At 71.1% G+C, this 56,613-nt stretch carries 50 protein-coding genes and 1 tRNA gene (1 of these 51 only partly in view); 22 read left to right on the top strand and 29 right to left on the bottom strand.

Annotated features, from left to right (window positions below; genetic code table 11):
• Positions 1-10 precede the first annotated feature (10 nt).
• The 4 genes from ACTH43_RS03895 to ACTH43_RS03910 form a co-directional block, all read right to left on the bottom strand.
• Positions 11-1,381 carry a PP2C family protein-serine/threonine phosphatase gene (locus tag ACTH43_RS03895; RefSeq protein ID WP_441443619.1) on the bottom strand — a complete coding sequence of 457 codons (1,371 nt, stop codon included), beginning with the start codon at positions 1,379-1,381 and terminating at the stop codon, positions 11-13.
• Positions 1,378-1,902 (bottom strand): FHA domain-containing protein FhaB/FipA, encoded by a 525-nt coding sequence (locus ACTH43_RS03900; RefSeq protein ID WP_299299461.1) that lies wholly within the window; start codon positions 1,900-1,902, stop codon positions 1,378-1,380. Before ACTH43_RS03900 ends, ACTH43_RS03895 begins: the two co-directional genes overlap by 4 nt.
• 7 nt (positions 1,903-1,909) lie before the next feature.
• Positions 1,910-2,623 carry an FhaA domain-containing protein gene (locus tag ACTH43_RS03905; protein WP_441443620.1) on the bottom strand — a complete coding sequence of 238 codons (714 nt, stop codon included), beginning with the start codon at positions 2,621-2,623 and terminating at the stop codon, positions 1,910-1,912.
• A 250-nt stretch (positions 2,624-2,873) separates the two neighbouring features.
• The gene (locus ACTH43_RS03910) at positions 2,874-3,620 is read right to left on the bottom strand and encodes a L,D-transpeptidase family protein (protein WP_441443621.1); all 747 of its coding nucleotides are present in this window, start codon (positions 3,618-3,620) and stop codon (positions 2,874-2,876) included.
• Between the two features lie 293 nt (positions 3,621-3,913).
• Here ACTH43_RS03910 and ACTH43_RS03915 point away from each other — a divergent pair, with 293 nt between their 5' ends.
• Both ACTH43_RS03915 and ACTH43_RS03920 read left to right on the top strand, forming a co-directional pair.
• On the top strand, positions 3,914-4,777 hold the full coding sequence (locus ACTH43_RS03915; protein ID WP_441443622.1) for a serine hydrolase domain-containing protein: 864 nt from the start codon (positions 3,914-3,916) through the stop codon (positions 4,775-4,777).
• Positions 4,774-5,583, top strand: coding sequence for a serine hydrolase domain-containing protein (locus tag ACTH43_RS03920; RefSeq protein WP_441443623.1), 810 nt, complete (start codon positions 4,774-4,776; stop codon positions 5,581-5,583). Before ACTH43_RS03915 ends, ACTH43_RS03920 begins: the two co-directional genes overlap by 4 nt.
• 305 nt (positions 5,584-5,888) lie before the next feature.
• On the opposite strand, the gene folP is transcribed toward ACTH43_RS03920, so the two are convergent.
• Positions 5,889-6,887, bottom strand: coding sequence for a dihydropteroate synthase (gene folP / locus ACTH43_RS03925; RefSeq protein WP_441443624.1), 999 nt, complete (start codon positions 6,885-6,887; stop codon positions 5,889-5,891).
• Positions 6,888-7,034: 147 nt separating this feature from the next.
• On the opposite strand from folP, the gene ACTH43_RS03930 reads away from it, so the two are divergent.
• A complete protein-coding gene (locus tag ACTH43_RS03930) occupies positions 7,035-8,183 on the top strand; it encodes an NAD-dependent epimerase/dehydratase family protein (RefSeq protein WP_441443625.1) in 1,149 nt (382 codons plus the stop codon).
• Between the two features lie 10 nt (positions 8,184-8,193).
• The gene (locus tag ACTH43_RS03935) at positions 8,194-9,327 is read left to right on the top strand and encodes a glycosyltransferase (protein WP_441443626.1); all 1,134 of its coding nucleotides are present in this window, start codon (positions 8,194-8,196) and stop codon (positions 9,325-9,327) included.
• A gap of 7 nt (positions 9,328-9,334) precedes the next feature.
• On the opposite strand, the gene ACTH43_RS03940 is transcribed toward ACTH43_RS03935, so the two are convergent.
• The 5 genes from ACTH43_RS03940 to ACTH43_RS03960 are packed head-to-tail and all read right to left on the bottom strand — an operon-like array spanning position 9,335 to position 16,084.
• Positions 9,335-11,044 (bottom strand): ATP-binding cassette domain-containing protein, encoded by a 1,710-nt coding sequence (locus ACTH43_RS03940; RefSeq protein WP_441443627.1) that lies wholly within the window; start codon positions 11,042-11,044, stop codon positions 9,335-9,337.
• Positions 11,041-11,928, bottom strand: coding sequence for an ABC transporter permease (locus ACTH43_RS03945; protein WP_441443628.1), 888 nt, complete (start codon positions 11,926-11,928; stop codon positions 11,041-11,043). Before ACTH43_RS03945 ends, ACTH43_RS03940 begins: the two co-directional genes overlap by 4 nt.
• Before the next feature lie 4 nt (positions 11,929-11,932).
• Positions 11,933-12,931 (bottom strand): ABC transporter permease, encoded by a 999-nt coding sequence (locus ACTH43_RS03950; protein ID WP_441443629.1) that lies wholly within the window; start codon positions 12,929-12,931, stop codon positions 11,933-11,935.
• A 22-nt stretch (positions 12,932-12,953) separates the two neighbouring features.
• On the bottom strand, positions 12,954-14,717 hold the full coding sequence (locus ACTH43_RS03955; RefSeq protein WP_441443630.1) for an ABC transporter substrate-binding protein: 1,764 nt from the start codon (positions 14,715-14,717) through the stop codon (positions 12,954-12,956).
• Complete coding sequence (locus ACTH43_RS03960; protein WP_441443631.1) at positions 14,714-16,084, bottom strand: acyl-CoA dehydrogenase family protein; 1,371 nt, start codon at positions 16,082-16,084, stop codon at positions 14,714-14,716. The genes ACTH43_RS03955 and ACTH43_RS03960 overlap by 4 nt, the downstream gene beginning before the upstream one ends.
• 313 nt (positions 16,085-16,397) lie before the next feature.
• Here ACTH43_RS03960 and ACTH43_RS03965 point away from each other — a divergent pair, with 313 nt between their 5' ends.
• Entirely contained in the window at positions 16,398-17,006 is a 609-nt protein-coding gene (locus tag ACTH43_RS03965) for a GNAT family N-acetyltransferase (RefSeq protein ID WP_441443632.1), read from the top strand.
• Between the two features lie 95 nt (positions 17,007-17,101).
• Here ACTH43_RS03965 and ACTH43_RS03970 read toward each other — a convergent pair whose 3' ends face one another.
• Positions 17,102-17,947 (bottom strand): C40 family peptidase, encoded by an 846-nt coding sequence (locus ACTH43_RS03970; protein ID WP_441443633.1) that lies wholly within the window; start codon positions 17,945-17,947, stop codon positions 17,102-17,104.
• A gap of 328 nt (positions 17,948-18,275) precedes the next feature.
• Here ACTH43_RS03970 and ACTH43_RS03975 point away from each other — a divergent pair, with 328 nt between their 5' ends.
• The 8 genes from ACTH43_RS03975 to ACTH43_RS04010 all read left to right on the top strand — a co-directional run bounded on the left by ACTH43_RS03975 (position 18,276) and on the right by ACTH43_RS04010 (position 27,675).
• The gene (locus ACTH43_RS03975) at positions 18,276-19,262 is read left to right on the top strand and encodes a GNAT family N-acetyltransferase (protein ID WP_441443634.1); all 987 of its coding nucleotides are present in this window, start codon (positions 18,276-18,278) and stop codon (positions 19,260-19,262) included.
• A 124-nt stretch (positions 19,263-19,386) separates the two neighbouring features.
• On the top strand, positions 19,387-20,289 hold the full coding sequence (locus tag ACTH43_RS03980; protein WP_441443635.1) for an ABC transporter ATP-binding protein: 903 nt from the start codon (positions 19,387-19,389) through the stop codon (positions 20,287-20,289).
• Positions 20,286-21,359 (top strand): aliphatic sulfonate ABC transporter substrate-binding protein, encoded by a 1,074-nt coding sequence (locus ACTH43_RS03985; protein WP_441443636.1) that lies wholly within the window; start codon positions 20,286-20,288, stop codon positions 21,357-21,359. Before ACTH43_RS03980 ends, ACTH43_RS03985 begins: the two co-directional genes overlap by 4 nt.
• The gene (locus tag ACTH43_RS03990; protein WP_441443637.1) at positions 21,356-22,198 is read left to right on the top strand and encodes an ABC transporter permease; all 843 of its coding nucleotides are present in this window, start codon (positions 21,356-21,358) and stop codon (positions 22,196-22,198) included. The genes ACTH43_RS03985 and ACTH43_RS03990 overlap by 4 nt, the downstream gene beginning before the upstream one ends.
• Positions 22,195-24,372 carry an acetate--CoA ligase gene (gene acs / locus ACTH43_RS03995; RefSeq protein ID WP_441443638.1) on the top strand — a complete coding sequence of 726 codons (2,178 nt, stop codon included), beginning with the start codon at positions 22,195-22,197 and terminating at the stop codon, positions 24,370-24,372. Before ACTH43_RS03990 ends, acs begins: the two co-directional genes overlap by 4 nt.
• A 77-nt stretch (positions 24,373-24,449) precedes the next feature.
• Positions 24,450-25,688: a dimethylsulfone monooxygenase SfnG gene (gene sfnG / locus ACTH43_RS04000; RefSeq protein ID WP_441443639.1), complete on the top strand. Its 1,239-nt coding sequence runs from the start codon at positions 24,450-24,452 to the stop codon at positions 25,686-25,688.
• Complete coding sequence (locus tag ACTH43_RS04005; protein WP_441443640.1) at positions 25,685-27,115, top strand: O-acetylhomoserine aminocarboxypropyltransferase/cysteine synthase family protein; 1,431 nt, start codon at positions 25,685-25,687, stop codon at positions 27,113-27,115. Before sfnG ends, ACTH43_RS04005 begins: the two co-directional genes overlap by 4 nt.
• Positions 27,112-27,675 (top strand): CoA-binding protein, encoded by a 564-nt coding sequence (locus tag ACTH43_RS04010; protein ID WP_441443641.1) that lies wholly within the window; start codon positions 27,112-27,114, stop codon positions 27,673-27,675. Before ACTH43_RS04005 ends, ACTH43_RS04010 begins: the two co-directional genes overlap by 4 nt.
• Before the next feature lie 136 nt (positions 27,676-27,811).
• Here ACTH43_RS04010 and ACTH43_RS04015 read toward each other — a convergent pair whose 3' ends face one another.
• Positions 27,812-28,474: a pentapeptide repeat-containing protein gene (locus tag ACTH43_RS04015; protein WP_441443642.1), complete on the bottom strand. Its 663-nt coding sequence runs from the start codon at positions 28,472-28,474 to the stop codon at positions 27,812-27,814.
• A 54-nt stretch (positions 28,475-28,528) separates the two neighbouring features.
• A tRNA-Met gene (locus ACTH43_RS04020) sits at positions 28,529-28,602 on the bottom strand.
• A 336-nt stretch (positions 28,603-28,938) separates the two neighbouring features.
• On the opposite strand from ACTH43_RS04020, the gene ACTH43_RS04025 reads away from it, so the two are divergent.
• Entirely contained in the window at positions 28,939-30,540 is a 1,602-nt protein-coding gene (locus tag ACTH43_RS04025; protein ID WP_441443643.1) for an HNH endonuclease, read from the top strand.
• A 45-nt stretch (positions 30,541-30,585) separates the two neighbouring features.
• On the opposite strand, the gene ACTH43_RS04030 is transcribed toward ACTH43_RS04025, so the two are convergent.
• The 11 genes from ACTH43_RS04030 to hemE all read right to left on the bottom strand — a co-directional run bounded on the left by ACTH43_RS04030 (position 30,586) and on the right by hemE (position 42,426).
• Positions 30,586-31,722: a WD40 repeat domain-containing protein gene (locus tag ACTH43_RS04030; RefSeq protein WP_441443644.1), complete on the bottom strand. Its 1,137-nt coding sequence runs from the start codon at positions 31,720-31,722 to the stop codon at positions 30,586-30,588.
• 13 nt (positions 31,723-31,735) lie between these two features.
• Positions 31,736-32,251 (bottom strand): hypothetical protein, encoded by a 516-nt coding sequence (locus ACTH43_RS04035; protein ID WP_010549477.1) that lies wholly within the window; start codon positions 32,249-32,251, stop codon positions 31,736-31,738.
• Positions 32,252-32,436: 185 nt separating this feature from the next.
• On the bottom strand, positions 32,437-33,414 hold the full coding sequence (locus tag ACTH43_RS04040) for a WXG100 family type VII secretion target (protein WP_441443645.1): 978 nt from the start codon (positions 33,412-33,414) through the stop codon (positions 32,437-32,439).
• A gap of 155 nt (positions 33,415-33,569) precedes the next feature.
• A complete protein-coding gene (gene hemL / locus ACTH43_RS04045; RefSeq protein ID WP_441443646.1) occupies positions 33,570-34,895 on the bottom strand; it encodes a glutamate-1-semialdehyde 2,1-aminomutase in 1,326 nt (441 codons plus the stop codon).
• A 56-nt stretch (positions 34,896-34,951) separates the two neighbouring features.
• Positions 34,952-35,974 (bottom strand): porphobilinogen synthase, encoded by a 1,023-nt coding sequence (hemB, locus tag ACTH43_RS04050; RefSeq protein ID WP_441443647.1) that lies wholly within the window; start codon positions 35,972-35,974, stop codon positions 34,952-34,954.
• Complete coding sequence (locus ACTH43_RS04055; protein ID WP_441443648.1) at positions 35,971-36,777, bottom strand: uroporphyrinogen-III synthase; 807 nt, start codon at positions 36,775-36,777, stop codon at positions 35,971-35,973. The genes hemB and ACTH43_RS04055 overlap by 4 nt, the downstream gene beginning before the upstream one ends.
• On the bottom strand, positions 36,777-37,901 hold the full coding sequence (gene hemC, locus ACTH43_RS04060; protein WP_441443649.1) for a hydroxymethylbilane synthase: 1,125 nt from the start codon (positions 37,899-37,901) through the stop codon (positions 36,777-36,779). Before hemC ends, ACTH43_RS04055 begins: the two co-directional genes overlap by 1 nt.
• Entirely contained in the window at positions 37,898-39,157 is a 1,260-nt protein-coding gene (locus ACTH43_RS04065) for a ferrochelatase (protein ID WP_441443650.1), read from the bottom strand. Before ACTH43_RS04065 ends, hemC begins: the two co-directional genes overlap by 4 nt.
• 25 nt (positions 39,158-39,182) lie before the next feature.
• Positions 39,183-39,917: a hydrogen peroxide-dependent heme synthase gene (gene hemQ / locus ACTH43_RS04070; RefSeq protein WP_441443651.1), complete on the bottom strand. Its 735-nt coding sequence runs from the start codon at positions 39,915-39,917 to the stop codon at positions 39,183-39,185.
• Entirely contained in the window at positions 39,914-41,359 is a 1,446-nt protein-coding gene (gene hemG / locus ACTH43_RS04075; protein ID WP_441443652.1) for a protoporphyrinogen oxidase, read from the bottom strand. The genes hemQ and hemG overlap by 4 nt, the downstream gene beginning before the upstream one ends.
• Entirely contained in the window at positions 41,356-42,426 is a 1,071-nt protein-coding gene (hemE, locus tag ACTH43_RS04080; RefSeq protein WP_441443713.1) for a uroporphyrinogen decarboxylase, read from the bottom strand. The genes hemG and hemE overlap by 4 nt, the downstream gene beginning before the upstream one ends.
• Positions 42,427-42,702: 276 nt before the next feature.
• On the opposite strand from hemE, the gene ACTH43_RS04085 reads away from it, so the two are divergent.
• Complete coding sequence (locus ACTH43_RS04085) at positions 42,703-44,220, top strand: glutamyl-tRNA reductase (RefSeq protein ID WP_441443653.1); 1,518 nt, start codon at positions 42,703-42,705, stop codon at positions 44,218-44,220.
• On the opposite strand, the gene ACTH43_RS04090 is transcribed toward ACTH43_RS04085, so the two are convergent.
• A complete protein-coding gene (locus tag ACTH43_RS04090) occupies positions 44,221-45,060 on the bottom strand; it encodes a Crp/Fnr family transcriptional regulator (protein WP_441443654.1) in 840 nt (279 codons plus the stop codon).
• A 262-nt stretch (positions 45,061-45,322) separates the two neighbouring features.
• Between ACTH43_RS04090 and ACTH43_RS04095 the strand changes: the two genes are divergently transcribed.
• The 6 genes from ACTH43_RS04095 to ACTH43_RS04120 all read left to right on the top strand — a co-directional run bounded on the left by ACTH43_RS04095 (position 45,323) and on the right by ACTH43_RS04120 (position 50,389).
• A complete protein-coding gene (locus ACTH43_RS04095) occupies positions 45,323-47,755 on the top strand; it encodes a nitric-oxide reductase large subunit (RefSeq protein WP_441443655.1) in 2,433 nt (810 codons plus the stop codon).
• On the top strand, positions 47,752-48,453 hold the full coding sequence (locus tag ACTH43_RS04100; RefSeq protein WP_299299390.1) for a hypothetical protein: 702 nt from the start codon (positions 47,752-47,754) through the stop codon (positions 48,451-48,453). The genes ACTH43_RS04095 and ACTH43_RS04100 overlap by 4 nt, the downstream gene beginning before the upstream one ends.
• The gene (locus tag ACTH43_RS04105; protein ID WP_299299388.1) at positions 48,446-49,309 is read left to right on the top strand and encodes a slipin family protein; all 864 of its coding nucleotides are present in this window, start codon (positions 48,446-48,448) and stop codon (positions 49,307-49,309) included. The genes ACTH43_RS04100 and ACTH43_RS04105 overlap by 8 nt, the downstream gene beginning before the upstream one ends.
• Positions 49,306-49,686 carry a hypothetical protein gene (locus ACTH43_RS04110; protein WP_441443656.1) on the top strand — a complete coding sequence of 127 codons (381 nt, stop codon included), beginning with the start codon at positions 49,306-49,308 and terminating at the stop codon, positions 49,684-49,686. Before ACTH43_RS04105 ends, ACTH43_RS04110 begins: the two co-directional genes overlap by 4 nt.
• A gap of 164 nt (positions 49,687-49,850) precedes the next feature.
• Complete coding sequence (locus ACTH43_RS04115) at positions 49,851-50,192, top strand: hypothetical protein (RefSeq protein ID WP_441443657.1); 342 nt, start codon at positions 49,851-49,853, stop codon at positions 50,190-50,192.
• Positions 50,189-50,389, top strand: coding sequence for a hypothetical protein (locus tag ACTH43_RS04120; protein ID WP_299299382.1), 201 nt, complete (start codon positions 50,189-50,191; stop codon positions 50,387-50,389). The genes ACTH43_RS04115 and ACTH43_RS04120 overlap by 4 nt, the downstream gene beginning before the upstream one ends.
• 97 nt (positions 50,390-50,486) lie before the next feature.
• Here ACTH43_RS04120 and ACTH43_RS04125 read toward each other — a convergent pair whose 3' ends face one another.
• A complete protein-coding gene (locus tag ACTH43_RS04125; RefSeq protein WP_441443658.1) occupies positions 50,487-50,885 on the bottom strand; it encodes a hypothetical protein in 399 nt (132 codons plus the stop codon).
• Between the two features lie 123 nt (positions 50,886-51,008).
• Here ACTH43_RS04125 and ACTH43_RS04130 point away from each other — a divergent pair, with 123 nt between their 5' ends.
• Entirely contained in the window at positions 51,009-51,305 is a 297-nt protein-coding gene (locus tag ACTH43_RS04130; RefSeq protein ID WP_299299378.1) for a hypothetical protein, read from the top strand.
• Between the two features lie 13 nt (positions 51,306-51,318).
• Here the strand turns inward: ACTH43_RS04130 and ACTH43_RS04135 are convergent, their stop codons facing one another.
• The 3 genes in view from ACTH43_RS04135 to ACTH43_RS04145 are tightly spaced (at most 17 nt apart) and all read right to left on the bottom strand, a layout consistent with a single transcriptional unit that may run on beyond the window.
• Positions 51,319-53,478 (bottom strand): acyltransferase family protein, encoded by a 2,160-nt coding sequence (locus ACTH43_RS04135; RefSeq protein ID WP_441443659.1) that lies wholly within the window; start codon positions 53,476-53,478, stop codon positions 51,319-51,321.
• Positions 53,479-53,495: 17 nt separating this feature from the next.
• Positions 53,496-54,869, bottom strand: coding sequence for a M18 family aminopeptidase (locus ACTH43_RS04140; protein ID WP_441443660.1), 1,374 nt, complete (start codon positions 54,867-54,869; stop codon positions 53,496-53,498).
• Positions 54,866-56,613: the 3' portion of a DUF6541 family protein gene (locus tag ACTH43_RS04145; protein WP_441443661.1), read on the bottom strand. Its footprint extends 280 nt past the window's final position; the window shows 1,748 of its 2,028 coding nt (coding positions 281-2,028); its start codon lies off the right edge, out of view — the gene reads right to left on this strand; it ends in the stop codon at positions 54,866-54,868. Before ACTH43_RS04145 ends, ACTH43_RS04140 begins: the two co-directional genes overlap by 4 nt.

Raw genomic sequence — 56,613 nt, forward strand, 5'->3', positions numbered from 1 at the left:
ATCGTGGCCACTACGTCGCCTCGCCCTCGTCGGGCGGCGGGATCGTGCGATCCGCACGGGAGGGCAGGGGCTCCATGTCCTCGGCGGCGTCCTCCTCGAGGCCACCGGCATCCGAGGCACCACCGGCGTCCGAGGGAGCAGGGGAGACGGCGGGAGGGGGCTGGTTCGCGGTCGCGGCCTGCTCGAGCCGATCGATGATCTGGTCTGCGGAGGATCGGTCGGAGGCGTTGATCGTGTTCTGGACCTGCTGCCGGGTCACCTCGGGCAGCTCCTCGAGCTCGATGTCGGTGACCTCGATCGGATCGGACAGCGAGATCGGCCCCAGGTCCTGCGAGATCCCCTGGTAGAGGACCACGTGGGTGCCATCGGTGCCGACATAGAACTGCCGCTGCGACCAGGCAAAGCCCGCCCAGAGCAGCCCGCCCAGCAGGGCGATCAGCAGCATCAGCGCCACCAGCGCCGGCCAGGGGCTGCGGCGCGGGGGCTCCTCCGCGGAGAAGTCCTCGTCCTCGTAGGGGACCTCGGGCTCCTCCCGGGTCAGGGCCGCGGCCTTCGCGGCAGGTCCGGAGGCCGCCGTCGGGGCGTGGCGGTTGCGGGCCGCGGAGCCCACGATCTGCGGGCTGGTGGAGGGGGCCTCGACGCCGCGGGGGAGCCCGTCCAGATCCATCACGTCGGCGATGATGCAGGTGATGTTGTCGGGGCCGCCGCCCTTCAGCGCCAGCTGGATCAGCTCCTCGGCGCACTCCCCGGGATCCTCGATCTCCTTGAGGGTCGCGTCGATCGTGCTCAGCGACACCAGCCCGGACAGTCCGTCGGAGCAGAGCATCCAGCGGTCGCCCGGATGGGCGGGGCGCAGCGAGAGGTCCAGCTCGGGGTCGGCATCCACATCGCCGAGCACTCGCATCAGCACCGACCGCTGCGGATGGCGCTCGGCCTCGTCCTCGGTCAGCCGGCCCTCGTCCAGCAGCCGCTGCACGAAGGTGTGGTCCTTGGTGATCTGGGTGGTCTCGTCCCCGCGCAGCAGGTAGGCGCGGGAATCGCCGATGTGGGCGAGGGCGAACTTGCCCTCCGCGCGCAGCAGAGCGGTGATCGTGGTGCCCAGTCCCCGCAGCTGGGGCTCGTCCCGGGCACGCCGCAGGATCTCCTGGTTGGCCGCGAGCACGCTCTCCTCGAGGGTGGCCACGATGTCGGAGGCAGGGGTCTCGGAGTCCAGCTGGGCGAGCCGGCCGATCGCGACGGACGAGGCGACGTCGCCGCCCGCGTGGCCGCCCATTCCGTCGGCCACCACCAGCAGGTGGCTGCCGGCGTAGCCGGAGTCCTGGTTGTTGGACCGCACGAGGCCTACATCGGAGCGGGCGGCGTACCGCAGGGCGATGCTCATCGCGGACCTCGTCTCAGTTCGATCTCGGTGCGGCCGATCCGCACCTGGGCCCCGGGCCGGAAGGGCACGGCGCCCTCGATCCGGCGACCGGACACCAGGGTGCCGTTGGTGGAGCCCAGATCCTCCACCATCCACTCGCCCTCGCGCTGGAACACGCGGGCGTGGCGGTTGGAGGCGTAGTCGTCATCCACGACCAGGGTGCATTCAGGAGCGCGGCCGATGAGGATCGGGGTGGATCCCAGCGTCAGCGAGGTGCCGCGCAGAGGGCCGGCGGTGACGACCATCGCGGCCTGGGTGACCTCGGGGTCCGTGCGCAGCTGGGGAGGGCTGCCGGCCTCGGCGGCGGCTCCGCCGATCGGCCCGGAGGCGGGGCGCTGCTCGCGGCGCGGATCCCGGCTCGAGCGGGTGACCACGGTGGTGCCGAAGAGATCGTTGCGCAGCACCAGCACCACCACGATCACGAAGATCCACAGCGCCAGCACGAAGCCCAGGCGCAGGGCGACCAGTGTCAGTTCGCTCATAGGGCGTTCACCAGCTGACCGGGCCGGCAGCGGGGAGCAGCACGGTCAGGCGGGTGCGACCGATCTTCAGCAGCGAGCGGTCATGGAGCGCGACGGGCGTGCGGATCCGCTCGCCGTCGACGAAGGTGCCGTTGGTGGAGCCGAGATCGGTGGCGATCAGGGTGGAATCCGCCTCCGCGCGCAGCTCGAGGTGATGGCGGGAGACCCCGGTGTCCTCGAGGATGATGTCCGCGTCGCCGCCGCGACCGATCACCGTGACCGGACCGGTCAGCAGGTACTGCTGCCCATCGATCTCGATGATCGGGCTGCCGCCGGCCCCCGCCTGCGCGGCACCGGTGGCCGGGGCCACGCTGCCGCGCTCGGTGCGGGACTCGGTCTCGAAGCGGCCGATGCGCACCTCGTCGTCGCGGGCGAGCTCGATCGAGACCCCGCCGACGAACATATAGCGCTGCTTGTCGGCATGCTCGGTGAGCACCCGCTGCAGCTCGTCCAGCAGGGTGTCCTGCCAGGAGTCGAAGCGGTCGTAGTCCTGGGAGTGCAGGTAGATCGTGTAGACGTTGGGGGCGAGGGTCCGGGTGCGGTCGAGCACCTGGATCTGGTCATCGCACTCGCGCTTGAGCCCCTGCGCCAGGTCGAGCGGCTTCAGCTGACCGCGGCCGGGCGAGAAGACGCTCGTCACGCCACGGTCCAGGCCGCGCTCGATCCGATCCAAGATCCCCACGATGGTCCTTCGCTGTCGCTGTGGCTGCTGATGCGCGAGCGCCGATCGACGAGGTCGGTCGATGAGGCTGCTCGCCACCAGATCGTATCGCGAGAGCAGGTCCCTGCCGGGACCGCCGGGCGCGGGAGCGGCGAGGAAATCGTGCAGGGCTCGTGAAGAGGCAGGACCCGGGAGGGGAGGGGGCAGCGATACCGCCCCCTCCCCAGCCGCTCCGGCGGTCGTCTCCGGCAGTCCTGCTGGCCGGCCCGGCTCAGTACACGAGCACGCGACGGCCCTTGGCGAACCAGGAGCCTCTCCAGAGCATGTCCGACGCCCCGACGGAGATCCGGCAGCAGCCGTGGGAGGCCGGGTAGGTGGGGATCGAGGTCGATCCGTGGATCGCCCAGCCGCGGTCGTAGTAGCCGGGACGGTAGAGGTTCCCCAGCGGGCCGTTCTGCCAACCCCTGCTGTACAGGCTGTACATCGAGAAGCTCCCGCGCGGGGTGGTCGCCGTCTTCCATCGACCTCCCGAGTAGTAGCGCTCGCCGCTGCCGGTGGAGGTGTTCAGGATGTAGGCCAGGGCGCCGCCGGTGGTCGCGATGATGATCTGCTTCCTCAGATCGACCTCAAATCCGATGCCGCTGGTGATCCGGCGTGAAGGCTGCGTGCCGGCGTCGAGCGCCCGGTACGTCTTCGGGCCCACGACCCCGTCCCGACCCAGGCCCGCCGCCTTCTGGAGCGCGAACACCGCCTGCTGGGTCTGGTGGCCGAAGCTGCCATCGGCCGTTCCGCACCAGTACTTCAGAGCAGTCAGCCTCTGCTGCAGCGAGCTGACAGCCGACCCCCGGCTGCCTCTGCGGAGCGTGGGCGGGGCTGCGGTCGCGGCGCCGGAGCCCAGTGCCAGGCCAGCGCCCAGCGTGCCCACCCCGAGCAGCAGGGTGCGGCGTGACGGCGCAGCGATGGGCAGCAGCGCGCCGGTGGCGCGCTCCGGTCTCCGGGTGATGTCCAGGTGATTCATTCTTCCCCCTCATGCAGGTGCCGGCGGTTCGGCGAACCGTGGGTCCGGGATGCTCGTCGGTGAGCGATCGGCTACATCATGTGCACGCCAAGAACAGGTAAACAAGAGGAAAAAAGCTGCAGGTCCTGAGGTTTCCCGGGAGTAGTCGATAGCACTCCTGGTCGGGGCGACAAAACGGTCACGTCACGAAATGGCATCGAAGGAGGCGGGGGCTTCTGGACTGCTGACGGGGCGTGGCCCCTCGGCGGCACCGCCCGGACGTCTCGAGGCGGACAGCTCGAGGCGGATGTGCCATGTTCGGATGTGCCATATTTGAGCGCGTGGAGACCGAGACCCAGCCCGAGATCCCCGTCGACATCGACTTCGCGCATGCGGTGGGGGTGTCCGACGCCGAGCGCACCCTGCATCTCCAAGGCGATGACGCGCAGGTCTGGGACCTGGCGAGCGTCTCCAAGCCGCTGGCCGCGATCGGGGCCCTGATCGCAGTGGACCGCGGCCTCGTCGACCTCGACGAGCCCGCTGGCCCGGAGGGAGCGAGCGTGCGCCACCTGCTCGCCCACACCGCCGGCTACGCCTTCGACGGCGACGAGACCGTCGGCGCTGTCGGCGCCCGCCGCATCTACTCCAACACCGGCTTCGAGGTGCTCGCCGCGCACCTCGAGGAGGCCACCGGCTACGACTACGCCGACTGGATGGAGCAGACCGTCGTCGCAGGGCTCGACCTCACCGACCTCGAGGTCACCGGCTCGCCGGCCGCCGGCTACCGCGGCTCGATCCGCGACCTGCTGGCCGTGGGACGGGAGCTGCTCGCGCCCACGTTGATCCCCGAGGACCTCTGGCGCGAGGCGACTGCGGTCCAGTTCCCGGGGCTGGCGGGAATCCTCCCCGGCTACGGGCGGCAGAAGCCCAACGACTGGGGCTTGGGCTTCGAGATCCGCGGCCGGAAGAATCCGCACTGGACCGGCGCGCACTCCTCGCCGGAGACCTTCGGGCACTTCGGCCAGTCCGGCTCCTTCCTCTGGGTGGACCCGGCAGCCGGACTCACCGCAGCCTTCCTCGGCGCGCAGCCGTTCGGTCCCGATCACGTGCGGATCTGGCCCGGCCTCACCGATCAGATCCTCGCGCACTGGGGCGACGGGAGCGGGACCGCGCGATGAGCGCCCTGGACCTGCTCGACGATTTCGGCTTCGAGGCCGCAGCCATCGTGCTCGGCCGGGAGGGGGAGCGGGAACGGCGCGGCGACGTCCAGAGGCTGCGCCCATGGCGCTCAGTCACCAAGGCGCTCACCGGCTGCGGCGCCGCCCTGGCGCTGCAGCAGGGGTCGGTGGATCTCGAGGACCCGGCGGGCCCTCCCGGCGCGACGCTGCGCCACCTGCTCGCCCACGCCTCGGGCTACTTCTACGAGTCCGAGAGCACGCTGCAGGCCCCCGGCCTGCGCCGTCACTACTCCAACTACGGCATCGACGAGGCCGCACGACACATCGAGCGGGCGCTCGGCCGCGACTACGGCGACTGGATCCAGGAGCGCATCGCCGAACCGCTCGGGATGGGCTCCCTGCAATGGAGCGGCTCGGCCTCCGTCGGCGCCCATGGCTCCCTCACCGACCTCGCCCTCTTCGCCGCCGAGCTGCTGCAGCCCACACTGCTGGAGCCCCGCTGGTTCGCCGAGCTCACCGGCGTGCAGTTCCCCGAGCTGGTGGGGATCATGCCCGGCTTCGGCAAGCAGACCCCCAACCCGTTCGGGCTCGGCCTCGAGGTGCGCGGCGCCAAGTCCCCCCACTGGACCGGCACCGGCAACAGCGAGGCCACCGTGGGCCACTTCGGCATGCGCGGCACCGCCTTCTGGGTGGACCCCGTCGCCGGGCTCGCGCTGGTGGTCGGCACCTCCCACGACTTCTGCGACGCCCACCGAGAGGTGATGCCCCGCCTGGCCGACGCCGTGCTCACAGCGCACGGGGGCTGACGGGGCTCAGGGGGCTCGGTGGTGCCGCGTACCCCGTCGGCGCGCTCCACCCCGTCGAGCCGCTCCCCGATCGGCTGCCCCGTCCGCTCCCGTTGGCTACGTTGCGAAAAGTTCCATAATTTGGCACTTTTCTCGGCGTCGCGGAGGGGCGCCGGATGCCGCGTGACGAAAGGTCCCATATCAGCGGTACTTTTTGGGGCGTGGCGGGAGCTGGGACGTGGCGGGAGCTGGGCAGGGCGGGATCTGGGCCGGGGCGGGAGTAGGACCGGGCGGGAGCAGGACCCGGGCTGAACCGGACCGCCGGGTCAGGTGTTGTGGACCAGCGGCCCGGCCGGGTCGCGCCAGCCGGCGAGCACTTCGAGCATGCGCACCAGGCGCACCGTGGCCTCCACGTCGTGCACCCGCAGGATCCGGGCGCCGTGGTGGATGGTCCACGCCGCGGCTGCGAGCGAGCCCTCCAGGCGGTGCTCCTTGGTCAGGCCCAGCGACTCGCCCACGAAGTCCTTGCGTGACAGCGCCGCCAGCATCGGCAGGCCGAGCGAGGAGTACTGCTCGAAGCCGCGCAACAGCTCGAGGGTCTGCAGGGTGTTCTTGTTCAGGTCCGGCCCGGGATCGAGCACCACTCGCGAGCGGGGGATCCCGGCCTCGAGCGCGCGCTGGAGACGTGCGGCGAGGAAGTCTCGCACCTCGGTGACCACGTCGTCGTAATGCGGCCGGGGGAGGGGCTGACGGGGCTGTGCCGCGGAATGGGTGATCACCAGGGAGGCTCCGGTCTCGGCGACCGTGGCGGCCATCCGTGGATCCGAGAGCCCGGTGGTGTCGTTGATGAGGTCTGCCCCGGCCTCGATCGCGGCCCGAGCCACCTCGGCGTCGAAGGTGTCCACCGACAGCAGCACGTGCTCGGGCAGCTCATCGCGCAGCGCGGCGATCACCGGGACCACCCGCTCGATCTCCTCCGGCGCCGGCACCGGGTCCCCGGGGGCGAACTTCACCCCGCCCACGTCGATCAGGTCCGCGCCGGCGCCGGCGGCCTCGAGCCCGGCGGCCACCGCGGCCTCCAGAGCCCAGGTGCGGCCCTCGTCGAAGAAGGAATCACGGGTGCGGTTCACGATGCCCATCACCAGCACCCGGCGGGCGGTGTCCGGCAGCGGCCGAGGTGCGGTGGGTGCGGTGGGAAGGGAGGTGGTGGAGCGCGGTGCGGCGAGAGGCCGTGGAGCACTCGGCGTCCGCTCGGGTGCGGGCGATACAGTGGATCCGGCCACGGGAGCGCGGCGTGTCGCGCTCTCGTCCAGTGCGTTGTTCATGGTCCGTTCCTCCGCGGTTCAGGCCGGGTCCCCGCGTCTTTGAGCGGTGCCCGACCTGCACTACGTTATGGGTGGACACGGAAGTGCACAATCCGGCTGCGTCGTCCTTCGCACGCCGGGACTTTGACCTGATGGAGGACTCACGAGATGAAGATCGTCGTCGCCGGTGGAGATGGATTCTGCGGCTGGCCCACTGCCCTGTACCTCTCGCAGAAGGGCCACGACGTCACCATTGTGGACAACCTGGTGCGCCGCGAGATCGATGTGGAGCTGGGCTCGAACTCCGTGACTCCGATCCTCCCGCTCCAGGAGCGGGTCGAGGTCTGGAAGGAGGTGTCCGGGAAGGACATCGCCGCCCGGATCGTGGACCTCACCGACTATGACGCCACCGCCGCCGTCATCCGGGACGTCCAGCCCGAGGCGTTCGTGCACTTCGCCGAGCACCGCTCCGCGCCCTACTCGATGATCGATCGCGCCCATGCGATCGAGAACCACCGCAACAACATCGAGGGCACCCTGAACGTGCTCTGGGCGATCAAGGACTTCGCCCCCGACTGCCACCTCGTCAAGCTCGGCACCATGGGCGAGTACGGCCAGCCGAACATCGACATCGAAGAGGGCTGGCTCGAGGTCGAGCACAAGGGCCGCAAGGACCGCCTGCCCTATCCCAAGCAGCCCGGCTCGTTCTACCACCTCACCAAGGTGCATGACAGCGACAACATCATGTTCGCCTGCAAGATCTGGGGCATCCGCGCCACCGATCTGAACCAGGGCGTGGTCTACGGCCTGGAGACCGCCGAGACGCGCCTGGACCCGCGCCTGGTCAACCGCTTCGACTACGACGCCGTGTTCGGCACCGCGCTGAACCGCTTCATCGTCCAGGCGGCCATCGGCCATGATCTCACCGTCTACGGCAACGGCTCCCAGACCCGCGGTTACCTGGACATCCAGGACACCGTGCGCTGCATCGAGCTGGCCTGCGAGAACCCGGCGGACGTCGGCGAGTTCCGCGTCTACAACCAGTTCACCGAGCAGTTCTCCGTCAAGGAGCTGGCCGAGAAGGTGCAGAAGGTCGCGGCGGACCTCGGCAACGAGGTGACCGTCTCCAGCATGGAGAACCCGCGCGTGGAGAAGTACGACCACTACTACAACGCCGTCAACACCAGCCTGCTCTCGCTGGGTCTGGAGCCGCACCTGCTGACCGACGAGCACCTCACCGAGGTCCTCAAGGTCGCGATGAACAACACCGACCGGGTCAAGCGCGAGCTGGTCATGCCCACCGTCACCTGGAAGTGACCCGCAGCCCGTGAAGATCGCGATCGTCACGGAGACCTTCCTGCCGTCGGTCGACGGCGTGGTGACCAGGCTCCGCCACGCCGTCGAGCGGATGACCGAGCTCGGCCACGAGGTCATGGTCATCGCGCCCGACCTCGGTGTCACCGAGCATCATGGGGCGCGGGTGGTGGGGGTCAAGCCCGTGACCCTGCCGTTCTACAAGCACCGCCGGTTCACTCTGCCGAACCCCACCGTGGACGGCATCATCCGCGGCTTCCACCCGGATGTGGTCCACGCCGCCCAGCCGTTGCTGCTGGCCTCCTCGGGGGCCTTCGCCGCGCATCGGCAGCGGATCCCGCTGGTCGCGAGCTATCACACGCATATCCCGCGCTACCTGGACCTCTACCGGGCCTACCGCTGGGGCAAGCGCCCCGTGTGGTGGCAGATCCGGCGCAACCACGCGCTCGCGGACATCAACATCGCCACCTCGGAGACGATGCGCGCCGAGCTCGCGACCCAGGGCATCCAGAATCTTCACGTGGTGCGCCGCGGCGTGGACACGCAAGCGTTCCATCCCCGCTTCGCCTCCGCGGAGATGCGGGAGCGCCTCACCCAGGGGCACCCGGAGAAGAAGCTCCTGGTGTTCGTGGGCCGCCTCGCTGCGGAGAAGGAGATCCACACGCTGCGACCGATGATGGAACGACGCGAGGACGTGGCGCTCGCGATCGTCGGGGACGGCCCGTACCGGCGCGAGCTCGAGCAGCTCTTCGCCGGCACCTCGACGCTGTTCCCCGGATTCATGGAGGGCGAGGAGCTCGCGGGCGCCTTCGCGAGCGCCGACGGATTCATCTTCCCCTCGGTCACCGAGACGCTGGGCCTGGTGATCCTCGAGGGGATGGCCTCCGGGCTCCCCGTGGTCGCCGCCCGCTCGGGGCCGACGATGGAACAGGTCGCCGACGGGGTGGACGGGCTGCTGTTCGACTCCGGGGACGAGGCGAGCCTGGACGCGGCGCTGGTCCGGCTCGGCGACGGGGTGCTGCGCGGGCGCATCCGCGAGGCTGCCCGCGCCGAGGCGGAGAAGTTCTCCTGGGAGAACGCCTCCGATGACCTGCTGCGCTACTACGAGATGGCGATCGAGAAGCACCGCACCGGGATCACCGGCTGATATTCGGTCACTCCCTGGCCCTCGGCGCCAGGGGGATCGCGTCGATCAGCTCACGCGTGTACGCGGAGCAGGGCGCGGCGAAGACCTCCGCGGCCGGGCCCTGGTCCACGACCCGGCCCCGTTGCAGGACCGTCATCGAATCGGAGATCTGTCGCACCAGGCTCAGGTCGTGGGAGATGAACAGCATCGTCAGCGCCGGATCCTCGGCGCGCAGCGCGAAGAGCAGATCGATGATCTGCGCCTGCACGGTGACGTCGAGCGCGGAGGTGGGCTCGTCCAGCACCAGCGTGGACGGGGAGAGGATCAGCGCCCGAGCGATCGCGACGCGCTGACGCTGGCCGCCGGAGAGCCGGCCGATATGCCGCGCCGCGGTCTCCTCGGCGATCCCGACCTGTCGCAGCAGCGCCTGGGCGCGGGAACGCGCCTCCGCCTTCGCGGTCCCGCCGATGCGCAGGGGTTCTGCGACCAGGTCGACTACGCGACGGCGCGGATCGAGCGCGGCCAGCGGGTTCTGGTACACCAGCTGGAGCGCGGACGGATCGGGGTTGACGGCGGCGGGAATGCGCGGCCGCGGCGTTCCCGAGACCTCCACCGTGCCGGTGTCGAAAGCAGTCAGCCCGGCGATGATCCGGGCGAGGGTGGTCTTCCCGGATCCCGACTCTCCGACCAGCGCATGGATCTCGCCGCGCCGCACCGTGACGTCGACCTCCTCGAGCACCCGGTGGACGCCGTCGAAGGACTTCGCCAGCGCGGTGACCTGCACCGCGGGCTCGCTCTCGAGGCTCTCCCGCCGGGTCTGCAGCGTGGCTCGCGCCGCCGCGTACTTCTGCGGCGTCATCGCGGGGACGTCGCGGAACAGCTGCAGCGTGTAGGGGGCTGACGGGCTCGCGACCACCTGCGCGGAGGAGCCCTGTTCGACGACGCGGCCGTGCTGCAGCACGACCACCCGATCGCTGCGCTCCGCGGCGAGAGACAGGTCATGGGTGATCAGCAGCACCGACAGGGACAGCTCGTCGCGCAGCTCTTCGAGGAGGTCCAGCACCCGCTTCTGCACCGTGACGTCGAGGGCTGAGGTGGGCTCGTCGGCGATCAGCACGCTGGGGTTCCCGGCGAGGGCACCGGCGATCAGGACGCGCTGGAGCTGGCCGCCGGAGAGCTCATGCGGATATGCCGCGAGCTTCCGCTCCGCATCGGCGATGTGCACGGTCTCCAGCAGCTCCCGGGCGATTCGTCGCGCCTCCCGCGGGGGAACATCGCGGGCCTGGCGCACCGACTCGGCGACATGCCCTCCGACGGTCTGCAGCGGGTCCAACGAGCCCAGCGGATCCTGCGGCACATACCCCAGAATGCTGCCCCGCACCGCCTGCCAGCCGCGCTCGCCGAGGCGGGAGACGTCCTGGCCGAGCAGGTGGACGCCGCCGGTCAGCCAGCGTGCATTGTCCGCGAGCAGACCGCTGATCGCGGAGGCGATCGTGGTCTTGCCCGACCCTGATTCACCGACCAGCGCGGTGGTGCTGCCGGTGGGGACGTCGAAGGACGCCTCGATGACCGTGGGGACGATGCGGCCACCGCTCGAGTAGCCGATGCTCAGGGAATCCACCGAGATCGCGGGCGGTGCAGTGACCGCGGGCGGCGCAGCGTTCGTGGGACGCGCAGTGGCCGTGGTCGCCACGGCGGCGGGGAGCGTGAGATCGAGATCGAGGTGATGGGTGGTCATGCGGTGGTCCTCCGGATCCTTCCCAGGACACCCTGCAGATGGGATGCCGCAAGCACGGTGATGACGATGACCGCTCCGGGGGCGAGGAGCAGCCAGGGGGCGGAGAGCAGGTACTGCCGGCCCTCGGCGACCAGGAGCCCCCACTCCGGGTGTGGCGGCACCGCGCCGAAGCCCAGGAAGCTCAGCGAGGAGATCCAGACGATCGAACCGCCGAACTGCAGCGGGATCAGCGAGGCGACCGGACCCACCGCGTTGGGGAGGATGTGATGGATCAGGGTGCGCCGGCGCGAGGAGCCCTGATGCTGCGCCGCCTCGACATAGGAGGAGGTCCGCACGGTGAGCACCTCCGCGCGGGTCACCCGGGCGAAACTCGCGATCGAGGAGATGCCCACGGCGATCGCGGCATTGATCGCCCCGAAGCCCAGGGCCACGATGATCACCATCGACAGCAGCAGGCCCGGCACGGACAGCAGCACATCGATCAGTCGGCTGACCACCGCGTCGACCCAGCCGCCCAGGTAACCCGAGACGATGCCGAGCGCGAGACCGCCTGCAAGACCCACCGCGACGGCGACGGCAGAGGCGCTGAGCGAGGTCCGCGCCCCGTGGACGATCCGGGTGTAGAGGTCGCGGCCGAGGTAGTCCGTGCCCAGCCAGTGGGTGAGCGAGGGGCCATCCAGAGCCTGCGCGGTCGCAGCGCTGAGCGGGTCGCCAGGGGCGAGCAGAGAGGGGGCGACGACGGCGATGACCAGCAGCGCCAGCAGCAGCATCGCGGCGATGTCCGCGATGCCGAGGGAGGCCAGGCGCTGGGAGGTGAGGCCCCGGGAGGAGCGGGGCGGCGTACGACGGCTCGCGGGCACCGCCCGGGAGAGGAGGCTCGTCACGGGGTCACGCTCCTTCGGTCAGGGCGGGCTGGGCGGAGCGAGCGGTCGGGGCGCTGGCTCCCAGACGTGACTCGGTGATGCTGATCCGGGGATCGATCACCGGATACAGCAGATCGGTGGCGAGGTTGACCAGCGAGTACAGCGAGGAGACCAGTAGCACCACGGCGAGCACGATGGGTCCGTCCTGCGAGCGCACCGCCTGCTCGGTGACATATCCGAGCCCTGCGCGGTGGAAGACCGATTCCACGATCACGGAGCCGGCGATGAGATCCGCGATCGTCAGGGCCAGCAGGGTCAGCGCCGGGATCGACCCGTTGCGGATGACATGCCGGGCGGCGATCGACCCCTGGGACAGGCCCCGTGAGCGGAGCACCCGGACGAAGGGCCTCCCATTCGCCTCGGTCAGCCCCTGGATGAGCACCTGGGTGATCGAGGGGCTGGCGGCGATGCCGAGGGTCAGCGCGGGGAGGATCAGGCTGGACAGACTCTCCGTGTCCAGAGACGAGACCCAGCCGAGCTGGTAGGAGAAGATCTGCAGCAGCAGCAGACCGATCAGGAAGCTGGGCGTGGCCAGGGACAGCGCCGGCACCAGGCGGGCGAGGCCGCGCACCGGCTCCCAGGGGGCGAAGACCGCGAGCAGCCCCACCGAGGCCGCGATCACTGCGGCGACGACCAGCGCCGCGAGGGCGAGCAGCAGCGTCGAGCCGAGCCCCTGCATCACCATGTCGCTCACGGCGCGGCCGGTCCCCAGCGAATAGCCGAGATCGCCCTGGAACAGGCGCCCAACCGTGATGAGGAACTGCAGCAGGGCAGGCTGATCGAGGTTGTAGTACTCGATGATCGCCTTCGCCTGCCCGGGCGGGATCGGGTTCTGGGGGTTGTCGAGGCGGTTGGCGACCGGATCGCCCGGCAGGGCGAACAGCACCCAGTAGGTGAGCAGATAGGTGATGGCCACGACCAGCATGGCCTGGAGGATCCGGGTGATGAGATAGCGGGAGCGCATGGTGGGGGTTCTCCTCACGGGGTCACGGTCGATCGAGCCACGTGGCGTAGAACAGCGGTCGCGCCTCGGCGCTCCAGGAGAAGTCCTGCACATCGCTCTGCGCGGCGAAGATCTGGGAGTCCTTGAGCAGGGGGAGGACATAGGCGTTCTCGATGACGTGGTGCTGCAGCTCCGCCAGCAGGGCGGACCGCTCGGCGGGGTCCGTCGCAGTGGCCTGCTCAGTGAGCAGCTCATCGAGGGTCGGATCGGCGCCGTCGAGGGAGAAGGCGTCGGTGCCGTCGGCCGCCCACTGAGTGCGCAGCGTCGCCCAGGTCGCCGGATAGGGCCAGCCGGAGCGGACCGTGGCGACGTCGGGGGCGGCGTAGGCCTCGGAGACCTGGGAATAGTCCGCGTCGCGCAGCGACAGCTCGACACCGAGCTCCTTGAGCTGGGCCTGGACCAGCTGGTACAGCGGCTTGGCAGTCGAGTCGTAGACATCGATGACGGTGACCAGCGACAGGCGCTCGCCGTCCCGGGTGCGATAGCCCTCGCTGTCGAGGTCTGAGAATCCTGCCTCATCGAACAGCGCGGCGGCCTTCACCGGGTCGTAGGTGAGCTGGGTGCTGAGGTCGACGAAGCCGAAGGCGTCTTCGGTGACCACGCTCCGGGCGACCGCCCAGTTCTCGGTGTACAGGTCACTGACCAGGGAGGCGCGATCGATGCCGACCTGGAGCGCCTGGCGCACGCGCGCGTCCTGCAGCGCGGGGATCGAGACCCGCAGCTGCCAGTGATTGGTCGCGCCGATGCCCTGCGCGGAGAGGATCTGGAAGGACGGATCCTCGGCGAGCTGGAGCTCGTCGGCGGGCTGGAGGTAGCGGATCAGATCGGCCTGTCCGGAGCGGAGCGTTCCCAGCCGGGCCGTGTCGTCGGTGACGGCGTGGACCTCGAGGCGCTCGAGGCGCGCCTCGCCCTGATGTGCGAGGCTCGGCGGGGCCCAGTCGTAGCCCTGCCGCCGCACGAATACGATCTTCTCGCCGTACTTCTCGCTCTCGACGGTGAACGGGCCGCTGCCGATGATCCCGGTGATCTGCTGCTGGCTCTCCAGAGGCGCATCGATCGTGGCGTCCGCGACGAGCACGGCGGCCCATCCCGAGAGCACGTCGAGGAACTCGGCGTAGGGCTCGAGCAGGGTCACCGTGACGGTGCTGCCCGCGACGCTGATCCCCTCGAGCTGCGGCCACTGGGCCGAGGGCTGGATGCCCTTGGCGTCATCGCCCGCGGCCTGCCATTGCAGGTTCCGGGCCACGCTCGCGGCGTCCAGCGACGTGCCGTCGGAATAGGTCACGCCCTCACGGACGGCGAAGGTGTAGGTGAGGCCGTCCGCGGAGATCTCCCAGCTCTCAGCGATGTAGGGCTGCAGCTCGCCGGTGGCGGGATCCTTCCAGATCAGGCGATCGGCGATGTTCTCGAGATAGGCGGAGTCCTGCCAGGTGCCGGCACCCTGCGGCTGGGTGGAGCGGCTCGCCTCGGCATCGAGGTACACGAGGGTCCCACCGCTCACCGGGCTGCCGGGGGCGTCGCCGGCGGTTGAGCCGCCGGCGCTGCCGCCCGAGGCGGAGGTGTCGGCCCCGCCACGGCTGGCCAGGCCCCAGGCGGAGGCCGCACCGACCACGGCGACCGCGGCGATTCCGCCGCCGATCATGCGTCGCCGACGGATCCTGCCGTCCTCGGAGCTGGCCCGGGCCAGGGCCTCCTCGAGCCGCTGGGAGGCGTGGTCCTGCGCGGCGGGGTGGTTCTTGTCGCTCATCGGTGGGCTCCTGGTGCGGTGAGGTCACGGGGCGTGGCAGAGGGAGCGGGAGTCGTCGGTGCGACGTCCCCGAACTGCTCGGCGCTCTCTTCGACTCCGAGCTCATAGGCGCCGATCAGCCGGCGCCGCTGCTTCATCGGGTTGTGGGAGGCGACGGTGCGAGCATGTCGCCAGAAGCGGTCGAAGCCGTGGCGCGTGGACACCTGCGAGGCGCCGCCGACCTCGAAGAGATCTGTGGTCAGGGTGAGCACCCGGTCGACGATCTCGCCCTGGATCCGGTAGACATCGCGCTTGGCCTGCCGGAAGTCCGCCTCCGAGGCGGCACCCCGCCGATGACCTTCGATGATCTGATCCCAGCGGTCGGCGACGGCCAGGACCAGGGTGCGGGCGGCGAAGGCCCCTGAGGAGGCGGAGCCGATGGTGTCCTGGACAAGGGGGTCCTCGCGGACCTCGGTGGCACCCAGGCGACCGAACAGGCGGCGGCGCCCCTGGACATAGGTCACGGACTCGCTCACCGCGGCCTGACCGATCCCGGCGATCACCGCGAGCAGGACCAGCTGGAACAGTCCCTGCCGCAGCTGGCCCTCGACAGTGGAGCGGTCGGTGCCGCGCACGTGCGCGGGGTCGACCAGGGCGCCGATGAAACGGGTGGTGCCGGTGCCGGTGAGCTGCTGGCCGAACCCGTCCCAGTCGTCCTCGCAGACCACGCCCGGCTGGTCGGTGGAGACCGTCACCAGCACCACGTCACCGTCCTCGGTGGTGGCGAGCAGGTCGATCCAGTCCGCGTAGATGCTGCCGGTCGTGTAGTACTTGGTGCCGCTGAGCACCAGCCGGTCACCCTCACGAGTGAGGGTGGTGGCGATGTCGAGCGTCTCGGACTTCTCTGACTGGGCGTTGCCGATGAAGTCCCCGGCCACAGCGCGGGCGAACCAGAGATCCCGCTCCGCGGGCTCCGCGAACAGCGCTACTTCCTCCAGCAGCACGAAGTGCCCGCGGAAGAGGTGCGCCAGGTGGGAGTCGGCGGCGGCGAGGTCGGTGAGGTGCTCGAAGGTCTCGCGCAGCGACCACCCGAACCCACCGTGCGCCGCCGGAACCCGGACTCGCCCGAAACCGAGCTGGAGCAGCCGTGCCAGCAGTGCACGGGGCAGGACATGATCGGTCTCGCGCTGCCGCACCTGCCGGGCCGCCTCGGTGAGCAGGGCATCCCAGGCCGCTGCATTCCAGGCCGTCGCATCCCAGTCCGTGGCGTCCCAGTCCGTCACGTCTCGAGAGGCGGAGCCCCGGGCAGCGGCGTCGTTCCCCGAGGCATCGAAGGAACCGTCGACCGGTCTCGCAGCGGAGGCTGCCTCGTGAAGGGTCTCAGTCATCGGTGGGGCACCTTTTCAAGTGGGGTCGACGTCCAGGTCGTTCGCGCGCCGCGGGTGAACGCAGGGAATGCGGGGAGAGGTCGGGGGCGGTATGCGGGGGCCCTCCGAGGAGGACGCAGCCGAGCATAAGTAGCGCTTGGCCCACTCCCAAGGTTTGTGACGCGGCGCGACGGAGATCGCGAAGATGACGTCGCGAGAACGAGATCGCAAGCAGGGCGCCGCGCGAGCAGGACTGCGAACACGGCGCCGCGAGACCGGTGTCGGCATACGGGAAGGATCGACGCCATTGCCTCTTCACCCGCATGATCGAGGGATGACGAGCACTGCCCCCATGCCTCAGCCCCGCCCCGTTCCGCTCGAGAACCCACGGGTGCGGCTCGAGCCGCTCGGCGAGCAGCACGTGGACGGGCTGCGCGACGTGGTGGCCGACGGGGAGATCTGGAAGATCCCCTACGCGCCCCATGTCCCGGCTCCGGAGCGGGTCGCGGAGGCCGTTGCCGCGCAGTGCGCCTCCGATACCGCCGGGACGACGGCCTCCTGGGCCGTGATCGACCGGGCGAGCGAGCGGGTGGTCGGCCACACGTCTTTCCTGAACATCTCCCTGCGGGACCGACGCCTCGAGATCGGCACCACCTATCTGGCAGCCTCGATCCACCGCACCGGGATCAACGCCGCAGTAAAGCTGGCCCTGCTCACCCATGCTTTCGAGGAGCTCGGCTGCCTCGGCGTCGAGTTCCGGGTCCACCACTTGAACATCGCCTCACGCCGCGCCGTCGAACGACTCGGCGCGCAGCAGGATGGGATCCTGCGCGCGCACCGGATCATGCCTGACGGCACCCTGCGCCATACCGTCGTCTACTCGATCCTGGCCGACGAGTGGAGCGGTGTGAAGGCGTCCCTGGAGCACCGTCTGCGCCGCTGAGCGCTCTGGCCCCTCCTGCGGGGCATGGGCGAGGCCCGGCCCCGCGTGCGGCGGAACCGGGCCTCGGTGAGTCGGCGTGCGGACCGACGGCGGGATCAGCGGTAGGTGACGAACCCGGTGGGGTTGCCCCATAGACCGCGCTCGACGACCTGCTGCTTCGAGCCGGAAGCGTCGATGATCTGGCCGTCGCCGGCGTAGATTGCGACGTGGCCGGGCCACACGACGAGGTCGCCGGGCTGCGCCTCCGACGGGGAGATGCTGCGGCCCTGGGCGGCGATCTGGCTGCTGGTGCGCGGCACCTCGATGCCGGCGGCCTCGTACGCGTGGTTCACCAGGCCCGAGCAGTCCATGCCGCCGAGCGAGCTGCCACCCCAGGAGTAGGGGGTGCCGACGGCGGAGCGGGCAGCGTCGACGATCGCGCTGCCGGTCCCGGAGGTGATGGAGGTCGGGACCGTGGTCGCACCGGCGGTCGGCGCGCCCGCGGAGGAGGCCCCGAAGGAGGGGGCGCCGCCGAGCGCGCCGTGCGTCTCGGGGCCCACCACGCCGTCGACCTGGAGGCCGTTCGCGGCCTGGAAGTCCTGGACCGCGGCGACGGTCATGGAGCCGAAGTAGCCGGTCTCGGGCAGCTCTGCGCCTTGAGCGTTCAGCGCGGACTGCAGCGCCTCGACGGCCTCGCCGGAATCGCCCTGGCGCAGCTTCTGGGACGAGCTGCCGGAGTCGGAGCCAGAAGCGGCGGGAGCCGAATGGGCGGCGCTGGGGTCTTCATCGCCGCCGGCGAGTGCGGTGTCGTTCGCCATCGCGGAGGTGCCGCCGGCGAAGGCGGCGCCGACCAGGACGGTGCCGAGCACGGCGCTGCCGCCGAGAGCGCGCGCCGCGCGGTGGGTGCCGGTGAGCGGGGTGACAGCGCGGCCGACTGCGCGGTGCGTGTTCAGATGTGCCATGGGGTCTGGTCCTTCTCGCGTACTGCTGGTGGTCTGGTGCATTCCGCGACGCGGCTCTCGGGGAGCGGTGAGGTCCTGTGGGAGCGGGCCCACAGCCGGGGAGCCCGGGGAATGCGAGATCAACACTAGGAGCGGCTCCCGCGCACGTGAAGAGACGTGAACCGGCCGAAGAGAAGCATTTATCGGCCCTTGGCCTGCGGGGCGGCCCAGATGGCCTCGACATGGTGTGACTTGACCTCTGCGGATGACCTGCGGCACACGTGCGGCGCAGGTGCGAAGGGAGCGAAGAACGCTGGGAGAGCGGGCCCCGATGTGGTGGGATGGCTCGATGAGCACAGCCCAGGACAGCCCCGTGCAGATCAGCCCTGTCGACCGCACCAACCGTGAGGCGCTGCTCGCCTGGAACGCCGTGCTGGGGGAGGGGTTCAACGCTGGGCGCGAAGCGGCCTGGTGGGCGAGCGAGGAGACGATCCTTGCCCGCTTCGCGGACCCGAAGCCCGGGCGCCTGTCCGTGCTGCTGGTGGCGCAGAACGAGGGGGAGCTGGTCGGGGCAGCCGGGGCCGACGTCGACCCCGGGGACCCTGCCGAGGTCGAGATCTCCGTGCTCCCGGCACATCGTCGCCAGGGCATCGGCACGGCGCTCGCCGCTGCCGTGCGCGGCGCGCTGACCGGTCACGCCGCGGTGGTCCAGGCCGAGACCTACAGCGCGGAGGGCGTCGCCTTCGCCCGCGCGCAGGGGCTGCGCGTCGCGAATCAGGAGCACCGCCTGCTGCTCGCTCTGCCGCTGGACCCCGCGCTGCTGCAGGCCGAGGCGCGCCCCGCGCCCGGGATCGAGGTGCGCACCTGGCAGGGCGCCTGCCCCGAGGAGTTCCTCGAGGACTGGGCGCGCCTCACCACCCAGATGGAGGCCGACGTGCCGATGGGCGACCTCACCCGCCCGGCCTCCCGCGCCGATGTCAACGAGATCCGCCGCAACGAGCAGCGCATGCACGCTCAGGGCTGGGCGCTCGTGCGCGGTCTCGCCCACGACGGCGGAGTCGCAGTCGGATACACCGAGCTCTTCGTGAACCGTCATGACCCCGAGATCCTCACCCAGGACGACACCCTGGTGGACCGCGCGCACCGCGGCCGGGGCATCGGTCGCGCCCTGAAGCTCGCCAACCTCGAGAATCTCGTTGCCGTTCCCGAGGCGAAGTCCTCACGCTGGATCCAGACCTACACGGCGCTCGACAACGCCCCGATGCTCTCCCTGAACCGGGCGCTCGGCTTCCGGGAGGCGGACGTGCTGAGCATCCTGGAGGGCGAGCTCGGCTGAGCGGGACTGCTCGGTGTGACCTATTCCGCACGGATCTCTTCCCGCTTCCTCTTCGGGCCGCGACTATGACGGCTTATGACGAGAATCTGGCGTCGGTGCCGCGTCGGCGTTCATGATCGGCGGCATGACCAGTACCGCCACCACCCCTGATCTGCGCCCGGGCCTTGCGCCTGACGCCGACGCGCCCCCTGCGCGGGGACGGCCGAACGGCGTGCGCCTGGACGCCATCGCCCGCACCTTCGACTCCCCGCAGGAGCGTCATGAGGTGCTGCGCGAGGTCGACGTGGAGCTCGGCTCGGGAGAGATCGTCGCGGTCGTCGGCCCCTCGGGCTGCGGGAAGTCCACCCTGCTGCGCCTGATCGCGGGCCTGGACCGACCCACCGCCGGCGTGATCCGGATCGGGGGCACCGCCCTGACCGGCACCGATCCGCGCACCGCGGTCGCCTTCCAGGAGCCGCGTCTGCTGCCCTGGCGCACCCTCGAGAAGAACGTGGCCCTGGGCCTGCCCCGCGGCACCGGGAAGCGCGAGGGCCGCGAGCGGGTGCGCGAGCTGCTGTCCCTGGTGGGCCTCGAGCATGCCGCCGGCCAGCGGCCCCGCGAGGTCTCCGGCGGCATGGCCCAGCGCGCCTCGCTCGCCCGGGCCCTGGCCCGCAGCCCCGAGGTGCTCCTGCTGGATGAACCCTTCGGCGCGCTCGACGCACTGACCCGCCTGCGCATGCAGGACCTGCTGCTGGAAATCCACGCCGCCGAGCCCACCACGATCTTCGTGGTCACCCACGACGTCGAAGAGGCGCTGTACCTCGCCGACAGGGTGCTGCTGCTGCGTTCCCTGCGGGAGGACCCCGCCTCCGGCTCGATCGCCCGCGTCGTCGAGGTGCCCGGGGTGCGACCCCGTGACCGCGCCGACCGCACGCTCGCCGAGCTGCGCGTCCAGCTGCTCGAGGGCCTCGGCGTGCACGCCCACCCCAGAACCCCCACCCCCAGCCTCACCCCCAGCACCAACCCCACGACGGAGAACCTCTCATGACCCCTCGCATCAGCCGCCGCACCGCCACCGCCCTCGGACTGACCGCCGTGGCCGGGATGGGCCTGGCCGCCTGCGTGCCCGGAGAGGGCTCCGAGAACACCGCAGCGGGCTCCGGCAGCTCCGGCGGCGAGGGCGGCGCAGGGAAGTGGAGCACAGGCTCCCTCACGATCGACTGGGCCACCTACAACCCCCTCAGCCTCGTGATCCGCGACCAGCAGTTGATCGAGACCGCGCTCGGCGACTCGGTGACCGTGGAGTGGGTGCAGTCGGCCGGCTCCAACAAGGCCAACGAGTTCCTCCGCTCCGGCTCCGCGGATATCGCCTCCACCGCCGGCTCGGCCGCGCTGCTGGCCCGCGCCAACAACTCACCGATCAAGGTCATCGGCATCTACTCCCAGCCCGAGTGGGCCGCGCTCGTGGTCGGCAAGGACAGCGATATCACCGGTCCGGCCGATCTCGCCGGCCGCGCTGTCGCCGCGACTCCCGGCACCGACCCGTACTGCTTCCTGGTCCAGACCCTCGCCGAAGCGGGGCTGAGCATCGACGACGTGGAGCTCCAGCCGCTCCAGCACGCCGACGGCCGCTCCGCCCTCGAGGGCGGCAGCGTCGAGGCGTGGTCGGGCCTGGACCCGATCATGGCCGCCGCTGAGGTGGAGTCCGGTGCCCAGCTGGTCTACCGCAACGTCGACTTCAACACCTACGGGTTCCTCAACGCCACCGAGGACTTCATCGAGAACCACGCCGACGTCGCCCAGGTGGTCGTCGACGCCTATGAGCAGGCCCGCACCTGGGCGCTCGCGAACCTCGAGGCCACCGCGCAGCTGCTGGCCGATGCGGCCGGCATCGACCTCGCGGTCGCCACCACCGTGATCACCGAGCGCTCGAACCTCGACGTCTCCGGCGTGCCCGGTGAGGACCAGCTCGCCGTCCTCGAGGCGATCTCCCCGATGCTCTCCGACTCCGGGGACGTCCGGGGCGGGGCCGACGCGGTCGAGAAGGCCCGCGGCTCGATCCTCCACGCTGACTTCGCGACGGCCGCAGTGGAGAAGCAGACGGCGGAGAAGCAGTGAGCGCGACCACCGCGACAGCCCCGCCGACCGCTGCGTCCCCGGTCGGAGCGGAACACGCATCCGCTGAAGGCCGCACCGCCTTCTGGGAGCGCACCGGAGTGCGCCTCGCCGCCGGCGCCGTGCTGCCGCTGCTGATCCTCGCCGCCTGGCAGCTCACCACCGCCGCCGGGCTGGTGCCCGCCTACCGCCTGCCCGGCCCGCTGACCGTGCTGCAGGCCGGGGTCGAGCTGATCGAGCGCGGCGAGCTGGGTCTGCACATCGCCATCTCGGTGCAGCGCGTGCTGCTGGGCTTCGCGATCGGCTCCCTCGTGGGCCTCGCCGTCGCCGCGATCGTGGGCCTGTCCCGCGCAGGCGATGCACTGCTGAACCCGACCCTCGCCGCGCTGCGCGCCGTGCCCTCACTCGCCTGGGTGCCGCTGCTGATCCTGTGGCTGCAGATCGGGGAGGAATCCAAGGTCACGCTGATCGCGATCGGTGCCTTCTTCCCGGTGTTCACGACCGTCGCCGCGGCCCTGCGCCACATCGACCCCCACCTGGTGGAGGCCGGGCGGTGCTTCGGCCTGCGCGGCTGGTCCCTGTTCCGCACCATCCAGCTGCCGGCCGTGGTGCCCTCGGTCGTCTCCGGGCTGCGCCTCGCGCTGGCCCAGGCCTGGCTGTTCTTGGTCGCCGCCGAGCTGATCGCCTCCTCGATGGGGCTGGGATTCATCCTCAACGACTCCCAGCAGACGGGCCGCGTGGATCGGATCCTGCTCGCGATCGTGCTGCTGGCGCTGCTGGGCAGCCTGACCAACGCCCTGCTGGGCCTCGCCGAGAAGAAGCTGCTGAAGAGGTGGACATGAGCATCACCGAGACCGCCGCGGATCCCCTCGCAGGGACCGCCGCCGGCGCTGCCGCCGAGACCCGGCTGGTGGAGACCCGCAGCTTCCCGCCGAACCCCGCGCTCGAGGGGACGTGGAACGTCGATGCGAGCATCTACGCGACGGCGTCGGCCGATCCGACCGCCTTCTGGGAGGCCGCCGCGCACCGGCTCGACTGGGCAGAGCCCTGGCACACCGCCCTGGAATGGGAGGCGCCGACGGTCGCACCGGCTGCCGACCCCGCCGCCGACTCCGCCGCCGGCTCTGCTGCCCGCACGACCGCCGACTCCGCCGCCGAGGAGCTCAGCGTCCCCGCCGCCCGCTGGTTCGTGGGCGGCCGGCTGAACGTCGCCGAGAACTGCGTGGACCGCCACGTGCGCGCCGGCAACGGCACCAAGGTCGCCCTGCACTTCGAGGGCGAGCCGGGGGACCGGGAGTCCGTCACCTACGAGGATCTCCAGCGCCGCGTCTCCCAGGCCGCGAACGCCCTGACGGACCTGGGCATCGAGCCCGGGGACCGGGTGGTCGTCTACCTCCCGGTGCTCGTGGAGACCGTGGTCATCGCGCTGGCCTGCGCCCGGATCGGCGCCGTGCACTCGCTCGTCTTCGGCGGGTTCAGCGCCGAGGCGGTGCGCTTCCGCCTGCAGGACACGAGGGCGAAGCTGCTGGTCACCTCCGACGGACAGTTCCGCCGCGGTCAGGCCGTCGAGGTGAAGTCCCAGGCCGACGCCGCCGCCCGCGACCTGCCCGAGCTCGAGCACGTGCTGGTCGTGCGCCGCACCGGCCAGGACATCGCCTGGACCGAAGGCCGCGACGTCTGGTGGCACGAGAGCGTCGGCACGGCGAGCGAGACGCATGAGGCCCGCAGCTTCGACGCCGAGCATCCGCTGTTCATCATCTACACCTCCGGCACCACCGGCAAGCCCAAGGGTCTGGTCCACACCAGCGGCGGCTATCTCGCCCACACCTCCTGGGCGCACTGGGCGCATTTCGATGCCAAGCCCGGCGACGTCCACTGGTGCACCGCGGATCTGGCCTGGGTCACCGCCCATACCTACGAGATCTACGGCCCGCTCTCCAACGGCCTCACCCAGGTGATCTACGAGGGGACCCCGGGCGAGCCCACCCGGGAGCGGCATCTGGAGATCATCGAGCGCTACGGCGTCACCGTCTACTACACCGCCCCCACCCTGATCCGCACCTTCATGAGCTGGTTCGGGGACACGCTGCCCACCGGGCACGACCTCTCCTCGCTGCGCCTGCTGGGCACCGTCGGCGAGGCGATCAACCCCGAGGCCTGGGTGTGGTTCCACCGCACCTTCGGCCGCGGCGAGCTGCCGATCATCGACACCTGGTGGCAGTCCGAGACCGGCGCCGCGATGCTGGTCCCGCTGCCCGGCGTGACCACGCTGAAGCCCGGCTCCGCGACCGTGCCGCTGCCCGGCATCGACATGGCCGTGGTCGATGCAGAAGGCCGTGAGCAGCCCGCGGGCGTGGCCGGCACCCTGGTGGCCCGTCGGCCCTGGCCCGGGATGGCCCGCACCGTCTGGGGCGACCCCGAGCGGTACCGCGACTCCTACTGGAAGGACTACGCGGGCCGGGGCGAGCACGGCGGCTATTACGTCGCCGGGGACTCCGCCACGGTCGATGCCGACGGGTGCTTCTGGATCCTCGGCCGCCTGGACGACGTCGTGAACGTCTCCGGGCACCGGCTGTCCACCATCGAGATCGAATCTGCGCTGGTCGCGGACCGCACCGTGCAGGAGGTCGGCGCCACCGGGGTCCAGGATCCGCTCACCGGGCAGGCGGTCGCGGTGTTCGTGATCCCGGCGGGTTCAGCGGGTGCAGTGGGGGCTGCGGATTCGTCGGCCCTGGACGTGCCCGCCCTGCGGGCCCGCGTCGCCACCGAGATCGGCCCGATCGCCAAACCCCGCTTCGTGATCCAGGTGCCGGACCTGCCCCGCACCCGCTCCGGCAAGATCATGCGCCGCCTGCTCGCCCAGCTCGTGCACGCCGAGCGGGACCGCCGCGCGGGCCGCCCGCCGGTGCCGCTGGGGGACATCACCTCGCTGCAGAACCCGGAGGCCGTCGACGCCGTGGCCGAGGTGCTCGCCGCGCTGCCGGCGGAGGATCCCACCGCCGCCCCACTCTCCTGACCTGACCTGACCCGATGTGACCTGACCTCCCTGACCCGACCTCGACAGACTCCACCTACTCCGACCCTGGAGGAATCATGACCACCACCGTCCCCACCTCGACCTTCGAGACGCCGCTGAAGTTCGCCTACTGGGTGCCGAACGTGTCCGGCGGCCTCGTCGTCTCCACCATCGAGCAGCGCACCGACTGGCAGCTGCCGTACAACACGAAGCTCGCCCAGGTCGCCGAGCAGTCCGGCTTCGAGTACGCGCTCACGCAGACCCGCTACGCCGCCAGCTACGGCGCGGACAAGCAGCACGAGGCCTCCGCCTTCTCCATGGCGCTGCTCGGCGCGACCGAGAAGCTCAAGGTCATCGCTGCCTTCCACCCCGGCATGTGGCACCCCGGCGTGCTCGCCAAGTGGCTGATCACGGCGGATCACCTCTCCGGCGGCCGCGCCGCGGTGAACATCGTCTCCGGCTGGCTCAAGGACGAGTTCGTGAAGTTCGGCCTGCCCTGGCTCGAGCACGACGAGCGCTACGTGCGCACCGAGGAGTTCATCTCCGCGCTGCGCGGGCTGCTCACCGAGAACGGGTACTCCCAGGACGGGAAGTACTACTCGATCGATGACTTCACCCTCTCCCCGAAGCCCGTCGACGTAGCCGGTCGCCCTCATCCGGAGATCTTCTTCGGCGGCAACTCGACCGCCGCGCAGGCCACCGCGGGCCGCGTCGCGGACTGGTACTTCTCCAACGGCCGCACCCTCGAGGGCTACGAGGACAACGTCGCCGGCGTCCTCGCATCGGCCGCCGCCGCAGGCCGCACCCCGAAGTTCGGCCTGAACGGCTTCGTCATCGCCCGCGAGTCCCGGAAGGAGGCGGAGGAGACCCTGCGCGAGATCGTGGCCAAGGCCCACCGCCCCGCCGTCGAGGGCTTCCGCCAGTCCGTCCAGGAGGCCGGCGCCTCCACCAAGGACGGCAAGGGCATGTGGGCCGATTCCTCCTTCGAGGACCTCGTCCAGTACAACGACGGCTTCAAGACCCAGCTCATCGGCACCCCCGAGGAGATCGCCGACCGCATCATCGAGTACAAGAAGATCGGCGTGAACCTGCTGCTCACCTGCTATCTCCACTTCACCGAGGAGGTGGCGATGTTCGGCCGGGACGTGCTGCCGATCCTGCGCGAGAAGGAAGCGGACCTCGCGCGCGCCCGCGGCACCGAGCTGAACACCGACCTGCTGCCCGTCGTCCCCGGCGTCTCCGCCGAGGACGCCGCGAATGCCGCCTTCGACACCCTCCCGGCCGATCACCCGGCCAAGGCAGGAGCCGCTGCATGACCACCCAGGCCCAGACCACCCAGGCTGAGACCACCCAGGCCGGGCGGACCGCGCAGCCCCCGTCGGCCGCCGCCGCGCCGAGCCCCGAGCGCAGCTTCGGGTTCCGCACCCGCGCCCTCCATGCGGGCGGCACCCCCGACGCCCAGCACGGCGCCCGCGCAGTCCCGATCTACCAGACCACCTCGTTCGTCTTCGACGATGCGGCCGACGCCGCGAACCTCTTCGCGCTGCAGAAGTACGGCAACATCTACTCCCGCATCGGCAACCCCACCGTCGCCGCCTTCGAGGAGCGCATCGCCTCCCTCGAGGGCGGGATCGGCGCCGTCGCCACCGCTTCCGGGATGAGCGCGGAGTTCATCACCTTCGCGGCGCTGGTGGGCGTCGGCGACCACGTCGTCGCCTCGGCGCAGCTCTACGGCGGCACCGTCACCCAGCTCGACGTCACCCTGCGCCGCTTCGGCGTGGAGACCACCTTCGTGCCCTCCTCCGACCCTGAGGACTACCGCGCCGCGTTCCGGCCGGAGACGAAGGTGCTCTACGTCGAGATCATCGGCAACCCCTCCGGCGAGATCGCCGACCTCGAGGGGCTGGCAGACCTGGCGCACGAGCACGGGGTGCCGCTCGTGGTCGACGCGACCCTCGCCACCCCGTACCTGGTGCGACCGCTCGAGCACGGCGCGGACATCGTCATCCACTCGGCCACGAAGTTCCTCGGCGGGCACGGCACCACCCTCGGCGGCGTCGTCGTCGAGTCGGGGCGCTTCGACTGGGGCAACGGGAAGTTCCCCTCGATGACCGAGCCGGTCGAGTCCTACGGCGGGCTGCGCTGGTGGGACAACTTCGGCGAGTACGGCTTCCTCACCAAGCTGCGCTCCGAGCAGCTGCGCGACATCGGCCCCTCCCTCTCCGCGCAGGCGGCGTTCCAGCTGCTGCAGGGCGTGGAGACGCTCCCGCAGCGGATCGATGCGCACCTTGCCGGAGCGCGCGCGGTCGCCGAGTGGCTCGACGCGGACCCGCGGGTCTCGTTCGTGACCTGGGCGGGGCTCGAGTCCCATCCGCACCACGAGCGCGCTTCGAAGTACCTGCCGCTCGGCCCCGGCTCCGTCTTCGCCTTCGGCGTCCGACCGACGGGGGAGCACGCGAGCGCCGAGGACGAGGCGGCCGCGGCCCGCGCCGCGGGCGAGCGGGTGATCGAGAACCTGCAGCTCGCCTCGCACCTGGCGAACATCGGGGACGCGCGCACCCTCGTCCTGCACCCGGCCTCGACCACGCACCGCCAGCTCACCGCGGAGCAGCTCGTCGCCGGCGGCGTCCGGCCCGACCTCATCCGCATCTCGGTGGGCCTCGAGGACGTGGAGGACATCCTCTGGGACCTCGACCAGGCGATCACCGCGGCGACCGGCCGCAGCAGGGAGGAGCAGGCATGAGCGGCATCAGCATCCAGTCCGGCGCGGCCTGCGCCGCGCCGTCGGCGACGGACGTCGAGGGAGTGCCCGCGCGCACCTGGCAGGGCCCCTCGGCCCCGGAGCGGCTCGTGATCCTGCGCCGGGCGCGCTCGATCGCGATCGTCGGCGCCTCGACGAACCCCGCCCGCGCCAGCTACTTCGTGAGCACCTATCTGCTCTCGAGCGCGCCGTACGAGGTCTATTTCGTCAACCCCCGAGCGACGACGATCCTCGGACAGCCGGCCTATGCCTCGCTCGCGGACCTGCCCGTGGTGCCCGACATCGTCGACGTGTTCCGCCGGGACGCCGACCTGCCGGGCGTCGCCCGCGAGGCCGTGGAGGTCGGCGCGAAGGCGCTGTGGCTGCAGCTCGGCTCCTGGAACGAGGAGGCCGCCGCGATCGCCGAGGACGGGGGCCTGGACGTGGTGATGGACCGCTGCGTGAAGATCGAGCACGCCCGCTTCCACGGCGGGCTGCACCTGGCCGGGTTCAACACCGGCGAGATCACCTCCCGCAAGCAGCGGGTCAGCGCGCGGCGCTGAGCGTACGCTCGGAAGTCAGGCGCGGGTCGGGGATCACCCCGGCCCGCGTTCTGCTGTCCGGGGGTATGAGCACTGGGGCCCGGCGCCGCTCGGGCCGGTCCTGCGGGTCCGGTGATCCGGGGCGCACCGGCACCGCTCACCCCTCGATGCGGAGTCCCAGGTGCGCGGCGAGGAGGGGCGCGAGCGCGGTGACCTGCGCGGCGTCGAGCGTCGCGCCCGACAGGCCCTCGAGGTTCGAGATCGACCCCATCTCCAGCCCGCGCAGGTCCACGTCTTCGAGCCGGGCGTGGGGCAGGGCGACGGAGCCGGCGCGGCAGTTCACGAAGGCGACGCGGGAGGCGGTGACGGCGCCGAGGTCGAGCTCGTCGATCGTGCAGTCCTCGAAGAGCACGTCCTCCAGCGTCGAGGAGTGCAGGTTGATCCAGTCGAACTTCGTGCCGGTGATGCGGGTGGAGCGGATCTCGGCGTCGTAGACGTCCAGCGCCCCGATCCGCGAGCCGGCCAGCTCGACGTCGCGCCAGGTGGAGCGGGTCGCATCCAGCACCGGGGCGTTCAGGCGCTCGATCCGGGTCTCGAGCAGCCGGGCGTGCTGGAGCACGGTGGTGTGCGCGGTCACGTCGACCAGCTCGCACTCGGTGAAGGTCGCGCCGGTGAGGTCCGCCCCGGTGAGATCGGCGCCGACGAGGCGCAGGCCGTCGTACCGGTCCTGGGCGTTCAGCTGTGCGGCGTCCGCCTCCTCGAGGTCGGGAAGGACCAGGCGCTCGAGGACGGGCGGGCGGGTGGTGGTGCGACGGCGCATGGGGTCCTCGGGTCGGCGGCGTGAGGTCGTCCTCGAGGGTACGGGGAGGGGGAGACGCTCCGGCAGGATTCGAACCTGCGACCCACTCCTCATGAGGGAGCTGCTCTACCGGGCTGAGCTACGAAGCGGTGGTGTCGAACGGGTGCTGTGGGACCAGCCTGCGGGACCGGTCCGGCGGTGTCGAGCGCGCTGTCATCTGCCGTCGCATTCGAGGTGCGGCACCCGCGACCTTTCCTCCACAGAGGGTGGTTATCCACATTCTCGCGTCGAATTCGGTGGAGTGTCCGAGTGGTGTGTGGATGCATTTCAGGATGTGACGCTCGGGTCCGAGTGGAATGTCTTTGGCCTGCACATACGTTCGGATCGGCGGGCGGGTGTGCGCGCGACAGCTTCTCCCTGATCGGCGTTATCCACATTCTTCTGCGGGCCTTTCCTTTGTCGGTGGGGGCCGGAAGAATAGGGCCATGACTCTCGCAGTGCAGGACCTCGGCGCGGCTGCTGGTGATCCCCACCAGCAGCTGATCGACGCCGTGCGTGCGGGAGGTCCCGGAGCGCTCGCCGAGGAGCTCGGCGACCGCGCTCATGTGCTGAGCGCCCTCACCGGGTTCCCGCAGGAGCTGTTCGCCCCCGCGGATCCGTCGGCCGAGGCGTTCCGCGACGTGATCGGCAGCCTGCATTCCCTGCGCAGCGCGATCGACGCGCTCGAGACCCGCGCCGTCGTCGCGCTCGCCGACTCCCTCACCCTGCGCAGGCAGGCCGAGGCGCGGGCGCACGCCGCGCAGGAGGCGGGGGAGGAGACCCCGCCCGCACAGCTGCTGCGCGCGGCGTCCCGTGAGGCGGCCCGCGAGGTCTCGATGCTCACCCGCCGCTCCCCGGCGTCCGCCTCCCGCTCGCTCGCCGCCCGGCGCCGGCTCGTGGCGGACATGCCGGTGATGCTCTCCGCCCTCGCGGACTCCCAGGTCACCACCGAGGACGCCTATCGCACCGCCCGCTCCTTCGCCCCGCTCACCCCCGCCCAGCGCCGCGAGGCGGACCGGCTGCTCGGGGAGCGCCTGCCCTACCTCGACGGCGCCGGCTCCGAGGAATGGGCCGACGGCCGCGCCGCCGCGATCTCCCTCGCCGACCCCGACGGCGAGGCGCGGCGCCACCAGCACGCCAAGCGGGAGCGGCACGTGACCGTGCGCCGCGGCGAGCACGGCATGGCGACGGTGACGGCGCACGTCACCGCGCTGGACGCGGCCCTGATCCGCAAGTGCCTCTCCCTCGAGGCCGAGCGGCTGCGCACTGCCGGCGACCGCCGCGGGCATCAGGCCATCCAGGCTGACACCTTCGTGGACACCCTGATCGGCCGCAGCGGGAGCATGGAGCCGGTGACGCTGGACATCGGCGTGATCATCACCGACCACGTGCTCCTGGACCCCGGCACGGGCGACCTCGCCCAGATCGAGGGCTACGGCACGGTTCCCGCCGAGGCGGTGAGGGAGAGTCTGCGCGATCCGCTCAACGCGATCGCGGGCACGGACGAGGACCCGCTCGGTCCCGACGGTCCGGCGCTGCGCGCCGTGCTGCGAAAGCTGTACGAGCACCCGAGGACCGAGGAGCTGGTCGCCGTCGAATCCCGGGCGCGGGCCTTCCCGTCCGCGCTCGCCCGGTTCATCCGTCTGCGCGACCGGACCTGTCGCGGCCCCCACTGCAACGCCCCGATCCGCCACATCGACCACATCCGGCCCCACGCTGCCGGGGGATGCACCTGCCTGGAGAACGGGCAGGGGGTCTGCGCCTACTGCAACGACAAGGAGCAGCAGCTGGCGAGCGTGGAGCGGGTCGGGGACCCGGCGGTCGACGGGCACGTGGTGGAGTGGACGACGAGACTCGGCGCCACCCGACGCACTCGCGCCGCGGCGCTGACTCATCGGTGCGGTCCGATGGACCCACTGCCCGGTGACAGCCCGGTGCAGCCGCCGACCGACCCGCCGACGCCGACCGAGTCCCCGGGGAGCACCGAACCGCCGGAGACGACCGACCTGCAGGCGCCGACGGAGCCCGAGGGCCGGACGGGGAACTAGATCCTCACCTCGGCAGCTCTGCCCAGAGCTTCACGAGTGACGTGCTCACGGCAGATCGAACTGCCTCCAGTCCTTCCCGTCCCACGCCGAGACACCCGTGGCCTCGTCCAGGGTGTACAGCACGCTCTCGTCCGGGGACCAGCAGATCCGCTGCAGCAACAGATCCTCGAAGCGGGTCTCCTCACCGGTGGCGCTGTCCCAGATCAGCAGATCCCCGGGGCTCTGCAGTGCGATCCGGCTCTGCGCCCCGACGGCCAGGCGGGCCGAGTGGGTGTAGGGGGAGACCTCGGGGCCGGTGCTGGTCGTGCCGTCCGGTGCGCGCACCTCGAGGGTCGCCGGTGCATAGGTGACCAGCACGAGCGTCTCGTCCGCGCTGTACCCGAAGTCGACCAGGATCCGTTCCTGAGCGTCCAGCACCTCGCGCCGCTCCCCGGTAGCGGGATCCCAGTGCGAGAGGCGGTTGGGCGGGTCGCTTCGTCCGTGGACGTCGGTGCCGCCGACGACGAGGGTCGTGCCCTCCGCGATGTAGGACAGGGCCGTGGGAGCAGGGGCGTCGGGCTGCAGGATGTGGCCCGCCCCGCACTGGTCACCGCTCACGTCCCAGAGGCGGACCGTGCCGTCCTTGCTGGTGGAGGCCAGCTGCGTGCCGTCCGGGCTGAAGGCGAGAGCCGTGATCCGCGCCGACGTGTCACGGGGGTCCTCATGGCCGATCAGGTTCCACAGCAGCTCCCCGTCGACGCTGACGATCGCGATGTGCCGCCGGTCGCCGATCGCCAGCCGGGTGCCGTCGGGATGCCAGGCGATCGCTCCCTCGGCAGCACCGGCGATGCGCCGCACGACACTCCCCTCGGCTGTGTCCCACAGGAGCACACCCTGGACATCGGTCAGTCCCAGCATCGAGCGGTCGGGATGCTCCGCGGCGGCGATCAGGGCGCCGTCGGGGGAGACGGCGAGCCCGGCGTCGTTGAACCAGCGGGACGGGGAGGGCTCATAGGGGGTGACGCGAGCCCCCGGAGGGACCCTACTGCCGCCGTCCTCGAACTCCGGCAGCTCCTCCTCGGGGCCCAGGCAGGAGCTCGGCGCCGGCCCCAGGAACGGGAGCCGGCCACAGCCGGGCAGCAGCAGCGCGGCGGACAGGGCGGAGGCGCCGAGCAGCGCGTGACGACGGGTCGGAGGAGCCATGGTCGAGGGCCGGTCAGGCGCCTGTCGGCTGCGCCGTGCGCCAGAGCAGGCGGAACCACACCTGTGTTCCGTCCTCGAGGGTGTGGACGTCGCACTCACCGTTCTCGGTGGGGACCAGCTCCTGGGCGGTGGAACGCCGACGCTCGGCGGCCAGCACCGTGTACTCGTCCTCCACCCGCAGCACCGGATAGGGCGATTCCTCGGTGCCCTCGCCCGCAGTGCGGATGCTGTCCATCGCCAGCAGCGCGAACTTGCGCTCGCGGGTCGCGTCCGCGTCCTCGCCGAGCGCCGCATAGGCCTGGGATAGGTGCATGTGCGCGGCGGGGCTGAGGAAGATGCCGGGCATCTGCGCCCACAGTGCATCGATCACGCCCTGATGGTCACCGGCCTTCTCGAGCGGGGTCACGATCTGCGTGATCGCGACCATCGGGTTATAGCTCGGTGCCGCGGTGATCTCCCGATGCAGCGCCTCGAGGTGCTCCGGCGTCGGGTCGAGGGCGTACGCCTCCATGGTGTCCGGAAAGTTCACGGTGTCCCGTCCTGTGTCGAGTGCTGTGGGCAGTGAATGGCATCGGCGGTGAGGAGGCGGTGGCTCGCTCTGTCGGCTCCGATCCTACGGGGAGGCGGGAACCCGAGCATCGTCCTCCCGTCACTGGCCGGCGTCGGCACGGGCGAGACCCGCTCGAGGACGCAGGGGCTCGGCGCGCGACGCCGCTACGACGTGACCGGAACCCCGGCGTCGCGCTGGTACTGCTGGAACTCCTCAAGCGTCATGTCCTCGGCGAAGCTGCCGCCGGTGTCGAAAGCGTCCTCCTCCAACGGCTGGTCGAGGTACTCCTGGTACTCCGCTTCCCAGGCGTCGCGCTCCTCCTGCGGAGCCGTATCCGGGGGGCGAGGCCCGTCGGGGCCCCCGTGATAGTCGCGGTCGTTCTCGCGCCAGGCCTCGATCTCCTCTCGGGTGACCCCGTGCTCCCTCTCGATGCGCTCGTACTCCGCCTCGCTGGTGTCCTCGCGCCAGAACTGCCATCCCGGTCCCTCCGTCTGCTCGACCCAGTTGTCCTGCGCGGCGTGGCGGGCTTCGTGGGCGGCGATGTTGATGGAGTACGGATCCCAGGCCCAGTCCTCGTCGATCACGATGTGCTCTCCGCGGAACAGGTCGTGCTCCTTCCAGTAGCCCGCGGGCCCGCCGTCCCTGATGTCGTCGAAGTGCACGGTGATCTCCGCCTCGATGCCCTGCCGCTCGAGCTCCTGCTCGACGATCTCCTCGAGGACGAGCTGCTTCTCCTCGTTCGACATCTGATGCCACGCGATCGCGACCTCCATGGAGACGTTGTCCGGGTCTCCCGGGAGGATCTGGTCGTCGTACGGACCGAACCGGGCTCCGCTGAGATTCTCCTTGCCGGATGCACCGCTCCCGGGAGTCTCCGCTGCAGAGGCCGTGTTCTGCTGCTCGACCTCCTCGGACAGGGTCGCGGAGTGCTGTGCGAGATCCCCGCAGACCTGCTCCAGGAGCCGTCCGGCACCGCTGGACCACGACATGCGGAAGCCCTCGGCGTCCGCTCCCACCCAGAACCCCTCGCTGGCCCGCACCTGCCCGTCGAGGGTCGTGGCGTGGGATGTCAGGCGCTGCTGCGCTGCGTCGATGCGCGCTGCGAACTCACTGACCTGGTGGGGGTTCATGCCGAGGAACATCGATGCATCTCCTGGTGCGGCGAGCGGAAGGGGCCGACACGGCCGGGCAGCGACGGTGCTCGTCTCCCGGACCTCTGGCCTGTCCCTCACGCTAGCCGCGGCGTGGTGGGTCGTGCCATGGGGAGTTCTCTCCATGGCACGACCCACCTGGCGGCTCAGCCCCGCGCCGCCGCCTTCGCCGCAGCCGGCAGCACCGCCGCGATCCGGTCGAGGACCTGGTCGGTGTGGGCGGTGGAGACGAACCAGGCCTCGAAGGCCGAGGGAGGGAGGTACACCCCGCCCTCGAGCATCGCGTGGAAGAAGCGGGTGAACGCCTCGGTGTCCTGCGCCTTCGCGTCCTCGTAGGTCGTGACGGGCTCGCCGCGGAAGAACACCGAGAACAGGGTGCCGGCGGTCTGGACCACGTGCGGGACGCCCTCGGCGGTCAGCGCGTCGGCGACCAGCTGCTGCAGCGTCCGCGAGGCGCGGCCGAGCGTCTCGTAGGCCGCGTCGTCGAGCCCGGCGAAGGTCGCCAGCCCGGCCGCGGTCGCGAGCGGGTTCCCCGAGAGGGTGCCGGCCTGGTAGACGGGTCCGGCCGGGGCGAGCAGGCCCATCAGGTCCTCGCGGCCGCCGAAGGCGCCGACGGGCAGGCCGCCGCCGATCACCTTGCCGAAGGTCATCAGGTCCGGCGCCCAGTCCTCGCCGGTGCCGCGCGGGCCGTCGACCCCGTAGTGCCCCTCACGGCTCGCGCGGAAGCCGGTGAGCACCTCGTCGCTGATCAGCAGCGCGCCGCTCGCGTGCGCGGTCTCGGAGAGGAAGCGGTTGAAGCCCACCCCGTCCTCCGTCGGCGGCGTCACCACTCCCATGTTGGCGGGAGCGGCCTCGGTGATGATCGCGGCGATCTCCTGGCCGCGCTCGGCGAACAGTGAGGTCACGGCCGCACGGTCGCCGTAGGGGAGCACCACGGTGTCGCGCGCGGTCGCGGCGGTGACGCCCGCCGAGCCCGGCATCGCGAAGGTGGCCACGCCGCTGCCGGCCTCGGCCAGCAGCGCGTCGACATGCCCGTGATAGCAGCCGGCGAACTTCACGACCACGTCGCGGCCGGTCGCGGCGCGGGCCACCCGCAGCGCGCTCATCGTCGCCTCGGTCCCCGAGTTGACCAGGCGCAGCTGCTCGATCGGGCGGATGCGGCGCACGACCTCCTCGGCGAGGGTCACCTCGCCCGGCTGCGGGGCGCCGAAGGACAGCCCGCGGCCCGCGGCCTCGCGCACCGCCTCGACGACACGGTCGTCCGCGTGGCCGAGGATCATCGGGCCCCACGAGCCGACGAGATCCACGTACTCATTGCCGTCGGCGTCATGGAGCAGAGCGCCCTTGGCGTCGGTGAGGAACGGCGGGGTGCCGCCCACCGAGCCGAAGGCGCGCACGGGCGAGTTCACGCCGGAGGGGATCACCTGCTGGGCGCGGGTGAAGAGGTCGGCAGAGGCGGTGGTGCGGGTCATCGGGGCATCTCCTGATCAGAGGGCGGAGTGGTGGGTGACGAGGGAGGGGCGGAGGCTCAGAGGAATTCGCGCAGGTGGGCGGGCAGGCCCTCGCGGAACCAGCCGGCGACCTCGCTCGCGTAGTAGGTCAGCACGGTCGAGGCGCCCGCGCGGCGGAAGGCCAGCAGCGACTCCAGGATCATGCGGTCGCGGTCCACCCAGCCGTTCGCCGAGGCCGCCTCGATCATCGCGTACTCGCCGGAGACCTGATAGGCGCCGACGGGCACCGGCGAGGCCTCGGCGACATCCCGGAGCACGTCGAGATAGGGCAGGCCGGGCTTGACCATCACCATGTCCGCTCCCTCGGCGACGTCGAGCGCGAGCTCCCGCAGAGCCTCCCGGCCGTTCGCCGGATCCTGCTGGTAGGTGCGGCGGTCGCCCTGCAGGGAGGAGTCGACCGCCTCGCGGAACGGGCCGTAGAACGCCGAGGCGTACTTCGCGGTGTACGCGTAGACCGCGGTGTCCAGATGGCCGGCGCCATCCAGCGCATCGCGCACCGCGGCGATCTGGCCGTCCATCATCCCGGAGGGCCCCAGCAGGTGCGCGCCGGCCTCGGCCTGGGCGAGGGCCATCTCACGGTAGCGCGCCAGGGTGGCGTCGTTGTCGACGCGTCCCGCGGCGTCCAGCACCCCGCAGTGGCCGTGGTCGGTGAACTCGTCCAGGCACAGGTCGGCCATGATCACGGTCGCATCACCGAGCTCGGAGCGCAGGCGCGAGAGCGCCCGGTTGAGGATGCCGTCCGGGTCGGTCGCGCCGGAGCCGATGGCGTCCTTGAGCTCGGGCACCCCGAACAGCATCACGCCGCCCACCCCGCGCTCCACCGCCTCGTTCGCAGCGCGGACCAGGGAGTCCATCGTGTGCTGGACGACGCCGGGCATCGAGCTCACGGGGCGGTTCTCGCTCGCACCCTCGCGCACGAACATCGGCAGCACCAGATCGGCGGGCCGGAGGGTCTGCTCACGCACCAGGGAGCGCATCGCGGCGCTGCTGCGCAGACGACGGGGCCGATCGATCGGGCCGGGGAAGGATGAAGAGGTCATCGGGGCTCCTTAGGAAGAGCGGGAGAGGAATCAGCGGTCGACGGGTCTATGGCCGACGGGCCAGGAACTGACGAGCCTGCGGCGAGCACCTGCTGCACCGCGTCGGCGAGGGAATCATCCGTCGGCTGCTCCGCCTGCCGGGCGAGCGGCAGCCCCGCGGCGCGCACCGCGGCGGAGGTGGGGTCGCCGATCGAGATGATCGGGGTCGAGGGATGCACGCCCAGCGCGGCGGCGTGGCGGGCGATCATCGGGCTGGTCAGCACGATCGCACCGTAGCGCCCGGTCGCCAGAGCAACGGCGACCGGGGCGGGGGGCTCGAGCCGCTGCGGACGGTAGGCGGTCACCTGGTGGACCCGGTAGCCCTTCGCCCGCAGTCCTTCGGGGACGGTCGGGGAGGCGGCGGCAGAGGCGGGAAAGAGCACCGTGGCCCCCGCCGGCGCAGACGGCATCTCCGCGACCAGGGCCGCACCGGAGCCACCGGCGACCATCGTGGCCGTGATCCTGAAGGCGTCCAGCGTCGCCGCGGTGCCGGCGCCGACGGCGATCACCTCGGTGCCCGGCGGCACCACCACCGCGCCGAGCGCCTCGGCGGCGGTGCGGGAGGTGATCACCAGATGGGAGTAGGCGCCGCCGGTGAGCCGCTCCCGGGCCACGGCGAGCTCCTCGTCCGTGGCGTGCTCGAGCCGGATCAGCGGCTGATGCTCGGCCTGGATCCCGCGCTCCCGCAGCCGGGCCAGCAGCGTCGCTCCGCGCCCGGCCGGTCGGGCGACCAGCACGGGACGGGGAGCGTCGAGCGGGGACATCAGGCCTTGGCCTCCGCGAGGATCTCCCCGGCACCGCGATCGAGGAGATCGCTCGCGAGCTCGGCCCCGAGCTCTGCCGGCACCGAGCCGGCACCGGAGAGCTGATCCACCGCGAGGTCCAGCGCCACCCGGGCCTCGCCCTCGACGACATGGCTGCCGTCGGGACGGATCGCGAGCCCGCGCAGCCGCAGCACGTGGCTGCGGGGCTGACCTCCGCTGTGCTCGCCGTCGCTGGGCGCTCCGCTGCCGTGCACGCCGCCGCCGTCGCTCTCGTCGCGGTCGGCGAGCTCGAGCTCGGCGTAGGCCGCGATGGGAGCGGAGCAGCCCGCCTCGAGCGTGCGCAGCAGCGCCCGCTCGGCGGTGACCGCTGCGCGGGTGGCGGGGTCGTCGACCGCGGCCAGCCGGTCGGCGAACCAGGGAGCGGTCGCGAGCGCGGCGGTGGTCGCCTCGACGGCGAGCGCGCCCTGGGCGGGGGCTGGCAGCATCACGTCGACCGGCAGCAGCTCGCTGATCGCGGCGTCGCGGCCCACTCGGCGCAGCCCGGAGGCGGCGAGCACCACTGCGTCGAGGTCTGCGTCCTCCCCGAGCGCCCGGGCCAGTCGGGTCTCGACGTTGCCGCGGATCCCGAGCACCTCCAGATCCGGCCGGGCCCGCAGCAGCTGGGCGGCGCGGCGCGGGGAGCCCGTGCCGACCTTCGAGCCCGCCGGCAGCTCGGCGAGGGTGAGCCCGTCGCGGGCGCAGAGCGCATCGCGCGGATCCTCCCGGGCCGGGTAGCAGGCCAGGGTGATCTCCTCCAGCGGTGCGGTGGGAAGGTCCTTGCAGGAGTGGACCACCACGTCGACCTTCTCATCCAGCAGCGCCTGACGGACGGCGGTGACGAACACGCCGGTACCGCCGATCTGCGCGAGCGGGCTGATGCGGTCACGGTCTCCGCGGGTGCTCACGTGCACCAGCTCGACGGCGTGGTCGGTGCCCGCCACCAGCGCCTCGCCCACCTGCCCCGACTGGGTCAGCGCGAGGTCCGAGGCACGGGTCCCGATCCGGAGGCCGGAGCCGACGAAGGATGCGGGCCCGGCAGCCCCGTCATTCCCCGCGGCTCCGGCTGATCGGGGGCCGGGCGTCACGAGCCCGCTCCTGCTGTGGCCGCCTCTGCTCGCGCGCGCTCCACATCCCGCTCCGAGTCCACGGCACTGGTCGTCGGGCGGCACAGACGGCCGACGCAGCAGTTCACCCCGCAGACGTCCGGCGTGCCCCCGAAGTCGGTGACGATGCGGCGCGGGAACTGCGCGTCCAGTCGCTCCTGGACCAGATCGGCCAGCGCGGCGATGAATCGGGGATCCTCGCCGGAGGTCGCGACGCGGCGGAAGTCGAGCCCCTTCTCCTCGGCGGTCTCCTTCGCCTCGGTGTCCAGGTCCCAGACCACCTCGACATGGTCGGTGACGAAGCCGATCGGGACCACGATCACTGCGTCGGCCGCATCATCGGCCGCAAGCTGCTCGATCACGTCGTTGACGTCGGGCTCGAGCCAGGGGATGTGGGGCGCCCCGGAGCGGGACTGGTACACCAGCTGCCACTGCGGGAGCTCGGGGACGTCGTCGTGCAGCTGCTCCATCACCCAGCGGCAGGCGGCGAGATGCTGTTCGACGTACCAGCCGCCGGAGCCCTCGACCCGGGTCTCCTCAGGGCCGGAGGCCTCGGCCATCGAGTTCGGCACGGAGTGGGTGGAGAACAGCACCGCGATCCGATCGGCGTCGTGCCCGGCCGCGGTGAGGCTCGCCAGGGCGCTGGCCACCCCGTCGACCACAGGTTCGAGGAACCCCGGATGGTTGAAGTAGACGCGCACCTTGTCGATGCTCACCTCTCCGGCCAGACCGGTCTCCTCGAGCACCATGCCGAAGTCCTCGCGGTACTGCCGACACGAGGAGTAGGACGAGTAGGCACTGGTCACCAGGCCCAGGGCGTGGCGGTGGCCGTCCTCATGCAGGGCACGGACCGCCTCGGCGTTGTAGGGCGCCCAGTTGCGATTGCCGAAGTAGATCGGCAGGTCGATCCCGCGGCCGGCGAGCTCCTGTTCGAGGGCGAGGATGATCGTCTCGTTCTGCGCGGTGATCGGGCTGCGGCCACCGAGGGCACGGTAATGGCCGGCGACCTCCTCGAGGCGTTCGTCGGGGATCCCACGTCCCCGGGTGACGTTGCGCAGAAACGGGATCACGTCGTCCTGACCGTCGGGGCCGCCGAACGAGGAGAACAGGATCGCGTCGAAGGGCTTCTGCTCGCCGCGCCGGGCATGGGTGGCGGAGTCGGGCGCCGCAGGGCGCGGGCGGGCCATCGACGGGCTGGACGTCGAGGGGCTGGGCATCGGCGGGGTGGAGTCGGTCATGGTGAGTCCTCGATGGTGGGGTGGGTCAGGCGAGCAGCGCGGCGACGTCCTCGAGGGAGTCGAGGCGTCGGCCGGTGTGGAAGGGCAGCTCGTCGCGCACGTGCAGACGGGCGTCGGAGTAGCGCAGGTGGCGCATCATGTCGACCAGGTCGTGGAGGTCATCCGCCTCGAAGGAGAGCAGCCACTCGTAGTCGCCGAGCGCGAAGGCGGCGACGGTATTGGCGTTGACCTGCGGGTAGTCGCGACCCAGCATCCCGTGCTCGCGCAGCATGCGGTTGCGCTCGTCGTCTGCCAGCAGGTACCAGTCGTAGCTGCGCACGAAGGGGTAGACGGTGATCCACTGCTTGCGCTCGAAGCCCGGGACCATGAACGAGGGTGCATGCCCCTTGGCGAACTCGGCCATGCGGTGCACGCCCACGCCTGCCCACTCGCGGTGCAGCCAGGTCCCGGCGAGGGAACGCTCGAACTCGCGCAGCGCGGTCTGCAGATCGGCCGGGTCATCCGCGGCCAGCCACAGCATCAGGTCCGCCTCGGCGCGGAAGCCCGAGACGTCGTAGAAGCCGAGGATCTCCACGCCGCCCTCGGAGGCGGACTCGATGAGCTGGGTGACCTCCTCCAGGGACGACCGGATCTGCGCGGTGGTCAGCTCGCCGTCCTCGGTCAGGCCCGAGAGCCGACGGAACACGGTGTAGCTGGTGTATCGGGTGGTCTGCGCGATGTCCTCGACGGACTGCGCTTCCTGAGCGGGGGTGTCGGTCATGAGGGGTTTCCTTCCGAGGGGGTGGTGTCTTCTGCGAGCGACTGTTCGGCGCGGACGATCGCGTCGATGCCGGTGCCGGCTCTCCAGGAGCCGACCAGTTCGAGGGAGGGCTGCTCGCTGAGCAGCCCGGAGAGGGCGTCGAGGGCGGCGCGGTGGCCGGCCTGGGGCTGCCGCATGGCACGCTCCCAGTCGATCACCTCGGAGGCCAGGAGCTGCGTGCCGGACAGCGGGGCCCCCAGGATGCGGGATGCATCGGCCAGGGCGAGGCCGACGATCTCGCCCCGAGCAGGCAGCTGCTCGCCGGGGCGGCCGTAGGACAGGCGCAGCAGATGCGGGCTCCCGGCGGCGGGCAGGGCGTCGTGCAGCGCCTGCTGCACGTGCTCCCATTTGGCGCTCGCATGGGTCAGCGCTTTCGCGCGGATCCCGTCGGTGCCCGGGGCGACCAGCGCGCCGGTGCCCGAGGGGAAGGCGTTCAGCGCCGGGGAGTCCACCACCAGGGCCACCAGGCGCACAGGGGCCGACGGGGCCTGCGGGATCGCCTCTGCGATCCCCGGTGTCGCCTCCCGCAGCAGTTCCCGGGCTGTGTCCGGTGGGCAGGCGAGGACCAGGCGGTCCGCGGTGAGCTCCTCCTGGCGAGAGGTGCGGACCGTCCAGCCGGTCTCGTCCCGGCCGAGATCGACGACCTCGACCCCGGTGCGCAGGATGCCGCCCTCGGCGAGGAACTGCGCCTGCAGCGTCTGGGGCAGGAGCGCCATGGTGGGGGACAGGGCGTGCACGCGGGTGCCGGCGCTCGCGGCGGTCCGGGCGCCGGCGCTGCGTCCTCGGGTCCGTCGCACCGCCGCAGTGAGGGAGCCGTGCTCGGCCAGGCCGCGGCTCAGCGCGGGGGAGGCGGCGGCGAACTCGAGGGTCGTGGGATCCGCGGAATGCACTCCGCCGACCACCGGGGCGACCAGTCGCTCGAGCACCTTCCGGCCGAGCCGCCTGCCCACCACCTCGGCGACGGTCGCCCCGGGACGGGCGCCGACGCGGGCAGGGAGGAACCGCTCGAGGCTCGCGCGCAGCGCCCCGGCGGTGCCGAGCACCGCCCGGGCATCGGCCGCGAGGGGCCGGCCGGGGATCCCCAGCAGGCTGCCGCCGGGGGCGCGGTGCACGCCTGCGGAGGAGACCACCCGGCTGCCCAGACCCTCACGCGGGGCGACGACCTGTTCCGCCAGCCCCAGCTCGGTGACCAGCGCATCGACAGCTCCGGCACCGGTCGAGTAGGCCTCGGCGCCGATGTTCACCGCCAGCCCCCCGGCGCCCGGCAGCGCGGCCTGCGCGATCGCGCCGCCGATGCTCCCGGTCGCCTCGAGCAGCACCACCCGGTGCCCTGCGCGCAGGTGGCGTCGAGCGGCGAGCAGGCCGGCCAGGCCGCCGCCGACGACGAGGGTGCGGGTGGTCATGCCGTGGCGGGATCCTGCGAGTGGACGTCCTGCGCGAGGGCGTCCTGCTCGTGGAGGAAGCTCACCAGATCGGTGAGGACCTGCGGGTCGGTGTCCGGAGGGACGCCGTGACCGAGGTTCACCACGTGACCGCTCGCACCGGCGCCGGCCGCGAGCACTCCGCGAGCCTCCGCGAAACGTGCCTGCTCGGAGGTGAACAGCACGGCCGGGTCGATATTGCCCTGGAGCGGGGTGCCCTCCGGCAGCATCTCGAGCGCCTGGTCCAGCCGCAGCCGATGGTCCACGCCCATCACGGTCGCCCCGGCCGCATGCATCTGGGGCATGAGGTGCGAGGCGCCGACACCGAAGTGGATGCGCGGCACCGGCAGGTCGGTGACGTGGGCGAGAGCTGCCGCAGAATGCGACTGCACATGGGTGAGGTACTGCTCGGAGCTCAGCGCGCCGACCCAGGAGTCGAACAGCTGCACCGCGGAGGCACCGGCCAGCACCTGCGCGCGCAGGAAGCGGCCCGAGAGCTCCGCGACCCAGGCCGCCAGGCGCGCCCAGACCTCGGGCTGGGAGCGCATCAGCGCCCGGGTGCGCAGGTGGTCGCGGCTGGGGCCGCCCTCGACCATGTAGCTGGCCACGGTGAAGGGAGCGCCGGCGAAGCCGATCAGGGGAGTGGTGCCGAGCTCCGCGACGGTCAGACGCACAGCCTCGCGGATCGGTTCGAGCGCCGCGTCGTAGTCGTCGCCGAGCACGGGCAGGGCGTCGACGTCGGCCTCGGTGCGGATCGGGTGCTCGAAGACGGGGCCCACGCCGGGCTTGATCTCGACGCCGAGCCCCGCCTGGCGGGCGGGCACCACGATGTCGGAGAAGAAGATCCCAGCATCCACCTGATGGCGGCGCACGGGCTGCACGGTGATCTCCGCAGCCATCTCCGGGCGCACGCACGAGTCGAGCATCGTGGTGCCCTCGCGCAGCGAGCGGTACTCCGGCAGCGAACGGCCGGCCTGTCGCATGAACCACACGCTGGGGGTGGCGCTCCTCACGCCCCGCAGCTCGCCGAGCAGTGAGGCGTCGGCCACCCCGCCCTCCGCAGCGGAGCGCTGCAGGGGGTGCTCCGCGGGCAGGGCCGAGGGGGTCCCGGGAGGGGTCGTGGAGGCGATCGCGGGGGCGGTGGCGAGGCCGGGGCCTGGGGCGTTCCCGGTATCTGACAGGTGTCGCGATCGATCTGACGCGCTGTCGCCAAAAAGGTGCTCTGACGTAGGGTTCTTGTTCATGGCGACACCATTGTGCACAGGTTCGATGACGGAGTTCCCAGGGATCGGAACATCGCCCCGAAGATGCCTAGACTGGCGATCATGCTCGCTGCCCTCCGCGCTTCCCACGAGCACCTCGACCTCGGGGTGCTCGATGCCCTGACCCGTGGCGCGGACGCCCTCCCGGCCGTGATCCAGGAGCTCCAGCGCGAGCGCGCCGCCGTCACCGGCGAGCCCCCGGTGGTCGCGGGCGAAGTGGTGGTCAGCACCTGCAACCGGCTCGAGGTCTACCTCGACACCGACCGCTTCCATGAGGGCGTGGACCTGGTCCTCGACGCGGTGGCCCGCACCAGCGGGATGGACCGCGAGGTGGTCTCCCTCTGCTTCGACGCGGCGATGGACACCCCCGTCCCCCAGCACCTCTACGAGGTCACCTCCGGGCTGCGCTCCCTGGTGCTCGGCGAAGCGGAGATCGGCGGACAGGTGCGGCAGTCCTACGAGGCCGCCCGCCGCGGCGGCCGCACCACCTCGATGCTCCACGACCTCTTCCAGCACGGCTTCCGCTGCGCGAAGGCCGTGGCCACCCAGGCGCCGGTGGGCGCCGCAGGCCGCAGCGGTGCAGCCGTCGCCGTGGACCGGGCCGAGGTCGAGCTGGGCGGCTTCGCCGGCCGCAGCGTCCTGATCGTCGGCACCGGTGCCTATGCGCGGCTGGGGCTCGCCGAGCTGGTGCGCCGCGGGGTGCAGGACGTGCGCGTGTTCTCCCCCTCGGGACGTGCTGCCGGCTTCGCCGAACGGCACGGCGTCGAGACCGTGGACGAGACGCAGCTCGAGCGCGCGATCCGCGAGGCCGATCTGGTGCTGGCCTGCTCCGGCCGCGGCACCTCCCTGTTCCCCGAGCTGTTCCTGAATGCCGGGCGCACCGTCGTGCTCGACCTCGCCCTCCACTCCGACCTGCACCCGCTGGTGGGCCACCTCAAGGGGGTCACGGTGCTCGGGCTCGCAGATCTCCGGCTCGACACCGATGCGCAGACCGACCCGGCGCTGCTCACCGCCCGCACCATCGTCGCCGAGAACGTCGAGGCCTTCCGCACCCAGCAGGAGGTGCGCCGGATCGATCCCGCGATGGCCGCGCTGCGACGCGAGGTGTTCGATGCGGCCGACGGGGAGATCGACCGGCTGCGCCGGGACGTCTCCGGCGAGACTGCGGACCAGCTCGAGCGGTCCGTGCGCCGGATCCTCTCCAAGGTCATGCACCAGCCCGCCGAACGTGCCCGCCACCTCGCGGAGACCGGCTACGCAGATGCCTACGTCGAGGCCTTCCACACCATCTTCGGGATCGACATCTCCGCGGGCGGGAGCTCGACCGGGGGCGCGGGCCTCGACGCGTCGGGGGCCGACGGCGGTGGCTCCGAGCTGGAGCCCGTGCCGGCCGGCTGGATGCGGGTGGACCGCACTCTGCCGCCGTTCTCGACGGCGCCGACGGGAAGCGGGGAGGGATCCGGCGCCGAGGTCCCGACCGAGCTCTCCTCGGCGACGATCGCGCGCGTCGCGCTGCGCGACGGGGAGTGTCCGGTGGGCTTCGGGCCGGCGGCGACCGGCCGGATCAGCTCCGGGGACTGATCAGTCCGGGGTCGGGGCTGCTCCTGGGCGCGTCGCCGGGGCCATCTCCTGCGAGGCGAGGGCACGGAGACGGCGATGGTCGAGGATCTCCGTCCAACGGCGCCCCGAGTCGATGACGCCGTCCTTGCGCAGCCCGCTCATCACCCGTGAGACCGAGGCGGTGGTGGATCCGGTGATGCTGGCGAGATCGGCGCGGGAGAGCGGGATCTCGATGAGGGTGCCCGTCGCCCCGGGTTCCCCGAACTTCTCGGCCAGCCACAGGAGCACCGCCGCGACCCGCTCCGCGACCGTCGCCGTGGACTGCTTCGTCACCGACGACCTGGCCAGCGCCAGCTGGATCGAGACGGCATGGAGCACGCGCAGGGCGACCCGTGGCTGCTGCGTCAGGATCTCGCGGAACTCCCTGGTCCCGATCTGCAGCGCGCAGACGTTCGTCAGCGCCTGGACCGTCTCGGTGTGCTGTGACCGCCCCAGGATCTCCAGGTCGCCGAACAGGTCGCCGGGCGCGAGGAAGTCGACGACCACGTCGTGCCCGTCTGCCGTGGAGCGGAACGCCTTCGCCCGGCCCGACGCGAGGATGTACAGGTGATCTGCGCGGTCCCCCGCCCGATAGAGGGGGGCGTCCTCGTCCCAGGTGTGCGCGATCATCTCCGCGTTGACAGCGGTGAGCTGATCCGCGGTGAGATCGCGGAACAGGTCGACGCCCTGCAGCACCTGCAGCCGCACGTCCTTTGAGCAGGCGTGGGGGCGAGCGGCGAGCGAAAGCAGCGGGATGCGGCGACGTCCCGTCGGGGCGTCGGGCGGGGACGGTCGAGTGCCGAGCTCTGGTGCGGTGTTCACGGTGGGGCCTCCACACCGCATGAGACCAGAGACGGCCGGAAGAATCCACTGCGGCCCACCGGAGCCCCGCATCCTCGTGCTGTGCGATCACCGAGGGCGATGCGGAAAATTGCTCCAGGACATGGACGGAATGCAGATTCTCTGTGCCGAAACTGCCCTATCCGAACAACCTTGACACTTCCTGGGAATAGTGGGTACTTTTCCTCACACCCGGTGACCTGCACCAGAGCAGGTTGCGTCCACAAAGAACGGTGAGCCAGGCGTGAGCGTGAAGAATCATCGTCCGCAGGACCAGGCATCCACGTCGGAGATCGCGATATCCAAGGGATGGGTGCAGGGCATCGCGCTGGTGCTCATCTTCGGATTCTTCGTGATGGGCGTTCTCGCGTACCGGACCTATACCCACTCGATGCCGCAGCCCCAGCAGGTGGTCAGCGAGGACGGGGACGTGGTCTATACGCACGAGGAGATCACCCGCGGCCAGAACGTGTTCCTGACCCGGGGCATCCAGCAGTACGGCTCGATCCTCGGCCATGGGGCCTACCTCGGACCCGACTACACGGCCGAGTACCTTCGCCTGAGCAGTGAGCACATCCATCAGCAGCTCGAGCAGCAGGGCGTGCAGGAGCCCGCGGCCGCCACTGCGGAGATGCAGCGCACCAACCGGTACGACGAGGAGTCAGGCGTCCTGGTGCTGACGGACGAGCAGATCAGCGCCTTCGAGGAGATCAAGGCGTACTACGGGGATTTCTTCGGCGAACCGTCCACCGCCCACGGGCTGATCCCGAACGCGATCACCGATCCGCAGGACATCCATGACCTCACCGCCTTCTACGCCTGGACGGCGTGGGCGAGCGCCGCGGAGCGACCCGGTCTGGACTACTCGTACACCAACAACTGGCCGGCCGAGCCCCGCGTCAACAACCATCCCACGGCGGACATCCTGGTGTGGTCGGCGATCTCCCTGGTCGCGCTGCTGGCAGGCCTCGGCATCCTGTTCGCCGTCTACGGCCGCTGGAGCAGCAACCTGGGCTGGAAGGGCAACGACACCGCGCGCCTGAAGTTCCTCCAGCCCGGTGAAGTGGGGATCACGAAGGCTCAGCGTTCCACTGCCTGGTTCTTCCTCGTGGTCGCCCTGCTGTTCCTCATCCAGGCCACCGTGGGCGCGTCCGTCGAGCACTATCGGGTCGAGATCCAGGGCTTCTTCGGCTTCGACCTCGCGCAGATCTTCCCGTTCAACCTCGCCCGGACGTGGCACGTGCAGCTCTCTCTGCTGTGGACGGCCGCCACCTTCCTGGCCGCCGCGATCTTCCTCGCCCCGATCATCGCGGGCAGGGAGCCGCGTGGTCAGCACCTGCTGTCCTACGGCCTGCTGGGCGCCCTCGCGCTCGTCGTGGTCGGCATGTTCGGCGGCACCGCCATCAGCATCTACGGCCCGGACTGGGCAGCGGATTCGGCGTTCTTCTCCCAGCAGTGGGAGTACTTGGATCTGCCCCGCGCCTTCCAGGTGCTCCTGGTGATCGGGCTGTTCCTGTGGTTCCTGATCATCATCCGCGCGATCCGTTCGCGGCTGCGGACCGAGTCGAAGTTCAACATGCCGTGGCTGTTCGCCTACGCGGCGCTCGCGATCCCCGCCTTCTACGCGGTGGGCCTCCTGGCGACGAACGAGACGCACCTGACGGTGGCCGAGTTCTGGCGGTTCTGGGTGGTGCACCTGTGGGTCGAGGACTTCCTCGAGCTGTTCACCACGGTGATGGTGGCCTACCTCTTCGTGATGCTGGGCGTGGTGCGCCGCAAGATCGCCATCCAGATCATCCTGCTCGACGTCATCCTCTACTCCTCGGGCGGGGTCATCGGCACCATGCACCACCTGTACTTCTCCGGGACCCCGGTCGAGCACATGGCGCTCGGCGCGGTCTTCTCCGCCCTGGAGGTGATCCCGCTGACGTTCCTGACGGTCGAGGCCTGGACGTTCCTGCAGCTCGGATCGCGCCAGGAGTCCCGCTCCAGCGCGCCCTTCCCGCACCGGTGGGCGGTCATGTTCCTGGTCGCCGTCGGCTTCTGGAACTTCCTCGGCGCGGGTGTCTTCGGCTTCCTGGTGAACCTGCCCGTGGTGTCCTACTACCAGATCGGCACCTCCCTGACCGCGAACCATGCGCACGGCTCCATGATGGGCGTGTACGGGATGCTGGCCGTCGGCCTGGCGCTGTTCGCGCTGCGCTACATCATCCCGCCGGAGAAGTGGCCCGATCGCCTGGCCAAGCTCTCCTTCTGGTCGCTCAACATCGGGCTCGCGTGGATGATGTTCGCGACCCTGCTGCCGCTGGGCGTGCTGCAGCTGTGGGCCTCCGTCAACGAGGGGTACTTCGAGGCCCGTACGCTGGGCTACCTCACCCAGCCGGGCAACGTGGCCCTGGAGTGGATGCGCATGCCCGGCGATGTGCTGTTCCTGGTCGGAGGTGTCCTCCCCTTCGTGTACATCACCTGGCTCGGGGTGCGCTACGGCGTGAAGGCGACGGTCACGCGGATGGAGCCGGAGACACTGTTCGTCGAGGAGCACCCGGAAGCTCGCGAGGACCGCACGGGCCGCGCCGAGGCACCGGCCACGGCCGCCGTGACCGCCACGGACGCCCTGCCGCCCAGCAGGTACGCCTCCGACCGCCGCCGACCGAACGAGGAGGGGCCCGCATCATGAGCGCCATCGAGCCCGCCGCGTGGCTCTCCGCCGGCTATGCCGTGGCCCTGCTGCTGATCGCCTACGGCATCGACCTGCTGGCCAAGCGCGCCCATGTCGCGAATGACGATCAGCAGACCCGCGGCTTCGTGTATCACGACGATCACGATGCCTGGCTGTGTCCCGAGGACCAGTGGCTGTGGCCCCAGTCGTTCGATCCCGAGAACCGCGTGATGCGCTATCGCGGCAGCCCTGCGGTCTGCAACTCCTGCCCGGTCAAGGACAGCTGCACCTCGTCGGACGATGGTCGTGAGCTGGGGCAGACGGTCGATGCGTGGCCGTCCTCGGAATCCGCCCGATTCCATCGCGGGATCGCGTGCGCCGTGACCGTGCTCGCCGTGTCGTGGCCGGTGGTCGCCTCCTTCACGGTCGAGCACTGGGCCGGTCAAGTGATGCTGCTGGCCACCGCCCTCGTGATCGCGATCGCCGGGCTGCCGCTGTGGTCGCATCTGCGCCGCACCCCCGTGGACCCCGACGGCGTGCTGTTCAAGTCGCTGGACGAGAACCTGGACGATCGGGCCCTGGCGTTCGAGAACCTCGAGCGCCGCCGCACCAGCTACGCCTCTGATCGACGGACCGCCATGGACTCTCCGGTGCCGCTGCTCCTCGGGCGGACCCGCTACGCCTCCGACCGAAGGGACGCCGACGAGAATGCCTAGCCAGATGCTCATCGCGATCGTGGTGATCGCCCTCCTGCTCGTGCTGGTCATCGTCTCGCTGAAGGTGGTGCGCGAGTACGAGCGGCTGGTCGTCTTCCGCCTGGGCCGTCTGCGCGGCCCGCTCGGCCCGGGCCTCGTGCTCATGCTGCCGTTCCTGGACCGCTCGGTGCGGGTGGATCAGCGCGTGGTCACGTTGACCATCCCGCCGCAGGAGGTCATCACGCGCGACAACGTCACCGCCCGTGTGAACGCCGTGGTGATGTTCAGGGTGGCCGACCCGGTGCGCTCGGTGATGGAGGTGGAGAACCACGCGGTCGCCACCTCCCAGTTCGCCCAGACCACCCTCCGCTCCGTGGTGGGTCGCGCGGACCTGGACACGCTCCTGGCCCACCGCGCGGACCTCAACGAGGACCTCCAGCAATCCATCGCCCGCCAGGCCGTGCCATGGGGCGTGGACGTCTCGGTGGTGGAGATCAAGGATGTGGAGATCCCGGAGATGATGCAGCGGGCGATGGCCCGCCAGGCGGAGGCCGAGCGTGAGCGACGGGCCAAGGTGATCAGCGCCCATGGCGAGCTCGAGGCGTCGGAGGAGCTGCGCGACGCGGCGAAGACCCTCAGCGAGGCCCCCGCCGCGCTGCAGCTGCGCTACCTGCAGACCCTGCTCGAGCTGGGGGCTGACCAGAACTCCACCGTGGTCTTCCCGCTGCCGATGGACATCGTCGGGCCCCTGATGGGTGCGCTGGACAACTTCTCCTCTCGCGACGATGCTCGTCGTGAGCCGACAGCGACCCCGGCCCCGGCCGAACAGCACGGACTGGCCGTTGTCGACGACCGCGCAGAAGGGCGATCAGGATGAACGACATCGAACCCGACGGTGGACCGAGCGCTGAAACCGCCACCGCAGCTGGAACCGGAGCCGTCTCCGCCACCGGCCCCGAGGCCGTCCATGACGATGCTGCTGCACCCCCCGGCCGTCGCGTGCGCCTCGTGCCCACCCCGCCAGGCTTCTGGTGGGTGCTGCTGGGAGCCATCGTGACGCTGCTCGGCCCGTTCTTCGGCATCCTCATCGGCAGCACCGTCGGCAGCCACGACACCGCCGGCCGGATGGATCCGCTGTACTGGGGATTCTTCCTCGGTGGCCTCGTCGGAGTCCTGGGCCTGCTGGCGGGTGCCTTCGGCGTCATGAGGCTGATGCGCCGCTCACGGTCGAGCACCAGGCAGGAGGGCCCGTGAGCATGTCCCGCACGCAGCCGGCGGCCGTCGCCGAGCCCTGCGCCGCCGAACCCTGTCCGGCCGTCGCCGAATCCTGCCCGGCCGTCGCCGAACCCAGGCCGGATGGTCCCGCACCGGCTCCCGGCAGCAGCGGTTTCCGATCGGACCGGGCCGCAGACCGAGTGATGCGCCGTGCCCTCCGGATCCCGGACATCGATCTGAGGTCCGGGGGGGCCGCACACCAGGCCTTCCGGATCTCCGTCATCATCTCGGCCCTGCGCTGTGTCATCACCTACGTGCTGATCCCGGTGCTGGTACCGATCTTGAGCCTTGCCGGCTGGGTCGCCGCTCCGGTAGGGATCGTGCTGTGCGCGATCGCCGCGGTGAACGGCGTGATCAGCGTGCGCCGTTTCTGGCGCGCCGATCACCCGCACCGATGGACCTACACCGCCTTCATCGGGGTCGTGTTCGCGATCCTGACCATCTCCGTGATCACAGAACTGAGCCGATGGGGAGTCCTGCCGTGAGCACCGCACACAACTCGAGAACCGTTCCCTCCAGAACCGACGCAGCCCATGACGAGACCCTGCGCAGCACTCCACCGACCACCGAGGGGTGGACCCCCGAGGACAGAGCGCCGAGCGCGGCCGAGAACAACTTCATGAGCTTCGCCCTGTTCAGCGTCCTCATCCTCTTCGGGATCGGCTGCTTCGTCCTCCTCTGAGAGCACGCACCCGTCGTGGTGAACAGAGCCTGGACGCGCGACGATCGACGGTCGCGTCGACGCCGGGGTGACCCGTCCGATCGGGGCCGAGGACCGATCAGCCCCGGCGTCTGAACAGCCCGCGCCAGCCGCGGCGCGCGGAGGCGTCCGCACGGCGGCGCTCCTGGTCGGGCCCGTGCTCCTCCTCGGGCCCGGAGTGGTCCTCGGGCTCGAGCCTCAAGCCGTCCTCGTCGACCCAGACATCGGTCCAGCCGATGTCGGACTCATCGCGAGGGCTGTACTCGCGACGCGGGCCCAGCACCTCTCGGACGTCCTCGAGGTCGATCTCGGCAGGGGCCCGGACCTCTTCGCCGCGATGCGGCACCGGGCAGGTCCAGAAGTACGGACATCCGGGACAGCCGGCGGTCTCCTCGTCGGGAGCCGCCTCGCGCTGCATCTGGACGCCGTCCATCTGCTGCAGCATGCGCAGGCGCGACTCGAACGGATTGATCTCCATGGCCTGCTCAGCGTACTGCGCCGAGCGGCAGCGGCGCCGCACGGCCAGGCCGGCCCGGCGTAGGATCGAGGGTGAGGCGCCGCCCACCGCGTCACCTCACCGCGCCGTTCCCAGGAGACCCCGATGAGCACCCCGCAGCAGCGCGTCCACGACGCCACCCGCCGTCTGCTCGATCTGCTCGAGCACGGGGAATCCCTCACCCCGGAAGCGATCGAGCTGCGCGCCGAGCTCGCGGAGGCCACCGCTGAAGCCGGCCATCTGGACGATGCGTACTACCAGGTCGAGGAGCTGCTCAAGGACGCCCAGCGCCACCACGGTCCCGACCACGAGGCCGTCACCCGGTCACGGGCAGCGGTCGAGGCGGTCCGGGAGATCGGGATGCGCGCAGTCGGCATGGGCGACTCCGCCGCCCAGGGCTGACCGGCCCTCCGCCTCACCAGCTGAAGCCCGCCTCGCGGAGCCGCACGTCGACCTCGTCCTGCATCGACGCGGCATAGGTGCTGGTGATGTGGTCGGCATCCAGGGACACCACCACGTTCCCGATCACCGGCGTGCATTCATCCTCAGGACACACCAGGTCGTTGACCTCGAGGGGGAAGACCCTCTCGCCCTGTTGGGTGAGCACGGGGGCATCGGGCCGCCCGGCGGTCAGGGCCTCGGGGATCGGGGGTGCGCAGGCGGGGGAATCCTCTCCCCGCTCGCGGACGCAGTCGGCCTGGTTCAGCGGCAGTCTGGGCAGGTCCCGCACCGCGATCACGTCCGTCCCGGCGGCGGTGAGCTCCGGGAGCGTGACCTCCAGGCCGGGCGCGACCACCTCTGTGCGCTCCGGGGTCAGGAAGGTGGAGTTCAGGACGACCGCATCAGGAGCGACCCGGTCGATGTAGGTATGCGCCTTGGCGCTCCAGGCGTCGCACTCGGGGGAGACCTGCGCGTCCGGGGCGTAGAGGCAGCCGCCCTTCCACAGCGTGATCAGGGTCCAGCCGTTCTCCTTGGCGAGCGGGATGAGGGAGCCGGTGAACTGCTCCATCCGTGAGTTGCCGACGCTGATCAGCACCTTGCCGTCCGGAGCGCCGGGGACGACGCCGCAGTCCTTGGGCAGCGGCTCGATGTCCGGCTGGGGAGCCAGTTCGCCGGTGCAGCCCTCTTCGCCCTTGGCCCAGTCCTTCGGGAGCAGGGCCTCAGAGGGCAGCGGTGCGGCATCGGGGTCGGCATCGGGGTGCACGGTGAAGTCGGGGTTCAGCACCCGGGCCCCGGGATTGTCGGCCACGGCGCGGGCCTGTGCGTCGCGCTGGTCGGCCAGCAGGTGCTGCTGGGCGGCGATCACGGGCGTGAGCGCCAGGGCCAGGCAGGTCAGCGCCACGGCGCCGGCACGCCAGGGCTTGGCGCTCGCCCATGGCCAGCGTCGCACGGGGGTGTCGACCAGCCGGGTCAGCAGCCAGGCCAGGAGAAGGGAGAGCAGGATCAGCACCAGGCCGTCGAGCAGCCCGGCCCGTTCCTTGCCCGTCGTCGCGAGGTAGAGGATCAGCAGCGGCCAGTGGACGAGGTAGAGCCCGTAGGAGATGTCCCCGAGCACCACCGCGGGACGGATCGAGAGCACACGGTCCACGCTCAGCGGATGCCCGGTGGTGCCGGCGGCGAGCACCAGCGCGGCCGCGGCGAGCGGCCAGGCGGCGATCCAGCCCGGGAAGGCACCCTGGACGTCGATGAGCAGGCCGCAGGAGACCAGGCCGATGATCCCCGTCCAGGCCATGATCACGCGCACCGGCAGGGGGAGCGAGGAGGGGGAGCGGGCGCCCGCGCGGGTCGCGCGACGGCGTCCACGGCGCGGCACGCGTCGGGAGCGGCGCTCGGCCCGCTGCTCCCACCACGGCAGGGCGAGGCCCAGCAGGGAGCCGGCCGCGAACTCCCACAGCCGGGTGAAGGTGTCGAAGTAGGCGATCTCCTGCTGGGTCGAGGTCGAGACCACGGACCAGACGAAAGAGGCCACCAGCACCGCGCCGAAGAGGAGCGCGAGCACTCCGCGGGCGCGCAGGCGCAGCAGGCGCGCCAGGAGCACCGCGGCGGCGATCAGCAGCGGCCAGGCGAGGAACACCTGCCCCTGGATCGACAGGGACCAGAAGTGCTGGAAAGCCGAGGGCACGGCTTCCTCCGCGGCGTAGTAGTCCACGCCCCGGGCGATGAACACCCAGTTCACGACGTGGAGGAGGGAGCCGATCGCGTCGGTGATCGAGGTCATCCAGCGATCGGGCGGCAGCACCAGGCGCACCCCGGCGAGGGTCGCGAGGACCACCACGGCCGTGGGCGGCAGGAGCCGCTTGAAGGTGCGCCCCCAGTACGCGAGCGGCGCCGTCGGACGACCTGCGTCCACGCGCCGCAGGAAGGTCCCCACCAGCAGGAAGGAGGAGAGGAAGAGGAAGACGTCGACGCCGCCGGAGACCCGGTCGAACCAGACGTGGTAGAGGACCACGAGGCCGATCGCGAGCCCACGCAGGCCGTGGAGCTCGGGGCGGAAGCGACCCGCGCCGGTGGTGGCGGGGGTCGGGGACGCGGAGGCGGCGGCGGGCGCGTCGACGGAGGAGGCTGCGGAGGTCACGGGTCGGGGGCGCTCCGTCAGCCGCGCAGGAATGCGGCGCACGCCTGCTGCAGCAGCAGCGGGTCGGCGGTCGCGCACATCTCTCGCGCGGAGTGCATCGAGAGCAGCGTGATGCCCACGTCGATCGTGGTCATCCCCAGCCGGGTCGCGGTGATCGGGCCGATCGTCGAGCCGCACGGCATCGCGTTGTTCGAGACGAAGTGCTGGTAGGGCACCCCGGCGCGCGCGCAGGCCGCGGCGAAGGCGGCGATCCCGACCGCGTCGGTCGCGTAGCGCTGCTGGGCGTTGATCTTGAGCATCGGCCCCCCGCCCAGCCGCGGGCGGGTCACGGGATCGTGGCGCTCGGGATAGTTCGGGTGGGCGGCGTGGCCGGCGTCGGCCGAGAGCACCATCGAGGACGCCAGCACCTGGCGGCGGCTCGACTCGTCCCCGCCGAGCGCCGCGTGCATCCGCACCAGCACATCCTCGAGGAACGGACCGGCGGCACCGGAGCGGGAGGCCGAGCCGACCTCCTCGTGGTCGTTGGCGACCATCAGCGCGATCGGGGCGGGCTCTGCGCCTGCGGGGCGGGCGTCCCCGCCGCCATGGACCGTGATCAGCGCCTGGAGCTCGGCGTGGACGGAGCTGAGGTTGTCCAGCCGTGCGGAGGCCAGGAACTCCTCGTGTGCGCCGAACAGCGCGGGCGCCTGGGCGTCCACGGTGAGCACGTCGAAGCCGACGATGTCCTCGGCGAGGAGCGGGTGCGTCGGCTCCCCGTCGGCGACCAGGTGCCCGGTGTCGTCGAGTGGTTGGGCGTGCGCGGCGAGAAGCACCCGCACGTCCACGTCGCCGATCCCCAGGATCGGCTGCATGTGCCGCTGAGGATCGAGCTGGAGACCGTCCTTGTTCACGGCCCTGTCCAGGTGCACCGCAAGCTGCGGCACCCGCAGCACCGGCGGGGTGGAGACCAGGGCGCGGCGACCATCGCGCAGCGTGAGCAGCCCGGCCAGGCGCAGCTCCCGGTCCAGCCAGGAGTTCAGCAGCGGGCCGCCGTAGACCTCGACCCCCACCTGGGAGAGGTTCTCGCGGCCCAGCTCGGGATTCGGCTTGAGCTTCAGGGCGGGGGAGTCGGTGTGGGAGCCGACGATCCGCCACGGCGTGGTCTCATCAGCCTGCTCCGGGGTGACCCAGGCGATCAGCGAGCCGTCGCGGATCACGTAGCGCGACTCGGCGACGTCCGCGGTCGACCAGTGCTCGGATTCCTGCAGCGGGGAGAAGCCCGCCGCGCGCAGCCGACGGGCGGCCTCCTGCACGGTGTGGAAGGAGGTGGGGGAGGCGGAGACGAACTCGCCCAGGTCGAGCGTCGTGGCCCGGGCGCGGGAGGAGGGTGCGGCGGCGGAGTAACGAGTCACGGGTTCATTGAACCATCGGTGCCCCGGCAGGGCAGCATGCGCAGCAGCCTCGCATCGCCCACCTGGAGCACGACCTCTGCAGAGCCGGTCTCGGAGATCTCGTTGAGGCCGGTGTAGGTGGCGGAGCGGCCGTGGATCTCCTGTGGGCCGAAGTCCAGGGCGTAGTCGACGTCCAGCTCTGCCGCGGCATCGCAGACCTCGGGATTCGTGCGCGCCTCATCGAGCTCGGCATTGAGCAGATGCACCTCGGGCTCCGCCTGGAAGCTCATGTAGGTGTTGAGCACCTGCCGATCGGAGATGGCGTACGCCAGGGAGCTGCCGTTCCAGGCGTTGGTCGCGATCACCGCGTCCTCGGGGACCACCTCGGGCAGGAGCTCGAGCAGCTCGCGCTCGTCGTCGCTGAGCAGCACGCCGGACTGCCAGTCCGGCATGAAGTAGCTGCGATTGACCTGCGAGGCGGGGGAGAGCACGCCCAGTGCCAGGACGAGCACCGCGGCGAGCGCGGCGACCAGGTGCCCGGGCGTCCCGGCGAACCGCGGGAAGCGGCGCCCGGCAAGGCGCTGGAGGCTCTCGATGCCGAGGGCGAGCACGGGGATCGCGGCGACGGCGATGATCGCGGTGACCCGATTGTTGTCCGTGTACCAGTTGCCGAGGAAGAGGTAGCGCAGATCGCCGACAGGGGTGCTGCGCGTGAGCACGGAGAACACCGCAGCCACGATCCAGGGCGCCAGCAGCCAGCGCGATCGGGACAGCAGCAGCACGGAGGCGGCGCAGGCGAGCATCACCAGGCCCAGCGGGAGGAAGGTGGGGGTGGCGTTGGGGGAGATGCTGATCGCCTGACCGATCGCCTCCTTCAGCGAGGAGTTCGGCTTCCACACCGCAGAGGACTCCACGGGCCGGAAGCGGATCCAGATGAATGCGGAGCCAGCCAGCGCCGCGACGGTGAGCAGCGTGAGCGGCCACAGCCGGGGACTGCCGAGTGTCGGTGATTTCCGCGAGACGATGCGGTCGTGTGCTCGGGCCAGGGTCCCCCAGACCAGGATCGGCAGGCCCAGCACCATGCCCACGAAGACGCCCTGGGGGTGGGCGAGTGCGATGGTGCCGCAGACCGCCGGCAGCAGAACGGCGAGCTGCGGGACGGTCAGCAGCTGCGGCGAGCGCGGGGCCAGGCCGGCGAGGTGGCTGATCAGGACCACCACCAGCGGCATGAAGGCCATCGCAAGGAAGTAGGGCAGCACGATGCCCCAGTGCATCAGTGTCAGCGGGAACGCGCCGGTGACGCCCGCGAGGATTCCCGCGGCCATCCAGCCGACAGGACCCGCGGTGGTGCAGGTGCGCATCAGGGTCATGAGCCCCACCGGCCACAGCACCACGGCGACCAGCAGCATCACCACATTGGAGGCGAGGATGATGTCCTGGCCGGAGACCTGCGTGACCAGGCTGACAGCCTGGTGCCAGACCGCCGGGTAGTAGACCTCGGTGCCCGGCAGTGCGGTCATCCCCCCGACCACCCAGGCGGAGCCGTCTCCGGCGCGCAGGATATGACGTACGGCGTTGAGGTGGAAGATGTTGTCGTAGGTCTGGCTGATGGCGTGGATCCCGCCCATCATCGGCAGCACGCGAGCCAGCAGGACGCCGCCGCCGATGACCAGGCCGATGAGGATCGCAGCGGCGTGGCCGCGGCGGGTCTCCAGGAAACGGGGTGCAGGCAGCCCGGGATCCCGAGAGTCGTGCTCGGAGGTGG

Source organism: Brachybacterium sp. (assembly GCF_052095815.1).
GTDB lineage: Bacteria > Actinomycetota > Actinomycetes > Actinomycetales > Dermabacteraceae > Brachybacterium.

What these genes read in the sequence shown, in the direction of transcription:
- hemQ (WP_441443651.1), bottom strand. Translation starts at nt 39,917, where the DNA reads ATGACCGACACCCCCGCTCAGGAAGCGCAGTCCGTCGAGGACATCGCG.
- ACTH43_RS03895 (WP_441443619.1), bottom strand. Translation starts at nt 1,381, where the DNA reads ATGAGCATCGCCCTGCGGTACGCCGCCCGCTCCGATGTAGGCCTCGTG.
- ACTH43_RS04025 (WP_441443643.1), top strand. Translation starts at nt 28,939, where the DNA reads ATGACTCTCGCAGTGCAGGACCTCGGCGCGGCTGCTGGTGATCCCCAC.
- ACTH43_RS03980 (WP_441443635.1), top strand. Translation starts at nt 19,387, where the DNA reads ATGACCAGTACCGCCACCACCCCTGATCTGCGCCCGGGCCTTGCGCCT.
- ACTH43_RS03970 (WP_441443633.1), bottom strand. Translation starts at nt 17,947, where the DNA reads ATGGCACATCTGAACACGCACCGCGCAGTCGGCCGCGCTGTCACCCCG.
- hemB (WP_441443647.1), bottom strand. Translation starts at nt 35,974, where the DNA reads ATGACCTCTTCATCCTTCCCCGGCCCGATCGATCGGCCCCGTCGTCTG.
- ACTH43_RS03940 (WP_441443627.1), bottom strand. Translation starts at nt 11,044, where the DNA reads ATGACCACCCATCACCTCGATCTCGATCTCACGCTCCCCGCCGCCGTG.
- ACTH43_RS04130 (WP_299299378.1), top strand. Translation starts at nt 51,009, where the DNA reads ATGAGCACCCCGCAGCAGCGCGTCCACGACGCCACCCGCCGTCTGCTC.
- ACTH43_RS04055 (WP_441443648.1), bottom strand. Translation starts at nt 36,777, where the DNA reads ATGTCCCCGCTCGACGCTCCCCGTCCCGTGCTGGTCGCCCGACCGGCC.
- sfnG (WP_441443639.1), top strand. Translation starts at nt 24,450, where the DNA reads ATGACCACCACCGTCCCCACCTCGACCTTCGAGACGCCGCTGAAGTTC.
- ACTH43_RS03920 (WP_441443623.1), top strand. Translation starts at nt 4,774, where the DNA reads ATGAGCGCCCTGGACCTGCTCGACGATTTCGGCTTCGAGGCCGCAGCC.
- ACTH43_RS03910 (WP_441443621.1), bottom strand. Translation starts at nt 3,620, where the DNA reads ATGAATCACCTGGACATCACCCGGAGACCGGAGCGCGCCACCGGCGCG.
- ACTH43_RS04065 (WP_441443650.1), bottom strand. Translation starts at nt 39,157, where the DNA reads ATGACCGACTCCACCCCGCCGATGCCCAGCCCCTCGACGTCCAGCCCG.
- ACTH43_RS03975 (WP_441443634.1), top strand. Translation starts at nt 18,276, where the DNA reads ATGAGCACAGCCCAGGACAGCCCCGTGCAGATCAGCCCTGTCGACCGC.
- ACTH43_RS04110 (WP_441443656.1), top strand. Translation starts at nt 49,306, where the DNA reads ATGAACGACATCGAACCCGACGGTGGACCGAGCGCTGAAACCGCCACC.
- ACTH43_RS03900 (WP_299299461.1), bottom strand. Translation starts at nt 1,902, where the DNA reads ATGAGCGAACTGACACTGGTCGCCCTGCGCCTGGGCTTCGTGCTGGCG.
- hemL (WP_441443646.1), bottom strand. Translation starts at nt 34,895, where the DNA reads ATGACCCGCACCACCGCCTCTGCCGACCTCTTCACCCGCGCCCAGCAG.
- ACTH43_RS04105 (WP_299299388.1), top strand. Translation starts at nt 48,446, where the DNA reads ATGCCTAGCCAGATGCTCATCGCGATCGTGGTGATCGCCCTCCTGCTC.
- ACTH43_RS04010 (WP_441443641.1), top strand. Translation starts at nt 27,112, where the DNA reads ATGAGCGGCATCAGCATCCAGTCCGGCGCGGCCTGCGCCGCGCCGTCG.
- ACTH43_RS04085 (WP_441443653.1), top strand. Translation starts at nt 42,703, where the DNA reads ATGCTCGCTGCCCTCCGCGCTTCCCACGAGCACCTCGACCTCGGGGTG.
- ACTH43_RS03930 (WP_441443625.1), top strand. Translation starts at nt 7,035, where the DNA reads ATGAAGATCGTCGTCGCCGGTGGAGATGGATTCTGCGGCTGGCCCACT.
- hemG (WP_441443652.1), bottom strand. Translation starts at nt 41,359, where the DNA reads ATGACCACCCGCACCCTCGTCGTCGGCGGCGGCCTGGCCGGCCTGCTC.
- ACTH43_RS04100 (WP_299299390.1), top strand. Translation starts at nt 47,752, where the DNA reads ATGAGCGCCATCGAGCCCGCCGCGTGGCTCTCCGCCGGCTATGCCGTG.
- ACTH43_RS03915 (WP_441443622.1), top strand. Translation starts at nt 3,914, where the DNA reads ATGTTCGGATGTGCCATATTTGAGCGCGTGGAGACCGAGACCCAGCCC.
- ACTH43_RS03985 (WP_441443636.1), top strand. Translation starts at nt 20,286, where the DNA reads ATGACCCCTCGCATCAGCCGCCGCACCGCCACCGCCCTCGGACTGACC.
- ACTH43_RS04015 (WP_441443642.1), bottom strand. Translation starts at nt 28,474, where the DNA reads ATGCGCCGTCGCACCACCACCCGCCCGCCCGTCCTCGAGCGCCTGGTC.
- ACTH43_RS04030 (WP_441443644.1), bottom strand. Translation starts at nt 31,722, where the DNA reads ATGGCTCCTCCGACCCGTCGTCACGCGCTGCTCGGCGCCTCCGCCCTG.
- ACTH43_RS04125 (WP_441443658.1), bottom strand. Translation starts at nt 50,885, where the DNA reads ATGGAGATCAATCCGTTCGAGTCGCGCCTGCGCATGCTGCAGCAGATG.
- ACTH43_RS04005 (WP_441443640.1), top strand. Translation starts at nt 25,685, where the DNA reads ATGACCACCCAGGCCCAGACCACCCAGGCTGAGACCACCCAGGCCGGG.
- ACTH43_RS03955 (WP_441443630.1), bottom strand. Translation starts at nt 14,717, where the DNA reads ATGAGCGACAAGAACCACCCCGCCGCGCAGGACCACGCCTCCCAGCGG.
- ACTH43_RS04115 (WP_441443657.1), top strand. Translation starts at nt 49,851, where the DNA reads ATGCGCCGTGCCCTCCGGATCCCGGACATCGATCTGAGGTCCGGGGGG.
- ACTH43_RS03950 (WP_441443629.1), bottom strand. Translation starts at nt 12,931, where the DNA reads ATGCGCTCCCGCTATCTCATCACCCGGATCCTCCAGGCCATGCTGGTC.
- acs (WP_441443638.1), top strand. Translation starts at nt 22,195, where the DNA reads ATGAGCATCACCGAGACCGCCGCGGATCCCCTCGCAGGGACCGCCGCC.
- folP (WP_441443624.1), bottom strand. Translation starts at nt 6,887, where the DNA reads ATGAACAACGCACTGGACGAGAGCGCGACACGCCGCGCTCCCGTGGCC.
- ACTH43_RS04040 (WP_441443645.1), bottom strand. Translation starts at nt 33,414, where the DNA reads ATGTTCCTCGGCATGAACCCCCACCAGGTCAGTGAGTTCGCAGCGCGC.
- ACTH43_RS03965 (WP_441443632.1), top strand. Translation starts at nt 16,398, where the DNA reads ATGACGAGCACTGCCCCCATGCCTCAGCCCCGCCCCGTTCCGCTCGAG.
- ACTH43_RS03960 (WP_441443631.1), bottom strand. Translation starts at nt 16,084, where the DNA reads ATGACTGAGACCCTTCACGAGGCAGCCTCCGCTGCGAGACCGGTCGAC.